General features: G+C 61.1%; 51 protein-coding genes, 4 tRNA genes and 1 other RNA gene (1 of these 56 running past the window's edge). 33 read left to right on the top strand and 23 right to left on the bottom strand.

Features of this window, described 5'->3' with window-relative positions; genetic code table 11:
* The 4 genes from Q7S58_RS10170 to Q7S58_RS10155 form a co-directional block, all read left to right on the top strand.
* A protein-coding gene (locus Q7S58_RS10170; RefSeq protein ID WP_304824479.1) for an efflux RND transporter periplasmic adaptor subunit crosses the window boundary here: on the top strand, window positions 1-222 show its end. Its footprint begins 657 nt before the window's first position; only the last 222 of its 879 coding nucleotides appear in the window; its start codon lies off the left edge, out of view; its stop codon occupies window positions 220-222.
* Entirely contained in the window at window positions 188-1,195 is a 1,008-nt protein-coding gene (locus Q7S58_RS10165) for an ATP-binding cassette domain-containing protein (protein WP_304824476.1), read from the top strand. Before Q7S58_RS10170 ends, Q7S58_RS10165 begins: the two co-directional genes overlap by 35 nt.
* Window positions 1,196-1,207: 12 nt before the next feature.
* Window positions 1,208-2,332 (top strand): ABC transporter permease, encoded by a 1,125-nt coding sequence (locus Q7S58_RS10160; RefSeq protein WP_304824473.1) that lies wholly within the window; start codon window positions 1,208-1,210, stop codon window positions 2,330-2,332.
* Between the two features lie 147 nt (window positions 2,333-2,479).
* Window positions 2,480-5,341, top strand: coding sequence for a class I SAM-dependent DNA methyltransferase (locus tag Q7S58_RS10155; RefSeq protein ID WP_304824470.1), 2,862 nt, complete (start codon window positions 2,480-2,482; stop codon window positions 5,339-5,341).
* 37 nt (window positions 5,342-5,378) lie between these two features.
* Here Q7S58_RS10155 and Q7S58_RS10150 read toward each other — a convergent pair whose 3' ends face one another.
* The 3 genes from Q7S58_RS10150 to Q7S58_RS10140 all read right to left on the bottom strand — a co-directional run bounded on the left by Q7S58_RS10150 (window position 5,379) and on the right by Q7S58_RS10140 (window position 7,904).
* Entirely contained in the window at window positions 5,379-5,747 is a 369-nt protein-coding gene (locus Q7S58_RS10150) for a response regulator transcription factor (protein WP_304824467.1), read from the bottom strand.
* Window positions 5,747-7,120, bottom strand: a complete 1,374-nt coding sequence (locus Q7S58_RS10145; RefSeq protein ID WP_304824464.1) for a nitrogen regulation protein NR(II) — start codon at window positions 7,118-7,120, stop codon at window positions 5,747-5,749. Before Q7S58_RS10145 ends, Q7S58_RS10150 begins: the two co-directional genes overlap by 1 nt.
* A gap of 175 nt (window positions 7,121-7,295) precedes the next feature.
* Window positions 7,296-7,904, bottom strand: coding sequence for a TraR/DksA family transcriptional regulator (locus Q7S58_RS10140; RefSeq protein WP_304824461.1), 609 nt, complete (start codon window positions 7,902-7,904; stop codon window positions 7,296-7,298).
* A gap of 516 nt (window positions 7,905-8,420) precedes the next feature.
* On the opposite strand from Q7S58_RS10140, the gene Q7S58_RS10135 reads away from it, so the two are divergent.
* The 6 genes from Q7S58_RS10135 (at window position 8,421) to Q7S58_RS10110 (ending at window position 14,336) form a co-directional block, all read left to right on the top strand.
* Window positions 8,421-8,957, top strand: a complete 537-nt coding sequence (locus tag Q7S58_RS10135; RefSeq protein ID WP_304824458.1) for a hypothetical protein — start codon at window positions 8,421-8,423, stop codon at window positions 8,955-8,957.
* A gap of 132 nt (window positions 8,958-9,089) precedes the next feature.
* Window positions 9,090-9,989 carry a sugar phosphate nucleotidyltransferase gene (locus Q7S58_RS10130; RefSeq protein ID WP_304824455.1) on the top strand — a complete coding sequence of 300 codons (900 nt, stop codon included), beginning with the start codon at window positions 9,090-9,092 and terminating at the stop codon, window positions 9,987-9,989.
* Between the two features lie 83 nt (window positions 9,990-10,072).
* The gene (locus Q7S58_RS10125; protein ID WP_304824452.1) at window positions 10,073-10,681 is read left to right on the top strand and encodes a hypothetical protein; all 609 of its coding nucleotides are present in this window, start codon (window positions 10,073-10,075) and stop codon (window positions 10,679-10,681) included.
* Window positions 10,682-10,715: 34 nt separating this feature from the next.
* Window positions 10,716-11,183 (top strand): CYTH domain-containing protein, encoded by a 468-nt coding sequence (locus Q7S58_RS10120; RefSeq protein WP_304824449.1) that lies wholly within the window; start codon window positions 10,716-10,718, stop codon window positions 11,181-11,183.
* Window positions 11,184-11,276: 93 nt separating this feature from the next.
* Entirely contained in the window at window positions 11,277-11,846 is a 570-nt protein-coding gene (locus Q7S58_RS10115) for a CBS domain-containing protein (protein ID WP_304824446.1), read from the top strand.
* A gap of 69 nt (window positions 11,847-11,915) precedes the next feature.
* A complete protein-coding gene (locus Q7S58_RS10110) occupies window positions 11,916-14,336 on the top strand; it encodes a cation:proton antiporter (RefSeq protein WP_304824443.1) in 2,421 nt (806 codons plus the stop codon).
* Between the two features lie 12 nt (window positions 14,337-14,348).
* Here the strand turns inward: Q7S58_RS10110 and Q7S58_RS10105 are convergent, their stop codons facing one another.
* Complete coding sequence (locus Q7S58_RS10105) at window positions 14,349-14,945, bottom strand: YceI family protein (protein ID WP_304824440.1); 597 nt, start codon at window positions 14,943-14,945, stop codon at window positions 14,349-14,351.
* A gap of 164 nt (window positions 14,946-15,109) precedes the next feature.
* Here Q7S58_RS10105 and Q7S58_RS10100 point away from each other — a divergent pair, with 164 nt between their 5' ends.
* Together Q7S58_RS10100 and Q7S58_RS10095 are read left to right on the top strand one after the other, a co-directional pair.
* Window positions 15,110-15,715 (top strand): glutathione S-transferase family protein, encoded by a 606-nt coding sequence (locus Q7S58_RS10100; RefSeq protein WP_304824437.1) that lies wholly within the window; start codon window positions 15,110-15,112, stop codon window positions 15,713-15,715.
* Window positions 15,716-15,825: 110 nt separating this feature from the next.
* A complete protein-coding gene (locus Q7S58_RS10095) occupies window positions 15,826-16,605 on the top strand; it encodes a hypothetical protein (protein WP_304824434.1) in 780 nt (259 codons plus the stop codon).
* Window positions 16,606-16,980: 375 nt separating this feature from the next.
* On the opposite strand, the gene Q7S58_RS10090 is transcribed toward Q7S58_RS10095, so the two are convergent.
* A tRNA-Gly gene (locus Q7S58_RS10090) sits at window positions 16,981-17,055 on the bottom strand.
* A gap of 180 nt (window positions 17,056-17,235) precedes the next feature.
* Between Q7S58_RS10090 and Q7S58_RS10085 the strand changes: the two genes are divergently transcribed.
* The 8 genes from Q7S58_RS10085 to Q7S58_RS10050 all read left to right on the top strand — a co-directional run bounded on the left by Q7S58_RS10085 (window position 17,236) and on the right by Q7S58_RS10050 (window position 24,070).
* Window positions 17,236-18,495: an MFS transporter gene (locus Q7S58_RS10085; protein ID WP_304824431.1), complete on the top strand. Its 1,260-nt coding sequence runs from the start codon at window positions 17,236-17,238 to the stop codon at window positions 18,493-18,495.
* A gap of 23 nt (window positions 18,496-18,518) precedes the next feature.
* Entirely contained in the window at window positions 18,519-19,112 is a 594-nt protein-coding gene (locus tag Q7S58_RS10080; RefSeq protein ID WP_304824429.1) for a DNA-3-methyladenine glycosylase, read from the top strand.
* Window positions 19,113-19,445: 333 nt separating this feature from the next.
* On the top strand, window positions 19,446-19,637 hold the full coding sequence (locus Q7S58_RS10075; RefSeq protein WP_304824426.1) for a hypothetical protein: 192 nt from the start codon (window positions 19,446-19,448) through the stop codon (window positions 19,635-19,637).
* A 155-nt stretch (window positions 19,638-19,792) separates the two neighbouring features.
* Window positions 19,793-20,623: an S-adenosyl-l-methionine hydroxide adenosyltransferase family protein gene (locus Q7S58_RS10070; RefSeq protein ID WP_304824422.1), complete on the top strand. Its 831-nt coding sequence runs from the start codon at window positions 19,793-19,795 to the stop codon at window positions 20,621-20,623.
* 14 nt (window positions 20,624-20,637) lie between these two features.
* Window positions 20,638-21,795, top strand: coding sequence for a site-2 protease family protein (locus Q7S58_RS10065; protein ID WP_304824419.1), 1,158 nt, complete (start codon window positions 20,638-20,640; stop codon window positions 21,793-21,795).
* Window positions 21,796-22,314: 519 nt separating this feature from the next.
* Window positions 22,315-23,055 (top strand): hypothetical protein, encoded by a 741-nt coding sequence (locus Q7S58_RS10060; RefSeq protein WP_304824416.1) that lies wholly within the window; start codon window positions 22,315-22,317, stop codon window positions 23,053-23,055.
* A gap of 2 nt (window positions 23,056-23,057) precedes the next feature.
* Window positions 23,058-23,867, top strand: a complete 810-nt coding sequence (locus tag Q7S58_RS10055; protein WP_304824413.1) for a hypothetical protein — start codon at window positions 23,058-23,060, stop codon at window positions 23,865-23,867.
* Window positions 23,855-24,070 (top strand): hypothetical protein, encoded by a 216-nt coding sequence (locus Q7S58_RS10050; protein WP_304824410.1) that lies wholly within the window; start codon window positions 23,855-23,857, stop codon window positions 24,068-24,070. Before Q7S58_RS10055 ends, Q7S58_RS10050 begins: the two co-directional genes overlap by 13 nt.
* Before the next feature lie 87 nt (window positions 24,071-24,157).
* Here the strand turns inward: Q7S58_RS10050 and acs are convergent, their stop codons facing one another.
* Window positions 24,158-26,116: an acetate--CoA ligase gene (gene acs / locus Q7S58_RS10045; protein ID WP_304824407.1), complete on the bottom strand. Its 1,959-nt coding sequence runs from the start codon at window positions 26,114-26,116 to the stop codon at window positions 24,158-24,160.
* 35 nt (window positions 26,117-26,151) lie between these two features.
* Window positions 26,152-27,606 (bottom strand): DUF3536 domain-containing protein, encoded by a 1,455-nt coding sequence (locus tag Q7S58_RS10040; protein WP_304824406.1) that lies wholly within the window; start codon window positions 27,604-27,606, stop codon window positions 26,152-26,154.
* A gap of 466 nt (window positions 27,607-28,072) precedes the next feature.
* On the opposite strand from Q7S58_RS10040, the gene Q7S58_RS10035 reads away from it, so the two are divergent.
* Window positions 28,073-29,554 (top strand): vanadium-dependent haloperoxidase, encoded by a 1,482-nt coding sequence (locus Q7S58_RS10035; protein WP_304824403.1) that lies wholly within the window; start codon window positions 28,073-28,075, stop codon window positions 29,552-29,554.
* Between the two features lie 461 nt (window positions 29,555-30,015).
* Here Q7S58_RS10035 and Q7S58_RS10030 read toward each other — a convergent pair whose 3' ends face one another.
* From Q7S58_RS10030 to Q7S58_RS10020, 3 genes are all read right to left on the bottom strand, one after another.
* Window positions 30,016-30,438, bottom strand: coding sequence for a MaoC/PaaZ C-terminal domain-containing protein (locus Q7S58_RS10030; RefSeq protein ID WP_304824400.1), 423 nt, complete (start codon window positions 30,436-30,438; stop codon window positions 30,016-30,018).
* Window positions 30,439-30,477: 39 nt separating this feature from the next.
* Window positions 30,478-30,936, bottom strand: a complete 459-nt coding sequence (locus tag Q7S58_RS10025) for a MaoC family dehydratase N-terminal domain-containing protein (RefSeq protein ID WP_304824397.1) — start codon at window positions 30,934-30,936, stop codon at window positions 30,478-30,480.
* A gap of 202 nt (window positions 30,937-31,138) precedes the next feature.
* Entirely contained in the window at window positions 31,139-32,350 is a 1,212-nt protein-coding gene (locus Q7S58_RS10020) for a DNA sulfur modification protein DndB (protein WP_304824394.1), read from the bottom strand.
* A 274-nt stretch (window positions 32,351-32,624) separates the two neighbouring features.
* On the opposite strand from Q7S58_RS10020, the gene Q7S58_RS10015 reads away from it, so the two are divergent.
* On the top strand, window positions 32,625-32,888 hold the full coding sequence (locus tag Q7S58_RS10015) for a hypothetical protein (protein WP_304824391.1): 264 nt from the start codon (window positions 32,625-32,627) through the stop codon (window positions 32,886-32,888).
* A 132-nt stretch (window positions 32,889-33,020) separates the two neighbouring features.
* Here the strand turns inward: Q7S58_RS10015 and Q7S58_RS10010 are convergent, their stop codons facing one another.
* The 4 genes from Q7S58_RS10010 to Q7S58_RS09995 form a co-directional block, all read right to left on the bottom strand.
* The gene (locus tag Q7S58_RS10010; protein WP_304824388.1) at window positions 33,021-33,797 is read right to left on the bottom strand and encodes an SDR family NAD(P)-dependent oxidoreductase; all 777 of its coding nucleotides are present in this window, start codon (window positions 33,795-33,797) and stop codon (window positions 33,021-33,023) included.
* A 340-nt stretch (window positions 33,798-34,137) separates the two neighbouring features.
* Window positions 34,138-34,587: a hypothetical protein gene (locus Q7S58_RS10005; RefSeq protein WP_304824385.1), complete on the bottom strand. Its 450-nt coding sequence runs from the start codon at window positions 34,585-34,587 to the stop codon at window positions 34,138-34,140.
* Between the two features lie 342 nt (window positions 34,588-34,929).
* Complete coding sequence (gene pfkA, locus Q7S58_RS10000) at window positions 34,930-35,964, bottom strand: 6-phosphofructokinase (protein WP_304824381.1); 1,035 nt, start codon at window positions 35,962-35,964, stop codon at window positions 34,930-34,932.
* 116 nt (window positions 35,965-36,080) lie between these two features.
* Window positions 36,081-36,584 carry a lipopolysaccharide assembly protein LapB gene (locus Q7S58_RS09995; protein ID WP_304824378.1) on the bottom strand — a complete coding sequence of 168 codons (504 nt, stop codon included), beginning with the start codon at window positions 36,582-36,584 and terminating at the stop codon, window positions 36,081-36,083.
* A gap of 72 nt (window positions 36,585-36,656) precedes the next feature.
* Between Q7S58_RS09995 and Q7S58_RS09990 the strand changes: the two genes are divergently transcribed.
* The 3 genes from Q7S58_RS09990 (at window position 36,657) to nadB (ending at window position 40,506) form a co-directional block, all read left to right on the top strand.
* A complete protein-coding gene (locus tag Q7S58_RS09990; RefSeq protein WP_304824375.1) occupies window positions 36,657-37,328 on the top strand; it encodes a carbonic anhydrase in 672 nt (223 codons plus the stop codon).
* A 97-nt stretch (window positions 37,329-37,425) separates the two neighbouring features.
* Complete coding sequence (locus Q7S58_RS09985) at window positions 37,426-38,742, top strand: DUF1329 domain-containing protein (protein WP_304824371.1); 1,317 nt, start codon at window positions 37,426-37,428, stop codon at window positions 38,740-38,742.
* 138 nt (window positions 38,743-38,880) lie between these two features.
* Window positions 38,881-40,506 (top strand): L-aspartate oxidase, encoded by a 1,626-nt coding sequence (nadB, locus tag Q7S58_RS09980; RefSeq protein ID WP_304824367.1) that lies wholly within the window; start codon window positions 38,881-38,883, stop codon window positions 40,504-40,506.
* A gap of 373 nt (window positions 40,507-40,879) precedes the next feature.
* Here nadB and clpA read toward each other — a convergent pair whose 3' ends face one another.
* Window positions 40,880-43,201 carry an ATP-dependent Clp protease ATP-binding subunit ClpA gene (clpA, locus tag Q7S58_RS09975; protein WP_304824364.1) on the bottom strand — a complete coding sequence of 774 codons (2,322 nt, stop codon included), beginning with the start codon at window positions 43,199-43,201 and terminating at the stop codon, window positions 40,880-40,882.
* Between the two features lie 45 nt (window positions 43,202-43,246).
* On the bottom strand, window positions 43,247-43,630 hold the full coding sequence (clpS, locus tag Q7S58_RS09970) for an ATP-dependent Clp protease adapter ClpS (protein WP_370655495.1): 384 nt from the start codon (window positions 43,628-43,630) through the stop codon (window positions 43,247-43,249).
* Between the two features lie 184 nt (window positions 43,631-43,814).
* On the opposite strand from clpS, the gene Q7S58_RS09965 reads away from it, so the two are divergent.
* Window positions 43,815-45,005, top strand: coding sequence for a GNAT family N-acetyltransferase (locus tag Q7S58_RS09965; protein ID WP_304824358.1), 1,191 nt, complete (start codon window positions 43,815-43,817; stop codon window positions 45,003-45,005).
* A gap of 15 nt (window positions 45,006-45,020) precedes the next feature.
* Here Q7S58_RS09965 and rmuC read toward each other — a convergent pair whose 3' ends face one another.
* Window positions 45,021-46,355: a DNA recombination protein RmuC gene (gene rmuC / locus Q7S58_RS09960; protein ID WP_304824356.1), complete on the bottom strand. Its 1,335-nt coding sequence runs from the start codon at window positions 46,353-46,355 to the stop codon at window positions 45,021-45,023.
* Window positions 46,356-46,514: 159 nt separating this feature from the next.
* On the opposite strand from rmuC, the gene Q7S58_RS09955 reads away from it, so the two are divergent.
* A complete protein-coding gene (locus Q7S58_RS09955; RefSeq protein WP_304824353.1) occupies window positions 46,515-47,759 on the top strand; it encodes an ArsA-related P-loop ATPase in 1,245 nt (414 codons plus the stop codon).
* Window positions 47,760-48,106: 347 nt separating this feature from the next.
* Here the strand turns inward: Q7S58_RS09955 and rnpB are convergent.
* From rnpB to Q7S58_RS09930, 5 genes are all read right to left on the bottom strand, one after another.
* An RNA gene (gene rnpB, locus Q7S58_RS09950) (RNase P RNA component class A) lies at window positions 48,107-48,448 on the bottom strand.
* 101 nt (window positions 48,449-48,549) lie between these two features.
* The gene (locus Q7S58_RS09945) at window positions 48,550-49,254 is read right to left on the bottom strand and encodes a zinc ribbon domain-containing protein (RefSeq protein ID WP_304824350.1); all 705 of its coding nucleotides are present in this window, start codon (window positions 49,252-49,254) and stop codon (window positions 48,550-48,552) included.
* A gap of 87 nt (window positions 49,255-49,341) precedes the next feature.
* Window positions 49,342-49,417 (bottom strand) — tRNA-Ile (locus Q7S58_RS09940).
* Window positions 49,418-49,534: 117 nt separating this feature from the next.
* Window positions 49,535-51,352: a DNA primase gene (gene dnaG / locus Q7S58_RS09935; RefSeq protein WP_304824347.1), complete on the bottom strand. Its 1,818-nt coding sequence runs from the start codon at window positions 51,350-51,352 to the stop codon at window positions 49,535-49,537.
* Window positions 51,352-52,056 carry a glycerophosphodiester phosphodiesterase family protein gene (locus Q7S58_RS09930; protein WP_304824344.1) on the bottom strand — a complete coding sequence of 235 codons (705 nt, stop codon included), beginning with the start codon at window positions 52,054-52,056 and terminating at the stop codon, window positions 51,352-51,354. The genes dnaG and Q7S58_RS09930 overlap by 1 nt, the downstream gene beginning before the upstream one ends.
* Window positions 52,057-52,367: 311 nt before the next feature.
* Here Q7S58_RS09930 and Q7S58_RS09925 point away from each other — a divergent pair, with 311 nt between their 5' ends.
* The 5 genes from Q7S58_RS09925 to Q7S58_RS09905 all read left to right on the top strand — a co-directional run bounded on the left by Q7S58_RS09925 (window position 52,368) and on the right by Q7S58_RS09905 (window position 56,009).
* A complete protein-coding gene (locus Q7S58_RS09925; RefSeq protein WP_304824340.1) occupies window positions 52,368-53,258 on the top strand; it encodes a 50S ribosomal protein L11 methyltransferase in 891 nt (296 codons plus the stop codon).
* 20 nt (window positions 53,259-53,278) lie between these two features.
* Entirely contained in the window at window positions 53,279-54,007 is a 729-nt protein-coding gene (locus Q7S58_RS09920) for a 16S rRNA (uracil(1498)-N(3))-methyltransferase (protein ID WP_304824336.1), read from the top strand.
* A gap of 19 nt (window positions 54,008-54,026) precedes the next feature.
* Complete coding sequence (gene gshB, locus Q7S58_RS09915; RefSeq protein WP_304824333.1) at window positions 54,027-54,986, top strand: glutathione synthase; 960 nt, start codon at window positions 54,027-54,029, stop codon at window positions 54,984-54,986.
* 108 nt (window positions 54,987-55,094) lie between these two features.
* Window positions 55,095-55,170, top strand: a tRNA-Phe gene (locus Q7S58_RS09910).
* A 29-nt stretch (window positions 55,171-55,199) separates the two neighbouring features.
* Window positions 55,200-56,009 carry a class I SAM-dependent methyltransferase gene (locus tag Q7S58_RS09905; protein WP_304824331.1) on the top strand — a complete coding sequence of 270 codons (810 nt, stop codon included), beginning with the start codon at window positions 55,200-55,202 and terminating at the stop codon, window positions 56,007-56,009.
* A 164-nt stretch (window positions 56,010-56,173) separates the two neighbouring features.
* On the opposite strand, the gene Q7S58_RS09900 is transcribed toward Q7S58_RS09905, so the two are convergent.
* Complete coding sequence (locus tag Q7S58_RS09900) at window positions 56,174-56,644, bottom strand: universal stress protein (RefSeq protein ID WP_304824328.1); 471 nt, start codon at window positions 56,642-56,644, stop codon at window positions 56,174-56,176.
* A 344-nt stretch (window positions 56,645-56,988) separates the two neighbouring features.
* Between Q7S58_RS09900 and Q7S58_RS09895 the strand changes: the two genes are divergently transcribed.
* A tRNA-Ser gene (locus Q7S58_RS09895) sits at window positions 56,989-57,080 on the top strand.
* The last annotated feature ends 195 nt before the right edge of the window (window positions 57,081-57,275 follow it).

Here is a 57,275-nt window from a genome sequence, read left to right as displayed (position 1 = left end):
ACCGAGCCGCCGCAAATTTTCAGCGGACAGGTAATCGCGATCGGCCAGGAGGGCCAGTTCGCCACGCAACGCGACGTGCGCCGCGGACGCCAGGATATCCGCACGTTCTACGTCAAAGTGAAGGTGCTGCAGGCCGACGGCCAATTGAAGCCCGGCATGACGGCGGAGGTCACCTTCCCGAGGATCGATGGAACCCGACTCACTCGCAATTCGCACGAGTAACCTGACCAAGCGCTTCGGCAGTTTCACCGCGGTCGATCAGGTCACGTTCGAAGTCCGCCGCGGCGAAGTGTTCGGCCTGCTCGGTCCGAACGGCGCCGGCAAAACCACGATCGTGCGGATGCTCACCACGCTGCTGCCGCCTACTGCGGGCCAGGGCTTCGTCGCGGGCTTCGACGTCGCGCGCCATCCGCGCCAGGTGCGCGAAAAAATCGGCGTCATCCCGCAGGCGCTCACCTCGGACCTCGATCTCACCGGATGGGAGAACGTCGATATCTACGGCGAATTCTTCGGACTCTCGCGGCGCGAGCGCCGTGACCGCGGCCATCGCTTGCTCAAGCTGGTCGGGCTCAGCGAGCGCATCAACGATCTGGTCGCGACTTATTCGGGCGGGATGCGCCGGCGGCTCGAGATCGCGCGCGGGCTGATTCACTCGCCCGAGGTGCTGTTCCTCGACGAACCGACGATCGGCCTCGATCCGCAAAGCCGCCGCGCCGTGTGGGATTTGCTCGAGACGCTGCGCAAGGAAAGCGAGATCACGATTTCGCTGACGACGCATTACATGGACGAGGCGGAGTCGCTATGCGATCGAATCGCGATCGTCGATGGCGGCAAGATTATCGCGCTCGATACGCCGATCGGACTCAAGTCGATGGTGCCGGGGGCCGATCGAATCGATCTCGAAGTCGAGACCAATCCCGACGCGATCGCCGAGATGCTGCGTCCGATGCCGTATCTGCGCTCGGTAAATCGCGACGGCGGTAATCGATTGCAGCTTGCCGCCAACGACGGCGCTCACGCTATCCCGATGATCCTCGAAGCGGTGGACGCGGCGGGCGATCGCGTAACCTCGATCACGGTGCAGAAACTTTCGCTCGAAGACGTCTTCATCCATTTCACCGGCCGCACCTTGCGCGACGAGCCAGCCAAGAAAGTGAGCCTGCTGGTCGGCGCCGGGATGCCGCAACAGCGCTAAGGTCGCATCACGATGCTCGGTCTCAAGTTCCTTGCAATCATGCGGCGCGACTTGAAGAAGCTCACGCGCAATCCAATCACACTGATCTCGACCATCCTGATGCCGATCGTTTACCTCGTCATCATCGGCAACTCGTTTCAGGGCCAGTTGAAGCATCTGCCGGTAATCATCGTGCAGCAGGATCGGGGCATCTACGCGCGGCGAATCGTCGAGCAGATGCTCGCGCTGCAAGCCGGACCCAAGACCGTTGACGTCACCTTCGAGAGCAACGTCGGCGCAGCGATCGACGACGTTCGCGATGGCCGCTACAAGGGCGTCGTCGTGATCCCGCCGGGCTTCAGCCACGCCGTAGCGGAAGGCCGTATCGCGCAGATCGGGCTCTTCACCGACAATGTCGATGCGATCAGTTCCGGCACGCTGGAAGCCGTGCTCGCGCAGGCGGCGGCGACCGTCCACGTCAGCTTCGTCACCGCGCGCGAGCCCAAGCTGAGCGCCATCTCGCTGCGCCCGAGCTGGCTCTTTCCGTATGTCGATTACGATCGCTCGCTGATTCCCGGCGTGATCGTGATGGCGATCTTCATGGGCTCGCTGATGTCCGGGGTGTTCAACTGGGTGATGGACAAATTTCTCGGCGTGACCGAGTGCTACCTCGTGACCCCGCTCTCACGCTGGGATATCGCGGGCGGCGTACTCGCGAGCGGCGTGACTGTCACCAGCGTCGCGGGCACCTTCGTGCTTTTTCTCGGGCTATTGATCACGCGTGGCCGAGTCGAAGGCGGCTTGACCGCACTCCTGATGCTGATCGGAATCATCATCATCAGCTCGACCGGCCTGCTCGCGATGACGTTCTCACTGCCAGGCTGCGCGGGACATCCGCGGCTGGTCGGCACCTTCGCGGGCTTTCTCAACGTGATCCTGTTTTTTCCTAGTGGCGCGATTTACCCGGTCGAAAGCTTCCCGCCGTGGCTGCGCTCCTTCGCCCACTACAATCCTGAGACTCACTCAGTCAGCGCAATCAAATCGATTCTGTTCAAAGGCGCCGACTTCGCCGCGGTAAGAGGCGACGTCACGTTTCTCCTGATTTTCATGGCAATCATGCTGGTGCTCGCCAGCGTCTCGTTCAAACGCACCCTGTAACTTCGCCTTGAACACGACGCTCATCCTTGCGAGAAGTCGCGGAGATCGACCAGAAGTTGGTTTCCTGGAGAACTTCGGTCGCCGCGAAGCCATTGCGCCCGGACGCGGCATGATATTTCCTGAGGGCTTGTACCAATTGGGGGACGCATGGCGGTCGCACGCGCAGGTGTAACAGAGAGGACTTTTTATCCACCGCTCCTCAAAGTCATCTCCGACAAGGGAGGCTCTGGAGTCCAGGAAGTCTCGTACAATTCCTTCCCTGACATTGTCTTCAACTTCAGGGGTCGGCCGTGGATTCTTTCGGTCAAAATCGGGGAGTCGCTCGCTCTGCTCAAGGACGCGTTTTTGCAGTATCTCCGGCACAAACAGGAAAGCAGAATTGAACAAGGTCTTCTTCTGATTCTGCCCGAAGCGATCCGGCGAGTTCGAGCGAACGAGCAAGCCTTACTGGATGCGATCCTCAACACTTCCGTTTCTGTGATTGTGGATGCAGGAGATGTAAAAGAAGAATATCGTGACAGGCCGTTTCCGGTCGTTCTCGATCGCATCCGTGACGAAATATATCCGCTCTTGGAAAAGCGAGGTTCTCGTTACTATCCCCTTCAGCTCGTTGTTGATCTCCTCAAAACACAAGTCGCGGAGGCGATGAGAGGCGTCAAGCTCGAAGAAAAAGAGATACTAAATATCATTACTGATAAGAAGTTATTAACCGATCTCGGTCATTTGCAACCAAACGAGCTTCAGGGAGTAACCAGATTTCTGGCTGCGTACATTGTGCTCAGTCAGATTCTCTTCCTTCGCCTGTTTCGCGCATCTCACCCGGACATCGTACCAGATCCGAGGAGAATTGATCGGTCTCATCTCCGCAAGGCATTTCGCAAAGTCCTGGACATTAACTATCGCGATATTTTTGAACTCGAAGTTCTTGATGCTGTAGAGGACAAGTACATTCACGACACCTTCGACCTCATATGGGGTCTGGAAATTGAACGTGTCAGGTATGAACTTCCCGGACGCATTTTTCATCAACTCATGCCTTCTGAAATCAGAAAGGTCATGGCTGCCTTCTATACTCGACCTCAGGCGGCCGAACTTCTTGCGCGACTAGCGATTGACGAGAGCGGTGAGGAAATATTTGACCCCGCGTGTGGGTCAGGGACGATATTAGTCTCGGCCTATCGGCGAAAAGTTGAACTCTTTAGGTCGGAGTCAAAGGGAGGACTTCCACACAAACGGTTTTGTGAAGATGAGATTCTAGGGTCGGACATAATGCCTTTCGCAGTCCATCTCACTGCCGCCAATCTGTCTGCGATGGCGATTGAGGAGACGCTAGCTCATACGCAGATCAGCCACGGCGACAGCATTAAGCTTGCACCAGGGACGGCGTCCGCTGGCTTGCAAATGGGAATGTTCCCGATCGTCGGAAAAGGGAAACGTCGAACCGGCGATCAGCACACCTTTTTGCTGAAAAAGGTCGATGCGGTTCTAATGAATCCGCCCTTCACGAAGGTTGAGCGGGGGATCAAGAACTTCGTTGATATGGAGAAATTCAAACCGCTCGCCGGCGGAGAAGTCGGACTTTGGGGACATTTTGTTTTTCTTGCGGCCGAATTTCTTAAAGAGAATGGTACGTGCGGAGCTGTGATTCCCATCAACGTGCTCCGGGGTCGCGAAAGCGCAAACGTTCGTGACTTTCTCTTTCAGGAGTGGACCGTAAAATACGTTCTTAAGCCCACCTTCAACTATGCCTTTTCCGAATGGGCCGAGTATCGCGACGTGATCATCGTCGCAAAGAATCAGCGGCCTCCCAGGGACCATCTCGTAAAATTCGCGTTGGTAAAGACCAACCTCCGAACGCTAACGGATGAGGCTATCGACGGTCTTGCAGCATCGATCAAAACGGAGACCGTACTTCGTAGCGACTCGATCGATATTGACAGCCATCCGTTGTCTGAAGTGCTGGCCCGCAAGATGAACATGATGTGGTTCTGCGGCGTAACCGATTTTCGCCACCGCGAAACGCTGGTTGCATTTGCCGAAAAGTTCAAAGATGCACTCGGTCATCTAAGCGCGACATATTTCCGGGAGGGCTATAGGCCGGTACCAAAGGGCGTTTCCCAATTTCTTTTCTTTACGCGTGCCGTCACATCGGCTCGAACGGACGAAGCGTTCATGTCTTTTGACACGGAAAATTCTGGTGGAGGATTTAGAGCAAAGACCCACGCAAACACATACTACGAAATCGACAAAGACGAAGTTGTTCCCACTGTGCGAACGCTTATCGGTTACGAAACGATGGACATCACGGGTCTTCACGACTACATTTCTCATGATTCCTACGGAGAGTTGACCCGAGTTCAGCGGGCGTGCGGTTTCACCACTGCGCTACCAAAACACTTCTGGACCAAAGCTCAACGAGAACTCAATGCAGTAAAAACCTCGGTCTTGATGTGTCATAGGATAAACCCATATGCACCTAGCACAAACCTGATCGCTTTTTTTTCGGATGTTCCTATAAGTCCATCTAACCAAGCGAACGTCATTCTTGAAACAGATCCGGCTCGGGGCCGCGCCATTGTCTGTCTGCTGAACTCAGCGATCTTCCTCGCGCAGTTCTTTTTGCTGAAAGAGGAAAGTACCGGGCGTTTGATTAATATCCGCTTTTACGATGTGGCAGAAATGTTCCTAAAGCCTAGCGTTGCCGCGGTCGAGAAGCTCCAGAGGGTTTACGAAAAATTCCGACTAGCGAAATTCCCCTCTTTGCGAGAACAAATGGACGAGAAATTCGAGTTTCGCTACGAAGAGTTCTGGGCAGGCAAAAAGCTGAATGCCCAGCACCGCCTTTTTTCCGTTCTCGATCAAGATATCGCTCCGGCAGCGGTACGAATGGATTTCGACCTAGATATCTGCCGCGCATTGGATATTGAGGTAGACGAAGAGGCGCTTCGAAAAGTATACGGTGTCATCGTTAAAGAAATGATCATGACGCGCCACTTGACCAAGGACTGAATGTTCATCGAAGCGCGATGCAAAAGGGATCGCTCCCTTAGATGATTCGATCGAGCAGGTTGCGCACGACGCGGTTCAATTCAACGATTGACACCGGCTTCAGCAAACATACGTTGGCGCCGGCCGCCATCGCGCTTGCGGTGATCTCGGGCGTGTTGTGGCCGGTCATCACGATGATCGGCGTAGAGACCGACCGGGCGCGCGCATGCCGAACCACTTCGAGGCCGCTAACGTCGGCGAGGCTCAAATCCGTGATGATGAGGTCGGGATTTTCCGAATCGATCAGCGGGATTGCGGCGGCCGCGTCGAATGCCCCGACGCATCGAAGGCCCGCGCGCTGGAACAGCCGCACGTAGGCGTCCACCAGATCGCGCTCGTCATCGACGAGCAGTATCTTCGCGCCCACTAATTGCCCTGCTTGCGCGCGGTCGCAGCGGGCGCCTGCGACGCCAGATGCGCCTGCGCCGGGATTTCGATCCGCTTGCCGAAGACCTTGTCGGCGGGCGCCGGTTCGGTCGTCGGCAGCGTGATGACAAAGGTCGTGCCGTTGCCGGGCGATGACTCGACCGCGATGGCGCCGCCATGCTCGCGGATGATTCGCTGGCTCAGCCATAAGCCGAGTCCGGTGCCGCTGCTCTTGGTGGTGAAGAACGGCTCGAACAGTTTCGCGGCGGTGTCGCTCGCCATCCCGACTCCGTCATCGGCGATTACAACCGTGATCGCAGCCGGCCGGTCGGGCGCGAGCGCGGTTTCGATCCTCACGGTTTTTGCGTCAGCTTCGCGGGCATTCACCACCAGGTTGATGATGACCTGGCCGAGCGAGGTCGCGTCGCCGGAAATCATCGCGAGTGAGCGCTCGAACCGGGTCTCGATCTTGAGCGGCCAGCCGCGCTCTTCCGCGCCGGCCATCTGGATTGCGTCCGCGATGGTCGCGTTGATGTCGATCGGTTGCCGGACGCCGGGCGGCTGCCGCGCGAGCGACAGCATGTTGCGCGAGATACGGCTCGCGCGGACGACGTTGCGGAGCAGGACCAGCAGGTCGGCGCGGGTCTCGGGCGAGAGTTCCTTGTCCGGCGCCATCATCAGCTCGATTCGCGCTCCCATCACGGCGAGCGGATTATTCAGCTCGTGCGCGATTCCGGCGGCGACTGCGCCGAGCGCATTGAGCGTCTCGTTGCGCCGCGCTTCGCGTTCCATCGCGCGCCGCTCGGTGATGTCCGAAACGAACGCGACCACCTGATGTCCGCGCCGCGTGTTGAATGCGTTGAGGCTGACGTCGATTGGAAATTCGCTGCCGTCCTTGCGGCGTCCGACGATTTCGATGCCGACGCCCATCCTTCGCGAGCGAGGATTGGCGTTGAATTCCGCGCGATGCGCCGCGTGGCGCTCGCGCAATCGATTCGGCAGCAGGATTTCGATTCGTTTGCCGAGCAGTTCCAGTTCCTCGTAGCCAAACAGTTCCTCGGCGCGTGGGTTAATCTGATGAATCAAGCCGTCGGTGTCGGCGGTGATGATGCCCTCGACCGACGACTCGAAGTAACTTCGCGCGCGCGCGACCGCGTCGAGTCCCGCGGCGTGCGAAAGCTTGATCGTCCGGGTGTAGCGCCTGGCAACGACGAACAGCAGCAGCGCGTTGACGCTGACAAACATCAGGCGGTTGAGGGTGATGGAATGGGCCGGCATCAGGGAGAGCACGCGGTCCGAAATCACGACCCAGATCAGGCCGCCGACTATGTAGTAGATTGCGATTCGGCCGGCGCGGCCGCGAATAACGGGCATCGTGTGCGAAACGCTCGCCGCTGAGCCTGGAATTTCGTGGGATCCTTCGGCCATCAAGGGGGCACTTTAGTCCTCCACCGACGGCAAAGGTAGTCAGTTCAACTCACCGCGATGACAAGTACACGCCGAGTCGACGCCATCAGATGACGGCGCGGATTGTCGCGAGACGAGACTGCTAGGCGCGCTGCTTGGCCTTGGGCGGACGGCCGCGGCGCCGCTTCTCGACGTCGATAACCTGCGGTTCATCTTCGTCGGGCCCGAACGCGCTATCGATACTGACGTTGAGATCGTCCTCGACCACATGCGCCGCGGATTCCGGATGCTCTTCGGTGTCGGCGTCGTCGCTGGGCTCGGCGAGTTCCTCGGGCACGGTCCATCGCCGGCGCATCGCGCGCGAGATAGTGCCCTGGCCGGTGCGCCTGTCGTCGTTCATCTCGTCCTGGCAATCGATGCAATACTGCGCGAACGGGACCGCCTGGAGACGCTCGAGCGGGACCTCTTCGCCGCAGTTCATGCATTTGCCGTAGGCGCCCGCGCTGAGCCGCGCGATCGCGGCGTCGATTGCCTTCAGGCGTTCCTGCGCGCGCTCGATGAGCGCGGCGTGGGTCTCGACGTCGGCGAGCGAACGCGCCACGTCCATTTCGTCGCCCGGCGACGACGCAACGTCGTCGGCCTGGCCGCGGCGGAAATCACGGACTCGCGCCAGGGTATCTTCGCGCTGCTTCTCGAGCAGACGGCCGAGCGCAGCGGTGCGGCGGCTATCACTCGTGGCAGATTGCCTCATTTTCTGATCCTTTCTTTTGGTATTCATGGTGAAGTTCGAGATCGATCGTTTCTATGGCGCCAAATCGAGCATCGATCGTGCCGCTCTCGACAATCGCGCTCTTCGCGCAATCAGTTCCCTTGGCCGTGGCCCTCTCGCGCGATCAATTGCGCGCCCTCGGAATGGCACAATCGACACTGCGTCGCTACGCACCCCGACGGATGCCGTCTCCATCGAGGCTGTCTAATGTGAACTTCCGCGCTCTGCCAATCAAGTACCAATCTTCAAGACGAATGGTTTCCCATAATGTTCATCGATCGAGATTGTTCTTCAGATTGCGAGATTGTTCTTCAGATTGCAGGCGGGTGCCTGCGATTGGGCGCTGTTGCCTTTTGCTTAAGCAGCACGGAGCGGGGCCGAGGCATCGAATTCACAAATAATTCAAACGATTTGCGGATAAAAGCGCAGAATCGAGCGCTGGCATAGACGATGCTCCCTCTAAACGGCAAACCTGCCGCAAGGAGGGAGGAGAGTTCTATGTCATCGAATGCAGTTGCTACCGACACTATCAGCAGCGGACTTTCCAACCAGAACCAGGTCCTGACCGAATGCGCGAGCCCCGACCCGTGGCTGAGCGCGCGCTTCGAACCTGATTTCCTGGTTCCGGTTCAATACTTCGATCTTATCCGCCGCCGCACGAACCTGGACGGCGAAACGCGACTCGTATTCGCCGTGCTGGAAGATGCGGTGCGATGCTACGTGAAATCGATAAATTCGCCCCGGCCGGGCGACCGCGCGCGATTCGCCGAAGTGCAGCGATGGTTCCATGCCGAGGCCGGCACCCATAGCCCGTTCTCGTTCGAGTACGTTTGCGATGTGCTCGGGATCGAACCGGTCGCGCTGCGCGAACGACTCGGCCTGATGAGCACCGACGATCTACCGACCAAGCAGATGCGCTCGGTCGGGCGGCGGCAAGTGGTGCGTTCCGGACGCGCGTCGCGCAAGCGTTTTCGTCGCGGCGAGGCGCGTCCTCTACGGCTCCGCGAGAGCAGCTCGGCGACGCAGAAAATCTAGGCCGAGCGATGCGTAAGTTCTGGCGTTCGTTCGGCATTATAGGAATCGAGTCGGCGGATAATCGCCAACGGAGAAATCACTCAGTGGGAAATTGACGGCAGCTTTTGGCGTCGAGGCGGAGGCGCGGCGGCGATGAGCGCAAAGGCGATGGGCGCAATTTACGGACAAGGATTCAACCCTTCGCGGCAAGCGATCATCCTGGCCGGATGCGATTCGCCGCATCTCGCCGCCGCCGCAGCCGCCGACGAGATGCTGGCGCGGACCCGCCGCCGAATCGCGATCTCCGTGCCCGATCAGCTTACGCTCGTCGTCACGGCTGAATCAGAAGCGTCCGAGCCGAGCACGCAATCGCGCGGAGCTTCGAGTCCCTTTGCGCGCAACATCGTGGCGCAGCCGTCGAATCGCGGGACGGCGCCAGCGATACTGCTCGCCCTGATGCGTATCGCGAACCAGGCGCCGGCCAACGCAGTCGCGATTTTTCCCTCCGACCACGACCTCACCGACGATCGCGTCTTTATGCGCCACGTCAATTTCGCGTTCAGCGCGGTTGAGGCGCGCCCCGAACTAAGCGTGATCCTCGGCATGGCCGCGCTCGGGCCTGAGTGCTCGTACGGATGGATCGAGCCGGGCCCGCAGCTTTCCGCGAGCGACCCGGTGCGCGCGGTGCGGCGCTTCGTCGGCCACGCCGAGCATCGCGACGCGATCGACATGATGCGCCGCGGCGCGCTCTGGAACAGCTTCGTCACGGTCGCGCGCGTATCGACCCTGCTCAGCTTGATAATGCTCGCGGAACCGGAACTCTATTCGGCCTTCGCGTCGATTCGTTCGGCGTTCGGCACTCGCAGTGAAACCTCCGCCGTCGAGCGCCTTTATGGGGACATCGGGCACGTCGATTTTTCCTCAGGCGTGCTCGCCGGATGCCCGGTCAACCTTGCAGTCCTGCCGGTCAACGGCGTCGCGTTTCGGAGCGTGCTCGCGTCCACGGCTACAGTCGTTCCAGCGCGACCGCCGCTTGCCACCGCCGTCGCGTGAATTTCGTGCTGCGCCTGCTCACATCGCGCGCGCCAATTGCTATAATCGGCCTGCGCTCGAAGCCAAGCCGGGGGCGGACTTCAATGGCAGATCAACAAGCACGGTTCGAGTTCCGCATCTGGGGCGACAATCTGAACGATCTGCGCGCGCTCCTCGATAAGATGGCTCAGCCATCAGCGCCGCGCGAGAGTATTGAGACTTATATATTGTCGAGATTGACTGACACCGCGAACGTGAAAATTCGCGACGCGCTGCTCGATATCAAGCTGTTGATGGCACAGCAGGGCCAGCTCGAGCGATGGCGTCCGGCGCTCAAGGCTGGCTTCCCGCTCGAGGCGCGCGCAATCGTCGAAACGATTCTGCCGGCGCTCGAAATTGCGCCGCCCGCGCTCGCGAAGACCGCATACACCCGCGACGAACTGATCCGCGAGGTGGTGGCGACGAATCGCAATCTCGCGGCGGCCAACGTGAGCAAGCAGCGCTACGGTTACAAGCTGGCGAACTGCAGCGCGGAGTTTGCGATTCTCAAAATCGAAGGCGGCGCGGTCTCGGAAACGATACAGGTCGAAGCCGAAGATCCGGCGGCGGCTGATTCGGTGATCGCCCGGCTGGGATTGAGCGCACAGTCCAACGTTAATTACATCCGCCATCTGAAGGCGATGATCGGGATGTCGGCGGCGTCGCGCGATTGAGCGGCGCGAATAGCCTTCGAGCCTGCAAGCAGTCATGGCTAAAGAAATCGAACGCAAGTTTCTGGTTCATCCGCAAAAGTGGAGCGAACTCGGTCCCGGCAAAACGATCCGCCAGGGTTATCTCAGCACGGTGAAGGAACGCACGGTGCGCGTGAGGACGGTGGCCGACCAGGGCTTCCTCACTATCAAGGGCATGAACGTCGGTATCAGCCGCCCCGAGTACGAATACGAAATCCCGTTCAAGGACGCGACCGAGCTGCTCGATAATCTGTGCGAAAAGCCGCTGATCGAAAAGACTCGCTACCGGATTCCGTTCGCGGGCAATACCTGGGAGGTCGATGAATTTGCGGGCGTGAATCGCGGACTGACTACTGCGGAAGTCGAGCTCAAGGACGCGGATCAAAAAGTGCAACTGCCGGATTGGATCGATCGCGAAGTCAGCGACGACCCGAGATATTTTAACGCGAACCTGATCAAGAACCCGTTTACCACCTGGAAGTGAACTCGATTTGTACGGCCATCCGCGATTTTTCCCTGCGCGCGGCGCCGCCACGTTTTCGATGTTCACGCAGTTTTACACATTGAGGAGTACCAAATGAACGTGGCCGATTTGATGACCCGCGACGTAATGTTCTGCACGATCCATGATTCGCTCAACTCGGCGGCGCGGATCATGTGGGATCACGATTGCGGCGGCGTTCCTGTCGTCGATGATGAAAAGAAACTGATCGGTCTCGTCACCGATCGCGACATCTGCATGGCGTCGTACCTGCAAGGCCGGCCGCTCGCGGAAATTCCGATTCGGCTCGCGATGTCGCCCAAGGTGATCACCTGCGCCGCCACCGACAATCTCGCGATGGTTCATCGCCTGATGCGCGTGTACGAGGTCCATCGCATCCCAGTGATCGATGACGGCGACCGCGTCGCCGGAATCGTATCGCTCAGCGACATCGTCAACGCGGCGCGCGTCGATCGCGCGACCGCTTCGAAAAACGGCTCCCACGCGAGCGAGATTGCTGCGACCATCACGGCGATCTGCCGGCAGCGCGTATCGGCCGCCTCGAACGGCGCGTCGCCCTCGGCGCCCGATGCGGTGCTGGCGGGGGCAATCGCGCGGGCGCCGCGCGCGGCGAAGCCGTCGTCGCGCAAGAGAAAATCGCCGTAGTCCGTTTCGATTTTATCGTCGATTCCGCGGCTCTCCGCATAACGGCGCCGCTCTGCTAGGTTTTAAGCGATGGCTGAATCGCAGCCTCGAATTACGCCCGCAGGATTGAAGGCGGCCGCGGCTTACACCGCGATGCTCGTCGCGTTGATCCTGATTTACCTGCCGATTCGATCGCTCGGCGACACGCTGGCCGCTCCTGCGCCCGCGACCGCCGCGATTTTCGGCTCCGCCGCATCGCGCGCCATCACCGGCGATCTGCTCCATTTCCTGATTGCTCTGATCGTCGTGATCGCGACCGCGCGCGTGTTGGGCTCGATTTTTCGCAGCGTGCATCAGCCGCCCGTGATCGGCGAAATTATCGCCGGGATCCTGCTCGGACCGTCGCTGCTCGGCCGCATCGCGCCGGGCGTTTCTGCGTATGTATTCCCGGCCGGCGTTGCGCCGTTTCTCAATATGCTGTCGCAGGTCGGCGTCATTCTCTACATGTTCCTGGTCGGCCTCGAGCTCGACCCGGCGCTGCTCCGCAAACGCGGACATACGACGGTCGCGATTTCCCACGCGAGCATCATCGCGCCATTTCTGCTCGGCGCCGCGATCGCTCTGATACTTTATCCGCGGCTCTCGACCAGCGACGTGCCGTTCACCTGCTTCTCGCTGTTCCTCGGCGTCTCGATGTCGGTGACGGCGTTTCCGGTGCTCGCGCGCATCCTCACCGATCGCGGCATCCACAAGACCCGCATGGGCGCGATTGCTCTGACCTGCGCCGCCGTCGATGACGTCACGGCGTGGTGCCTGCTCGCATTCGTCGTGAGCGTCGCGCGTGCGCAAGCCAGCGGCGCGCTGATGACGATCGGGATGGCGCTCGCGTTTATCGCGGTGATGGTGCTGCTGGTGCGGCCCGGGATGGTTCGCCTGTCGCTGCTCTACGGCAATCGCGGACGGCTGACGCAAGGCGTGATGGCCTCGGTGTTCGTCGCGCTGCTGCTGTCGGCGTCGGCCACCGAGATGATCGGCATCCACGCCGTGTTCGGCGCATTCGCACTCGGCGCAGTGATTCCGCATGACAGCGGGATGGCGCGCGATCTCACCGACCGCCTCGAAGACATCGTGATCGTGCTGCTGCTGCCGGCGTTTTTCGCCTACACCGGACTGCGCACCCAGATCGGCCTCGTAAGCGGCCTCGAGGAATGGGGAATCTGCGCGCTGATCGTGGCAGTCGCGTCGATCGGAAAATTCGGCGGCAGCGCGATCGCGGCGCGCTTCACCGGACTCAACTGGCGCGACTCGAGCGCACTCGGCGTGTTGATGAACACGCGCGGCCTGATGGAACTGATCGTACTGAATATCGGGCTCGAGATGAAAGTCATCTCGCCAACGCTGTTCGCGATGCTGGTGATCATGGCGCTGGTGACGACCTTCGCGACCACGCCGATCCTGCATTTCATCACGCGCCGCATGGAACCGGAGGCCGAGGCGATTCCCGAGGAAGCCGGCGTTCCAGCGCTCGAACTGGCCAGCGCGCCGCAAGTCCCGATTCGTCAGCTCGAGCCCGCTGTCGTTCGACAAACTGCGATGCCACGACCGATCCTGGTCGGCACCGAGCGCAGCGCGATCCTGGTGCCGGTATCGAATCCGGAGGGCGTGCCCGATCTGGTCGAATTGGCGCTGGCGGCGACGCCGCATGATGCGCCGCCGCCGCGGGTGCTCGCGCTGGTGAAAATTCCGCCGGGCGGCGTGCGCTCAGGGCTGCGCGAAGCCGAGCAACGCGTCCCGCCCCGCTCGCTCGCGCTCGCCGCGGCGCTCGATCTCGCGCTCGCGCGCGGCAGCACGATCACGCCGCAGGCGGTGTGGAGCAACGATCCCGCTAGCGACATCCTGGCCTTCGCGCGCGAGCCGCAAATCGGATGGCTGCTGCTCGGGTCTCATCGCAGCGTCTTCGGCTCCGATTTTATGGGCGGCGTCGTGCGTGAAATTCTCGACAAGATACGGTCGCTGCCGGTGCACGTCGCGGTGCTGATCCACGGTGGCCAGCGTCCGCTCGAACGCGTGTTCGCAGTGATCGATCATGGCCCCGACGGCCGCGCCGCGCTCGACCTCGCGTTGCGCGTGGCCCAGCGCAAGAAGGCCAATCTCCACGCCGTCGTGATGCCCGGTCATAGCGATCACGCCGAGGACTCGCAGTTGCTCGATCTGATTCGCGACGCCAGCCGCGCGCTCGGCCGCCGCGTCCCGACCGACGTGTTGACCGCGCCCACCGCCGCGCAGTTGGCAAAGCAGACACCCGGCATGGTGATCGTCGCGAGCAATCTCGCCGACCGGCTAGGCATGGCGCGCGACGCGTTCTCCGACGGCAAGCGATGCGTCGTGATCGTCCAAGGCTCGCCGCAGTCGTCGGCCCGCTACGCTGCCAGCGCCACCACCGGATCGTCTGACCAGTCCGCGACGCCCGACGACGCCAGCTCTTCCGGCAATGCGGGCTCCCGCCGCTAGGCTCGCTGCCGGCTACTTCTTGATCGCCTCGACGTCGATCGAAATCGCGACTTCATCGCCGACCAGTACGCCACCCGTTTCGAGCGCCTTGTTAAACGTCAGCCCGAAGTCTCGCCGATCGATCTTGCTCGTCGCCGATGCGCCCGATCGCATGTTGCCGAACGGATCCTTGACCGGTGCGGTTGGCCCATCGACGTCGAGTATGACTTCCTTGGTTACGCCGTGCAGGGTCAGATTGCCGGTCACTTTCCATTTCGCCGTTCCCGCCTGCTCGATCCTGGTGGACTTGAACGTGATCGAGGGGAACTTCGCGACGTCGAAAAATTCCGGCGACTTCAGATGACCGTCGCGCTTCTCGACCCGCGTGTTAATCGATGCCGCTTCAATCGTCGCGTCGATCACGACCGTCGCAGGAACTTCGCCGGCGGTGGTGATCGTGCCCGAAGTTTTTTCGAAAGTACCTTTGACGTTCGAGATCATCATGTGGCGAACGGTGAATTCGACGCTGGTATGCATCGGATCGATCTGCCACGTGTCGGCCTGCGCGAGGATCGGAATCGCGATCGAAATGACCGCCGCAAACAAGGTCCGGGTAATCGAGTGCTTCAAGTCTGTTCCCTCCATCAGCTCTGGTAACGGTTCGTTTTTCAGGTAACGTATCCGCGGTTCCTCACCGCGCGACTCCTACGTTCTCCCGGAGATGCAAACGCATCGAGTTCGTACTACAACTAGCCGTACTACAACTAGCTGACCAACGGAGGAATGATTTCACTATGACCACACTCTATGGAAGTTCGAAGTCGCGCGCGGCCCGTTCGCTCTGGGCGCTCGAAGAACTCGGCGTCAAGTACGATCACGTTCCGGTCGCGCCTGCCGAGGCCAAGTCGGCGGACAATCTGAAGCGCAATCCCAACGGCCACGTCCCGGTGCTCGAGGACGACGGCATCGTCGTGTGGGAATCGATGGCGATCAATCTCTACCTCGCCGAAAAGTACGGCAAGAATTCGCTCTGGCCGTCGGATCTCGCAGGCCACGCCGCCGCCTACAAGTGGAGCTTTTTCGGGATGACCGAGGCCGAACCGCATCTGATGTCGATTCTGCGCAATCGGGTCATGAACCCGCCCGACAAGCGCGATGAGAATGCGGCGCTGGCGGCGGTCGAAGCCCTGAAGGCGCCGTTCAAGGTGCTCGACCAATCGCTGCAAGGGCGCGAGTACCTGCTCGGCAACAGTTTCACGATCGCGGATTTGAACGTTGCGTCGGTCCTGAGCTGGGCGGCGATGATTCGGCTCGATCAATCGGCGACGCCGACGGCGCAGGCGTGGCTGCAGAAATGCCTCGGCCGCGAAGCCAACGCGAAGGTGCGCAAACTGCCGTAAGCACGCCGCGATGCGGTGCGTCCACGATACGAAATGAGGCGCGCGATCGGCGGCATCGTCGCCGATCGCGCCGCGGCGATCGAGCAGGGACGTTCGTCGGGAGATAAATCATGGCCAGTTACGTCGAAGTCGAAGAGGCAATCGCGATGCGCGGGCTCCGCGTGGTCCTGTCACCCGGAGTGCCGGGCCCGTGGAGCGAAGCCGCCAAGGGAATCCTCTACGTCAAGAAAATTCCGTATGTGAGAGTGCGCCAGGAACTCGCCGGCGATAATCTCGCGCTGCTCAAATGGACCGCGCAAACCACCGCGCCCGCGTTTGTGTTCGAGGACGAGCGGCCGCGCAGCCTCTGGATCGATCAACTTTATCTTTGCGAGCGGCTCGCGCCGAATCCGCCGCTGATTCCTGACCCGATCGACGATCGCGTGCTGATGTTCGGTCTCAGCAACGAGCTATGCGGTGAGAACGGCTTCGGCTGGCAGCGGCGCCTGATGCTCATTCACGCCACCCTGACCAGTCCCAAGGCGCCGGAGCAAGCGCGCAAGCCGTCGGAGTTTCTCGGCCAAAAATACGGCTACGACGCGATTCTCGCCGAAGCGGCGCCGCGCCGCGTCGCCGCGATCGTCGAACGGCTCAGCGCCCAGTTGAAGAATCAGCAATCGCGCGGCTCGCGCTTTCTGGTCGGCGACGCGCTGTCGGCGCTGGATATTTACTGGGCAGCATTCGCGGCGCTGATCGATCCGCTGCCCGACGAGGTGTGCAAGATGGCGCCCGGATTCCGCCGCGGCTATCACTGCACCGACCCGGTCGTGCGCGCCGCACTCGCGCCGGAATTACTGGCGCATCGCGATTTCATCTATCAGAATTATCTCGAGCTGCCGCTCGACATGTGAACCGCAGAAGAGCCTCGATATTCGCGCCCATACCATTCCCACTCCTCATCGTCGAAGCGGGTCCGGGTAGGCTCATCGAGCAGTCGATCGCCGTCGGTCTCACGGACGCGCCGTGCCGCGTCGCGCCAACCGGCTCGGGGACGTGACGCGCGAGAGATGACGATCGCGCCATTCCGCGCGGAGAGCTCAACATCCTCTGAGAGGCCGGCCTCCACAATCAGCGGCTTCGGCAGACGGACACCTCGGGAGTTACCGATACGCACAATACGTGCTTTCATGGCTTGAACCATTCACCCTTTGTGATTACGAAGTAATCACAGCAGACGCGATCACTCAAATCGAGCGATCTTTTCCTTATTATCGACGATTGGGATTTGGAGCGGGCGGCGGGGGTCGAACCCGCGACATCTAGCTTGGGAAGCTAGCATTCTACCACTGAATTACACCCGCTCTCGCTCAAGTCTAGATGCGAAATCGCAGCACTGTCAAATCGCGATCCCGCTCGCGACGTAACACTGCTCGCCTCGCCAAATCCGCCATTTCGATCTGCTTCCTGATCTATGAAATAGTTGCCGGGACGTTCTGCTGCTGGATTGACTATTGCTCGCCGATTTTTGAGGTCTGTGCGTGATGTCGCAACGCGAAAAACAGGGATGGTACGTCGTCGCGGCGCTCTTCGTCACGATGTTCATGGTATGGGGCGGCTCGGTGAACGCCGCCGCCGTCTTTCTCCCGGCGCTGATCAAGGCCTACGGATGGAGCCGCGCGAGAGTCTCGATGCTCGGCGGTGCGGCGGCGCTCGCGGCCGGCGCGAGCGGTCCGATCGTCGGCTGGATGCTCGATAGAATCGACGCGCGCAAAATTATGGTCGGCGGCGTAATGACCGTCGCGCTCGGCCTGATGAGTCTCAGCCTCGCGAATTCGTTCGCGCAGTTCATCCTGATCAACATCGTGGTCGGCGTCGGTATCACCGCTTCCACCGTGATTCCCACTTCGCTGGTGGTCGCCAACTGGTTCGGCGGACGGCGCGGCACCGCGCTCGGTATCACCTATTCGGGCGCGTCACTCGGCGGCACCGCGATGAGCGTGCTGGCGAGTTACGCGATCGCATACGGTGGATGGCGCACCGGCTACTTCATGCTGGGCCTGCCGATGATAATCGTCGCGGTGCCATTCCTGCTGATCGCCGTACGAACTCATCCTGACGACCAGCCGCGAATCCCCGACCCGTCGGAAGTGAGCGCGATGCCCGAAGTTCCCGGACTCGAACTGAGCGAGGCGTTTCACACCCGCTCGCTATGGCTGATCGGGGTGGCGCAGTTCCTGTCGGCGGTCGCGAGCACCGGTGTCCTGGCACACTTCGTTGCCTACCTGATCGGCCTCGGCTACACGCCGCTAGTTTCGGCCAAGGTGTTCGGCGTGTTCTTCGTGTTCGTCACGATTGGCACGCTCGCGATCGGTCCGCTGGTCGATCGGCTTGGCGCGAAACATACTCTCGCCGGACTTTTCGTCGCGTGGATCGCCGGGATGTTCCTGATGCTCGCGGCGTCGCACTCAATTGCGCTCGGCGCCTTCGTCGCCTTCTTCGGTCTCGCGTTAGGCGCCACCGGCGTGCTGATGCCCCTGGTGATCGTCGAGTCGCTCGGCGTGCGCCGGCTCGGCTCGATCATGGGAATCACCGGGATTTTTGCGACCGTCGGTTTCGCGACGGGGCCGATTGTCATGGGACTAATTTTCGACGTGACCGGCAGCTACTCGTTCGCGATCATCGCCTTCATCGGAGTTTCGGTAGTCTGCGCACTTGCGATTCTCGCCTGTTTGCCGCTCGACGAAGAGCGTTCGCGCCTCGCCGCCGGAGCCGCTTCCGCCGCCTCGCCCGCTCGAATTTAAGGACCCGGCATTTATTTTTACCGATGAAAGTGACGCGCGACTTTTACGCTCGATCGGTGCTGGTCGTCGCGCGCGAGTGCATCGGTAAAATTTTGGTGCATCGGACGCCCGACGGCGAAACCGCAGGCCGCATCGTCGAATCCGAGGCGTATCGCGGCCCCCGCGATCTCGCGGCGCACAGTTCGCGAGGCCGCACTCGGCGCACCGCCGCAATGTACGGTCCGCCGGGCCACGCTTACGTGTTTCGGCTCTACGGAATTAGTTGGGCGATGAACCTGGTAGTCGCGTCAGAAGGAGATCCGCACGCAGTGCTGATTCGCGCGCTCGAGCCGACGCGTGGCCTCGAATTGATGGCGTATCGGCGGCAGAAAGCAGTCATCTCGCGCGAACTGACCAATGGACCGGGGAAACTGACGCAGGCATTGGCAATCACCGGCGATGATTACGGCCGCGATCTGTGCGGTGATGAACTGTTCCTCGAGCATTCGGATTATCGCGTCAAGGCGATCGGCCGCTCGGCACGGATCAACGTCGATTACGCGGGAGTGTGGGCCGCCAAACGATGGCGATTTCACGAGCGCGGCAATCGCTACGTATCCGTCCCACCGCGCGACTGACTCACAGCGACTGGCTCCCTTCCCCGATTAGTCATCAAACCCCGGCGTATGCATTCGATCGAGCAAGTCAGGTCGTGCGCATCGGATCCGCAACCAGTAAAATTTGCTCGGGGGTCATCGGATGTCTCAAATCCGCACCGCCGAGTTGCGGTTTCGGTCACGCCGCGCACACCCGACCGTCAGCAACTGCGGTGCCAACCTTTGAAAATCTCCGGAATTTTCGCGAATGCCAGCGCGCCGACGTTGGCACGGCCGATGCTTTACAAGGCAGAGACCGAACGAAAAAAGGGCATCAAACTTGAGCCACCACCAGTCTGAAACCGGAGCATGAATATGGAAACCGCAAATATCGAACCTCAGAAAGTGATTCGCCTCAAACGTGATGAAACCGCGCACGCGTGGTCGATGGCCATCGCGGATCAGTGGAAAGCGCTCCCGTGGGCCGACACCGCGGATGCCGTCAGCGTCGTGATGTGGCTGAAGGGCCGCTTCGGCGGAACGATGCGAGTGCTGTTCGAATCCTAAGGGCAATTCGTGGCTGAAGTTTCGCAACCGGAATCGAATTTGATGGCCGAGCGTTGGCCGATTGAAATTATCCACTCGAGTGACGCCGCAAACTCGTCGGCGTTCGCTCGACGATCCAAATTGCGCGGTGATCGCGTTAGCGGTTTACTACCGCAATGCCGCCGCGCAAACCTGCCCGCTCTCCGATCGTAATTCTCACCGACTTCGGCTATCGCGATCATTACGCCGGCGTGATGAAAGGAGTGATCGCGAAGATCGCTCCCGACGCTAGCGTCATCGATCTTACTCACGGCATCCCGCCGCAGTCGGTGACGGCCGGCGCGCTCGCGCTGGCGCAGAGTCAGGAATATTTTCCGGCGCGCAGCGTGTTCCTTGCGGTGGTCGATCCGGGCGTCGGAACGAGCCGCGACGCGATCGCGCTCGAGACTCGCACTGGCGCTCGCTTCGTCGGTCCCGACAATGGCTTGCTGTCGCTCGCCGCGACAGCCGGCGAGATCAAGCGCGCCGTGCGGTTGACGTCAACGCGGTACCGACTACCGAATCTCAGTCCCACTTTTCACGGCCGCGACGTGTTCGCGCCGGCCGCCGCGCATATCTGGAACGGAGTGCCGCTGACGGCGCTCGGTCCGGAGCTCAAATCATGGCATCAACTCGAACTGCCGCGTCCCGTCGAATCGGATTCGCGCCTCAGCGGCGAGGTCATTTACGTCGATACCTACGGCAACCTGGTGACGAATCTCGATCGGGAAACGGTCGCGCGATTCGCCGCTTGCTTTCCCACCCAGAAGGTTTCCGTTAGGATCAATCGTGGTGCGGCGATTAGAATAATTGATAGCTACGCGCTTGCGCCCAAAGGTGCTCCTCTCGCGATATTTGGTAGCTTCAATCTGCTCGAAATCGCCCTCCGCGACGGCAATGCCGCTCAGCATTTCGATGCAAAGCCGGGCGCCGGGGTGATTCTGGCCGTCTCCGCCAGGCGCAAGTAACGCCACTATCAACGATGGACGAAGTCGCCTCACCCAAACGATCATCCGCGGTACTGGTTGAAATACCGCGCTATGCGGCGCCGACCGCGGCCGTGGATCGATCGATCGGGCCTCCGCGCATCCCGCCGCTGATCACCGTGCTGTTCCTGCTGACGATGCTGACCACCACGATGGCGGGCGCAATGATGGATGGCGAAGACTTCATGTTGGCGCATCCGATCGCTCTGACGGTCGCGCTGCTGCTGCATCCGATTTTGACGATCGTCGCACTGTTCGGGCATCCGTTCGCGACCCTCTCAGCGCTCGGCAACGGGCTCACCTTTTCGATTCCGCTGATGGCGATTCTGCTCGCGCATGAGATGGGTCATTACCTCACCGCGCGCAATCATCTCGTCGATACGACGCTGCCATATTTTATCCCCGCGCCGCCGTTGCCATTCATCACCGGCACCTTCGGCGCCTTCATCCGGATGAGATCGAATCCGCGCACGCGGCGCGCGATGTTCGATATTGGCGCCGCCGGTCCGTGGGCGGGCGTGCTGGTCGCGATTCCCGCGCTCATCATCGGACTCTATCTCTCCGACGTGACGCCGCTCGACAAATCGCAAGGCGGGTATGAACTCGGCAACTCGCTTCTGTTCCTCGGCCTTTCGCGGTTGGTGCTCGGCCTCGACCCGAACACGGTCAACGTGAACCTGCATCCTGCGGCTTTCGCGGGATGGCTCGGGTTGCTGGTCACTTCGATCAACCTGCTGCCGGTCGGCCAGCTCGACGGCGGCCACGTCACCTATGCGCTCTTCCCGCGGCGTCATCGCACCATCTCGATCCTGTTCGTGATCACGCTGATCCTGCTGGTGCTGGTGCCGCTGGCACTAGGCCGCAATCCCTGGTGGGGATGGATGCTGTGGGCGATCCTGTCGGTCGCGCTCGGCGTGGGGCATCCTTCGACGGCCGATCGCGACACGCCGCTCGATTCGCGCCGCACGATCGCGGCGTGGGCGACGATCGCGCTGTTCATCGTGACGTTCAGCCCGATGCCGATTTCACTGCATCTGCCGGAAGACAATCCGCATCAGGGTCCGCCGGGGCCGGGCAATGGCCACGCCGTCGAGGTGATGTCCCCCGCGCCGCACCACGATCGAATGATCGATCACCTCCGCATCCGCCTCTGATTCCTGCCGCTGCTTTGTATTTTCCGTCATCTTGAGCGGAGCCTGCCGTCCGATACCTCGCCCGTTATTTTACGGGAGAGGAGGCCCGCCGCTCTTGCGGCGGGTAGGTGAGGGTGCCGGATCGCCTGCAAGTGCACCAACCCAAGACTCTATTCATCTGCGATTTCGCTGCCACCGGCTTAGGCGGCTAGTCATGGAGAATCCGACACGAGAGTGCATTACCGCGCGATCCAGCACCCTCACCTGCCTCGTCGCGTTCCGCGACTTCGGCGCCCTCTCCCGTAAAATAACGGGATTATGTTAGGCTTGACACTCATGGTGCTGGTCGGCCACATGTGGGCGACAGGCCGGTGTTACTCCGAACTAAGGCGGACAGCGACGAAGTGTGAGGGGCTTCGATTCGGTGCGTTCAGTTGGGGAAGTTTTCACGGACATGAAGATCATGGCGTGTCCCTTTGCGGTGTCGCAAAAATCGGGACTGGGCTCTGTGGAAATCGTGAACGCGGTCGGACTGTGCTGGTGTTGAATAGCGAACGTTTGACAGTACTGCCCAAACGCGTCGGTGTAACTAATTCGACCTATAATATTAAAAATAGCCTGTCCCGCATCGATCCGCTCGCGATCATTGTGAGGAAAAGCAATATACGCGGCGTAAGGGAAACCGGGAGGTATCTGTATCCCCGGAAGATGCCGTTCTCGCCGATTAAAGCCCTGAAATTTAGGTACGCATTGTTGGACGGTATCGCCGATTTCTGCGACCACTGGCCAAAATTCGATCACGGTGTTTTCGGCGGTGGAAGCGCCGTAGTTGCGAAAATAGAGCACCAGTTGATCGGTGTCTTTTTCCCCGACAAAATCCGCAACTTGCCCGTTCGGCAACCCGAGATATACCGCCGCACGCTGCGTGCTTACGCCCAACTGATACTGCCACAACGTGAAAAGCATGAGCAGGCCGGTAAACCCGGCTATGAAAAAGTTCGTCCATGCTTGAGCACTTGGCCAAGTCAACGAGCATCTCATCGGGTTATTTGTATCGCGCTCGCGATAGTTTGGGTGGCGCTTCTTCTCTGGGGCTCTATTTTGCTTACTGACCGCAAAAATGGCGTTGGTGGATTGCTGCTCATCTTTGGCTGGTTGGTTATGTGGCTATGGGCTTCATATTGCATCTGCGTTGTGACAAGTAGGTATTCCCGCGACATGAGTTCACGTCCGAACATTGTTCTCTCGCGCGGCTCGAAAACAACATACGTTCGCGCTTAGGTATGGCTGTTGTGGGTCAATGGACCGACAAACAGTCTGTTTTCCATGTTTTCCATGCTCGTAATATCGAGAATCCAACAAAAATTTGTGGTGTAAAACGACTCCACGTTGAAAACGTCTCGATACTCAATTCGTCCGTATGCAACCAAGACTTTTTCAAGGCTAATCAGTTCTTTGTACAAGGTAGTCGATACGTCAAAGCCTTTGCTGAATTTACTAAGAACCTCGAATTGCACGCTCCCATTAGCAGGGACGCCCTGTCGTTCGAGGGGTTCTTCAAAAAGTCTATCGTCCCATCCACCGTGCCGCTCATGCCTGCCCGGCGAGTAGTCGGAACATTCGAACGGTTCGAAGCTGAGCAAGACTCTCTTTATGACCGCTGGCGTTCGTCCGTAATTCGTAAAGGTAACTATGGGGACGGGAACCTGTCGCACAATCGGAGAGTCTTCGTCATCTTGCAGACGCACGCTGAAATGAAACGCCTTATCGCCAAAATTCAAAACGCTGACGAACAAGTATGGTCGATCGGTGGTTATCGATTGCTTGATAGCCCGCCATTGTTGAATGGAAGTCCACCACAGGCCACCAGTAAAAAGCAGCAAAATGACAGTGGTGGCTATTTGAAATGGAACAGGCGGGCTTTCAGAGGATGGACGGTAGTAATTGTAGCTGTAGGAATAATTATTGGTGGTTGCGGGGGTTGGTTTGGAACCGCCTTGATTGCTAGGCGTCGATATTGGGCTGGTGGATGCCTCGCGGTGTGCTGCGGTGCGTTTACTTTTTTGTGCTGGATGTGGGCTTGGGTTTGGTGATTGCGCGTTTGCGTTTTTTACGGCGCTTAGAACTAATGCCGACGCTATCAGGATCAACACCGACCAAGGCTTTAATCGCTTCATGGAACGTCAATGGATGCAATGAAACCGGTTTCGCTTTTGGCATGACTTCTCACCTAATCGCAATCGATATTGACCACCTTTATCAACAAGTAGTTGGGCTGGCCTTGTCACTGCGCTGAGGCCGCCGCCAGTACTCTTTACGATGAGTGTCAAGCCTAACATACTCGCCTAAAGAACGGGCGAGGGATAGGACCGCGGCGCGCCGATTACTCGTCGTCGTCGCGCAATTTCGCGAGCACCGACAAATCCTCGAGCGTGCTGGTGTCGCCGACCGTCTCGTCGCCTGCCGCGATTTGCCGCAGCAGCCGCCGCATGATCTTGCCGCTGCGCGTTTTCGGCAGCGAGTCGGTGAAGCGAATCTCGTCGGGCCGCGCGAGCGCTCCGATCTCCTTCACGACGTGCGCGCGCAATTGCTCGCGCAACTTGTCGTCGCCGGTGCGTCCGCCTTCCAGCGTGACGAATGCCACGACGCCCTGCCCTTTCATCGCGTCGGGACGGCCGACGCAGGCCGCTTCCGCCACCGTCTCGTGCGAGACCAGCGCGCTCTCGATTTCCATCGTGCCGAGCCGATGCCCCGACACGTTGATCACGTCGTCCACCCGCCCCATGATCCAGAAGTAGCCGTCCGCGTCGCGGCGCGCGCCGTCGCCGGTGAAGTAGCACTGATCGATCTGCACGAAGTACTGGCTCTTGTAGCGCTCCGGATCGCGATAGATCGTCCGCAGCATCCCTGGCCACGGCCGCCGCACGATCAGCAAGCCGCCTTGATTCGCGCCGACGCTCGCGCCGTCGCGCGTGACGATATCCGCTGCGATTCCCGGCATCGGCAGCGTCGCCGAGCCGGGCTTGGCCGCGACCGCGCCGGGCATCGGGCTGATCATGATTCCGCCGGTCTCGGTCTGCCACCAGGTATCGACGATCGGGCATCGCTCGCCGCCGATCACTTTGCGATACCACATCCACGCCTCGGGATTGATCGGCTCGCCGACTGTGCCGAGGAGTCTCAGGCTCGACAAATCATGCTTCGTCACCCACGACTCGCCCCATTTGATGAACGTGCGAATCGCCGTCGGCGCCGTATAGAAGATGCTGATGTGATACTTTTCGATTATTCGCCAGAAGCGATCGTTCTCCGGAAAATTCGGCGCGCCTTCGTACATCAAGACCGTCGCGCCCGCCGCGAGCGGCCCATAAACGGTGTAGCTATGGCCCGTCACCCAGCCGATATCGGCGGTGCACCAGTAGATGTCGTCTTCCTTGAGATCGAACACCCACTTCATCGTCATCAGCGTATGCGTCAAGTATCCGCCGATCGTATGCACCACACCTTTCGGCTTGCCGGTCGTGCCCGACGTGTAAAGCGTGTACAGCGGATGCTCCGAATCGAGTTCGGCCGCCTCGCACTTTTTCGATTGCGCCGGCACCAGTTCATCCCACCAGACGTCGCGCCCCTTGCGCATCTCGATCTTGTTGCCGACGCGCTTCAGCACCAGCACCTTGCGCACCGAGGGGCACTTCTTCAGCGCTTCATCGACGTTCTGCTTCAGCTCGACGATTTGCCCGCGCCGCCATCCGCCGTCCGCCGTGATGCACACCTTCGCTTCCGCGTCGTTGATTCGATCGGCCAGCGCCTCGGCCGAGAAGCCGCCGAACACCACCGAATGGATCGCGCCGATTCGAGCGCACGCGAGCATCGCGATCGCCGCCTCCGGCACCATCGGCATATAGATCGCCACGCGGTCGCCGTCCTTGACGCCGAGGCTCTTCAGCGCATTGGCGCATCGCGCGACCTCGTCCGCGAGCATCTGGTAGGTGAGCACGCGCGAATCGCCGGGCTCGCCTTCCCAAATCAGGGCGGCCTTGTTCCGGCGCGCTCCTTCAAGATGGCGATCGAGGCAATTGTAAGCGGCGTTGATCGTGCCGCCGACGAACCATTTGGCGAACGGAAAATTCCATTCGAGCGTTTTGCCGAATGGTTTGAACCAATGCAGGTTGCGGGCGCATTCCGCCCAGAATTTATCGGGGTCGCTATCGGCGCGGCGGCGCAGTTCCTCGTATTCGGCGAGGCTTTTCACCGACGCGCGCGCGCTGAATTCGGGCGGGGGCGGAAACTTCCGCACCTCGCTCAAGACTGAGTCGATATGTGACGATTCGTTCGAGGGCATTTTGATTGATCCGAAAAATTAGACCTGCCGCAAAGTTAAACTCGCCCCCGAGCTTCGCGCGTTTTGAGGCTGAGGTACAGACTTGCGGCGTTGCTATTGTCGTGGATGCCCGAATTTATTTCGCGCAGCCGCTCGAGCAACTCGAACTCGATACTCGCGCTGTGCTCTGCCGCAAGTTCGACCGCGCGCGCGGCCCAACGCAGCGTGCAGCGCCCTTCATGCCCGCTGAAATCGTCGAAGAACCACCCGCAACTCGTGAGCGACGCCTGCCCTGCGCGGATCATCTCGAACAGCCGGAGCAGCGTCTCGCGATTGGACTCGTTGAGCACCTGGTAGCGGGTGAAAAATTCGTCGTGAATCGCGGGATTGCGATCGATCAGCAGGCGGATTCCGTCGCACAGCGCCGCGCGATGCTCTTTCACGATCGCCGGCGCAAAGCGATCGTAAACTGCCTCGGTGTGATTCTTCACGAACTCCATCGCGGCGCGAAACGGCTCGCGCCACTCCTGCGACGTGTTGGTATCGAGCCGGCATCCGCAATCCGAGCGCCATCGCTCCACGCCATGCGGACAGCTCCACGACGACGCGCTCGCGATCTCGAACGCGCCGCGCGCCGGATGATGCTCGAGGTACTCGGCGCAGTTGGTTAGGATCACATCCTCGCGCCGTTCGAGCAGAATCAGCGCGCGCGCGAGTTCTGCCGCGCCGTGCTTATTATGATGCCCAAACGTCTCCCCGTCCGTCGCAATCACCAGCGCCGCGCCGGGTTGCAGGCTGAGCGCGGTTACGGCGATCCATTCGGCAAGGCGCGCGCCGTCCGCCAATCCCTCGCCAAACGAAATTGTTCCTGAAAGCTCGCGATCGGAACGGAAGATCGTGAGGCTCAAATCGCCGCCGCGCCACAGAAACGGCCCGCCCGAGCGGCTGTCTGCCTCCGGGCCATGCCACCTTCCCTGGTCGGCGGCGAGAATGACGAATTTCAGGCCCGCCGCCGCGATCGAGGCCAGCGTATCGTCATCGGCTGCGCACTCGGGCAACCACATCCCCATCGGCCGGCGCCCGAATCGAAAAACAAAGTCCTCGATTCCCCAGTGAATCTGCAGCTCGCGATCGCGCGCCGGCAGCAGCGGCAGAATCGAATGAATGTACGGATGCGCGAGCGCATTGCCGTGGCCGCCGCGATGCTCGCTCGAAAGACTGTCGCCGCGCTTTATGGCGCGATAGGCCGCCTTGCCGTGCGTCTCCAGCCATCCTGCCAGCGTCGGCCCGAAGTCGAAGCTGAGCGCCTCATAGTTGTTGCGGACGTGAACCACCGGCCCTTCCATCGTGTGCGCGTGGGCATTGGCGGTGTAGCATTCGCTGAGTATCAGCTCATTCCAGTTCTGGAAGGGCGCGGCGCCATGCTCGGGCGCGATCAGGCCGGTCCACGGACTTTCCCGTGGCGGCTGATAGAAATGGCCGTGGATTATAACGTACCGGGGTTCGCTCATCGGAATGTGTTTGATGCTCCTCCGCCACGCGCTGCGAGGCAATCAATGCCTAACTTGGCTACTGACCGCACTTGTTTGACTGATTCTGCCTAACTAATCAAGCGGAACGAAAGATTGTTTGAAGATTCTTCAACAGAAACGAGGTGGAGCATCGGGAGGGTCCGTTTGAAGAGCCTAAGCTCCCGATTTTGCGGCGAAATCGCTCAGTCGTTGCGGATCAAGCCGGTCACGCCGGCGAGGAAAATCGCGCTCAACAGCCATCCCGCGGATGACGCTGTCAGACGAATCTTGCTTTTACACAATAGGACAAGGCCCCGCCAGAGTTGAATCTATCTATTCAAGTCGTCTGACGCTCGGAAGCTCGTTTTCGTGCGAAGAGCGAGTTCCGCTTGTCATGCGTGCGCCGTTCGGGTTACGAGAAGGCGTCGCAGGCGAAGTTTCATTCTCGCAGCGGGGGACAACTGTGATGATCGGTATCTCGAGGCGCAGGCCGCGTCTGGTTGCGCTGGCTATCGTCGTTCTTTCAATTGGACTGACTGGATATCGCGGGGAGGCGAAGGCTTCTGGCGCTCATCATTCGAGCGGAGTGGCGCTGCTCCGGCGCTGGAACCAGATCGCGATCGACGCGAGCGGCCTCGATCACACTCCGCCGGCGCCGGGCGAGACCCGGTTGTTCGGTGAGCAGATCGGCCCCGGCCGCGCGAGCCGCGCGATGGCGATCGTTCATATTGCGATGTTCGACGCGATCAACGCGATCAGCGGCAAGTGCCGGACCTACACTGGAATTCACCGCGCGCCCGCAGCCTCGATGGATTCCGCGATCGTGCAGGCCGCGCATGACACGCTGTCTGCGCTGTTCCCCTCGCAGGCGCCGACGTTCGACACCCTGCTGGTCCAAGACTTGACCACGATGCGGCCGGGCCAGCGCAACGCCAAAGCAAAGGGCATCGCCTTGGGCCATCGTGCGGCCAGCGCGATCCTCGGGATGCGCGCCAACGACGGCTCGCAGATTCCCGAACCGCACATGGGTGTCGATTTCATCCCGAGCCTCCTGCCCGGGATGTGGCGCCAGGATCCGATCAGCCTGCTAGGGCTAGCGCTGGGCGCGTACTGGGGCGACGTCCAGCCCTTCGTGCTCGCTTCATCGAGCCAGTTTCGCGCACCGGTTCCGCCCGCGCTGACCAGCGCCGAATACACCTCCGCATACGACGAGGAGAAGAGCATCGGCGGCGACGGGATCGGCACTCCGACCGTGCGCACTCCCGAGCAGACCGTGATCGGCACCTTCTGGGCCTACGACGGCACGCCGAGCCTCTGCGCGCCGCCGCGCCTGTACAATCAGATCACGGTGCATATCGCCGACCAGATTGGCACCAGTGCCGACGTCGTGCAGTTCTCGCGACTGCTCGCGCTGGTCAATACGTCGATGGCCGACGCGGGCATCGCGATTTGGGAATCGAAGTACTTCTACCAGTACTGGCGTCCGGTCGCCGGCATCCAGGAGTCGGACCCGGGCACCGGTCCGACCGGGCTGGGCGACGGCAATCCGGCCACGATCGGCGATCCGGCATGGTCGCCTCTAGGCGCGCCCGCCAGCAATCTGATTGCGGTGAACTTCACGCCGCCCTTCCCTGCCTACCCGTCAGGGCATGCTGGCTTTGGCGGCGCGCTGTTCGAGACTCTGCGCCACTTTTATGGAACAGACCAGATTGCCTTCCGGTTCATGTCCGATGAATTCAACGGCGTCACCAAGGATCATAACGGTGTGCCGCGGCCCAAGGTTACCCGCCGTTACGGATCGCTGTCGCAAGCCGAGGAGGAAAACGGCCAGAGCCGGATTTATCTCGGCATCCACTGGCGCTTCGACAAGACTGAGGGTATCGCGCAGGGCCGCAAGGTCGGCGATTGGGTGTTCGACCACGCATTCACGCCGAAAAAGAGCAAGTGAGGCGACGCGCAGAGTCTGAGAATTTTTTTGAGCGAAGGCTGCCTTTCTTTCCCTCGCCCGCTTGGTTGCGGGAGAGGTCGCGCACGGCGGAAAGCCGGGCGCGGGTGAGGGTGCAGTCGCCACTCGCACAAGTCGAAAAGATCTCTGTCGGCAAATTATTTCTGTGACTCTGAGCGAAGCGAAGAATCCCGGATCTTTTTGCTGGCTTTGTTCATCTGCCGACTACACCCTCACCCGCCTCATCGCTGACGCGCTTCGGCGACCTCTCCCGCAACCAAGCGGGCGAGGTGTTCGGAGCGATCTTCTCGCCCCCTTTACTGACAGCGCGTGGCGCGCAACTTCATTCCCGGGGGAAGCCCCATCTTAATTTTAATGCGATTCGGCCCTCCGGCCCGAAGTCAGCTTCGCGTTGAGGTTTCGGAAATTCTTCTCTTTTCCTTTTCTTCTGCCCGCTTATCTCTCTAGGCGCACGCGGCGCGGAAGCTGCCTCTGATCGCGGGCTCGCCTTTCTGATTCAGCACGATCAGGTCGCCTTCGATCTGCTTCTCGCCGTTCGCCTCGGTCTTGCCGGTGACCTTGCCGGTCAAGGTCACGACGTCGCCGGGCCATACGCGCGTCGCAAACCGCACCTGGAAGCGGCGCACGTTGCCGACGCCCACGTAGTCGGTGACCGCCTTCGACAGCAGCCCCGCGGTGTACATCCCCTGCGCGAACACGGTCGGGATTCCCGCCGTCTCGACGAACGTCTGATCGTAGTGCAGTGGCACGAAATCGCCCGATGCGCCCGCATAGCGCACGAAATCGGGACGCGTCACGCCCTCGATCACGATTTTTGGAATCTCGTCGCCAACCTTGACCGATTCAAATTTCAGCTTTGCCGCCATTTTATTTCTCCGCTTGAAGGTGTGTTTGCCGATCCGCCGCTATGCCTTCACCGCTTGTCCGGTTTCGATCAGCGTCGCGCGCGCGGTGGCGACTTTTTCGCCCTTCTGATTGGTGTAAGTGGTTTCGGTGACGAGAAACGTCATCTTGCCGCCGCGTCCGCCTTCCTTCTCGAACAGGTCGGCGATTTTGGTCACGCCGGTCAGCGTATCGCCGACGAAGATCGGCTTGAAGAATTCGAAGTCCTGCTCGCCGTGCAGGATGCGCCTGAGATCGAAGCCGCCGAAGCCGGGGCTCGAAGTCTCGTCAGTCCAGAACGCGCTGGTCTGCAGGAAGGTGACCGGCACCGGCACTCCGCCGAGTTCCTTCTTCGCCAGTTCCTGATCGAAGTAGAGCGGATTGGGATCCTTGATCGCGCGGGCGAACTCGCGCACCTTGCTCCAATCGACGTGCATCGTAAATGGTTTGCCGGTCTTGCCGATCACACTTTTATCTGGCATCTGGGTATTTCCTCTCTTTTTCGCTTTTTCGGGCTTCGTCTCTTCTCTTTCGCGCGTTCTTCACGCTATCGGAGTTTTCGGCGTACCACGCCCCGCCCTCTGGCGACAAGCTCATCGCGACCGAATAACGATTCTCTCTGTGAAATGCAAAGAGCCCGAGCTGAGAGGCCCGGGCTCTTTGGCGTAACTGATGTAGGCGGCGTTATGGCTGTGCTTGTATCTCGTCCGAGATGACAGAGTCTACGGCCTGATGACGAATTCTTTTGTAGCCTAACGAATTAGGATCGTTGAGCGCAGAGTAAACGGCGTACGCCGTTTCCTTGCTTCCGCCAACTGAGAAATTGCCTTTCGGCGTGAACTTTCCCGCGATGCCTTCCCACTGTTTGCCCCGCGTCCAATCTACACCGCTCAAACGCTCAATCAGCAACTGCCTCTTCGAGGCGCGTTCGGCTGCATCCAAGTTAAGCAATTCATGACCAACTGCGCCGATTGCAGCGAGCACTGCGGGAGCGGATGCCAAGCTCTGCGGATCCTCCATCGCGGGTCCGATCGCGGACGTCACCTCGCGCAGCCATTCCGTCGCAACTTCCCTGATTGCTGGAATTAGTTTCTCATCCACTGGCACGGGTCTCGTGCCATACTGTACGCCGCGGATCCCTTCAGCCAATGTAATGCATGCACCTCTCAAAGCAGTGATCGTCACGACTTCATAATCGTTCTTCCCCAACTGTCGTCGCACTTTGTTTACCCGTCCCTTGAAGAAGGGGACCGCCACTTCGATTTCACGAGTTATCTGGGTCAACGGGTCGTGCGAGTCCATGGCAATTATCAGAGCCGCGTTGGGTTGAACGGCAAGCGCGTTGAGATCGTGAAAACACTGAGACGCCCAAACGTGATCGCGCCCATGGCAAATGTAAACTGGCACGAAATCTTTCTTGGTATCCGGATCAATATTGGCAGCCTCGTAGCGCGCAGCGAGTTGTGTCTCTCCATCGATCGCGACTAATCGTTGCTCCCACGGAATTTGGATGAAGCCCATCCCCCTGCTGTCGATTTGCGTCTTCAACGGTTCTTCAGAATAGAGGACGATAGGAGGAGTTAGTCCGTCCTGATTGAGTTTGCTGACGCCGACGATATAGCGCGCGTAGCTGGGCACGTTCTTGGCCTTCGCACCGACAAACATCCTCTGAACCTCTGAGCGCACTTGTGCCAGCACCTGCAATTCCTTGCTCCCATCTACGCGCTTCCGGTTTTCGGTCTCGCGCGGATCTGGTGCAATTTGGAAAAGCTGCGATGCTCGTACTCGACCCAAGAAGCGAACGTCATCCAACTTAACGCCCGCGACCATGTGACCATCCGTCTCGTTGAGCTTGCTGTCTGCGCCGGTTTGAAGTGTTTGAGATTCTTCTGGCATCTGATTCTCCCTTTCAGCAATGTTATTTAGGCGTTTCCATGCACTGAAGGGCTTATATCGAACCCAACGCCCTAATGTCAAGCCCCGAGTTGGCAAAATCTTCACTCGAGGCACTATTTTTACAGTCAAACCACGATTCAGATGCTGAAATGAATCTAGAGTCATAATTTATATGCGCATCTGAGACCCTAGTAGTCGATTGTAAAACTGCTACAAGTCAGATATATGGATGGTCGCGTGTCTTAATCCGCCGTCCGAGCAAGGAGAATCGCCAATGATTTTATTTGTTTGTCCGAAATGCGGGTACGCCGACATCAACGAACTTTCGCTCTGCGTCGTAACCAACCGCGTCAGCAAATGGAGCGAGACGGGCGAGCCTGAAGACTACGATGCGGGCGAAGTCGATTGGGAATCTGAAATGCCCTATGACACTCTGAATCTGCCCGATCACAAACCAAAGACTACCTTCGAATGCGGCCGGTGTGCTGCGCAGTTCGAAACTCCCAAGCCCGCCGAGCGAGCCCAGCTTCCACGCTGAACTCGCCCAGAATGACGGAGAGCGAGCAGAAGAAGAAAACAGGAGCCGGGATTCCTCGCGCGGCAGCCACGCGCGGGAATGACAGACGGCCGCGGCGACAACAATTCACAGACTCTCAGCTAAGCCTCAGCTCTACTCGGAGGCGGCGGGGGCCTGGCCGCCATCGACGATCAGCAGCGCGCCCGTGATGTAACTCGACGCCGCCGACGCCAGGAAAATGCACGGATACGCGATCTCCTCGACCGTGCCGAATCGCCCCAGCGCGCGCGACCTCGCCACCATCTCCTTGACCTTCGGATTCGGCCACACGCGCGGCGCCGCGCCTTCCGTATCGATCGGCCCGGGCGCGATACAATTCACGCGGATGCCTTTCGAGCCCCACTCGCTCGCATGCGACACCGTGAGGTTGATCACGCCGGCTTTCGACGCGCCGTACGGCAGCATCGTGGCCGAGCCGTGCACGCCCGCGGTCGATGAGATGTTGATAATCGCGCCGCCGCTTTTCTGCTCGATAAACTGGCGCGCCGCCGACTTCGAACAGAAGAAAACGCCGTCGAGATTGATCGCCACCACCGCGCGCCATCCGTTGGGAGAGAGTTGCATCGTCGGGGTCGTGATGCTCGCGCCGTGATTGTTGATGAGCGTATCGATGCGGCCGAAATGGGTGACCGCCGCCGCAACCATCTGATCGCACTGAGCGGCGTCGCGCACGTCGCATTGCGCCATCTCGCATTTGCCGCCGGCGGCGCGAATCTCGTCGCGCACGCGCTCCAGGTTTTCGACCTTGCGGCTCGCGATCAGCACCTGCGCGCCGCGCGCGGCGAACTCCCGGGCGATCGATTCGCCGATTCCGGTGCCGCCGCCGGTCACGATAGTGACGTTGCCTTCGACGCTAAATGGATCTTTCAAGATGAGAGTTCCTCCTGGACGTGCTCGTTCATGGATCGCGTGCTGAATGATAGCGCCGATTCGAGTCGGACTGGCGCAGCGGCGATCCCGCAGCGACTATATCTGTGATTTCGCGGGGATGCGAAGAATCGGGCTGTCGAGCTTGGTCAGGAAAAACACAGGCTAAAGCCTGTGCCACCTCTGAGTCCGAACACAGGCTAAGGCACTGTGCCTCCTCTGAGACAGTCCGTATGGCACAGGCTTTATCCTGTGCAAGCTGGATCGTGTGGCACAGGCTTTAGCCTGTGGATTCTTGTGGCACAGGCTTTAGCCTGTGGAGACTGGATCGGCAACGTCGTACTTACGCGGGGATCGAGTTCGATGCGCGACGGCGGCGATGACTCATATGCTTGTCGCGGGGCGTGATCTTGAGCCTCAAATGCGGGGTGGCGCGCGGTCCGGCGTCGCGGCTCATCCCGTGCTTCCACAGGACCATCCGGCGCCGCAGCACTCCCGGATTGATTTCCAGCGCGTCGCAGACCGTCTCGAAGCTGAACGGATGCGGCGCGCCTGGGCCCGCCATTATCCAGCGCTCGGCATCGACATAAAGCATGCGTTTTCGCGTACTTCGCGACATTACGCCTTGTTGATAGACGTTGATCGCATCCGCGAGCAGGGCCAGCATCAGGCGCTGTTCCCCGGTCAGGCGATGGCCCCCGGAAAGGTCGAAGTATTGGCACGGGAGAATCTGGTTCAGGCCGACCGCGCGCTCGACGGCGATGTCGGAACTAAGCTGGAAGCCTTCAGACATGTCCAACGCCCACGGGGATGCTAACGTCGCGCGCGGAGCATCGATGCCCCCCGCGAGACCTCATCGTCCGCGATGAGAATAATTCCCCAGACGTCGAGATAACCATCGAGCCCCGCAATTTGTTCCCGCAGTCCGCCGGTGCGGCTCAGTTTACCCGAGAACACGGTACGATCAGGCGGAGCTTTCGCGACGCGCGAGCGCAGCGGAGCCGATTCGGGCCGGAGCGCCGAATCGCAGTTTAATTAAGAGCCCCGAGGCGGAACGGACGCGAAGCCGACCTCGGGCCAAGGGGCCGAGTCGCGACTGAAACAGAGTCGAGGGAATCCGGCTGGAAATCCGAAATCAAGTGGATAGCTGATGCACCAAATCGATCAGCGACGAATCGAGCTTGCGCTCGCGGGCGGCGGCTTCGGCCAGCGGAATCCGTACGATTTCGCCGCGCGTCTCGGCAATCAGGCTCGACGCCTCGCCTTCAAGTATCGCTTTAACTGCTTCGATACCCATGCGGCTCGCGAGCAGGCGATCGCGCGCGGTCGGCGCGCCGCCGCGTTGCACGTGGCCGAGCACCACGACGCGCGCATTCACTTTCAATCGCTCGGTGAGCGCCGCCGCGACCGGCATCACGCCGCCCGTCCTGGGACCCTCCGAAACGACGATTATCGACGAGCGCTTGCCGCGGCGATGACTCTCCTCGACGCGATTGCAGATGTCGTCGAGATTTACCGGGATCTCCGGCACGACGACCGCCTCGGCGCCGCCGCCAATCGCCACTTCGAGCGCGATAAAGCCCGAATCGCGGCCCATCACCTCGATGCAAAAGACCCGCTCGTAGGCGAAGGCGGTATCGCGGATGCGGTCGATCGCCTCGAGCGCGGTATTCACCGCGGTGTCGAAGCCGATCGAAAAATCTGTCGCCGGGATATCGTTATCGATCGAGGCGGGCACCGCGAACACGCGCACGCCGGTTTCATTGGCGAAGACGGTGGCGCCGACGATCGATCCCTCGCCGCCGATCACGATCAGCGCACTGATTCCGCGCCGCTTGAGATTGTTGGCGGCGCGTGCGCGGCCCTCGCGCGAGCGGAAATCATCCGAGCGCGAGGTCTCGAGAAAGGTTCCGCCGCGCTGCACGATATTGGCGACCGAGCGGCCGCTCAGCGGTTCCGCGAGATCCTTGATCAGGCCGTCGTAGCCGCGGCGGAAGCCGAACACGTAGATTTCCGCGTTGACGGCCGCGCGCACCACCGCGCGGATCGCGGCGTTCATCCCGGGCGCGTCGCCACCCGCGGTCAGAATACCGATCGGGCCGCTCGCTGCAGTCGCGCTGGCGTCGGCGCCATCGATTGAGGCGGCTTCGTTTTCCTGCTCGTCGTTCATCGGGAAAATCGCATCTGGAATGTTGCATCGCGAATCGCGCGGCGATCGATGCGATCTCGAATCTAACCAGATAGCCGACCTGAACCAACCGGCGCGTCGGCGCGGCGCTCGATTCGTCAGGGCAGCCGCGACGCTTGTAATCGCACCAGCGCGTCTTGCGCCTGCGTTTGCGCGTTGCTGACGGTGACGGTGTTGGCGTTCGCCACCTTGCGATAATGCTTGACCGCCGACGCGTTGTCGCCCAGCGCCTCGTACGCGCGCGCGACGTTCAACTCAGCGCGCTCGTCGGTGGGGCACGCCGTCAGCGCATCCTGGTAGTAGCCGAGCGCCTTGCCGAAATCGCCGGCCGCAAAGCGTTCGCCGCCGCGCTGAGTCGCGGTCGTCTCGACGCCCTTGTCGCATCCAGTCGAGTTGCTCGCGACTCCGGGCGTGTAGCCCGCCGCTTGACCGGCCTTAAGCGCCTCGATTTGCTGCTGCATCTGCTCGATCTGAGTTTGCTGCTGCTGCACCAGTTGCTTGTTGGCTTCGATTTGACTGTCGCCGCATCGAGTCAGCAATATCGCGGCGAGAGCGGCAGCGAGCGGCGGAAGAGCGCGGGCGATCAGCTTGCGATTGCGCATTGTCTAAATACTGGCGGATGTGTATGCGGTGTCAATGCCATGCGAGAATCATCCGGCGGAGAACTGCACAACATGAGACGAAAGCCTGATCTGAAGCTTCTTCTACTGACTGCGATCGCGTTCGCAATAATTTCCGGCACTGCTCTCAGAGCCGACGAACATCCTCCCGGCGTCAGCGCGTCCGAGAGCTTGCGGATGCTGCTGGAAGGCAATCAGCGTTTCATCAGCGGCAAAATGACGCATCCCGATCAGACCACGGCGCGGCGCGTCGAGCTTGTCAGGGGGCAGCATCCGTTTGCCGCGATCCTCGCCTGCTCGGACTCGCGCACCGCGCCCGAGATACTTTTCGATCGCGGCCTCGGTGACATCTTCGTCGCGCGCGTCGCGGGCAACGTCGCGGACCAGGTCGTGATCGAGAGCCTCGACTATGCGGTGAAGCATCTCGGCGTGCGGCTCATGATGATACTGGGTCATCGGCGATGCGGCGCCGTCACCGCCGCGGTGATCGGTCATGACGAGCCGGGCGACGTCGGCCCGATGCTGTCCGAGTTGCGCCCCGCGGTCGAAGCGTCGAAGGGCGAGCCGGGCGACCCGGTCGAAAATGCGATTCGCGAAAACGTCAAGCTGGTCGTGACGAAACTCGCCGACTCGCCCGAGCTATCTGCGATGGTGAAATCTCGCGAGCTGAAGGTGGTCGGCGGCATCTACGATCTCGACTCGGGCAAGATCGAGATGCTCCCGTAGGTTTCGAGCCGCCACTCCGTCATTCCTGGTCTTCGAGGTGAAAAAATTCCGGGTCCGCAGTTGCGCGGCGTAGGCCGTATCGACGATGCTCCACCGCGTGAGGAATCGAACCTTCACCGTGTACGATGCGCGCGCTCGTGCGTCGAATCGCTTCGCTGCCATGGTTCTGATCGCGTACCTGCTTGCGGTGGCGGGTATCGCCGCGGGCGAGTCGAAACCATCAAGCGAGATTGCCGCGGCGGCAGCGTCTTCATCCGCGCCGCCTGGAACGACGATCGATCGCGGCAACATGAGCAAGTTTGCTTCGCTGATCCCGCCGGCGATGGGCTTCCTGATCGAACACGGCCTGACGGTGGATGTGGTGCCAGCACGGCGCATCGCATGGCCGCGCGCATATCAACAGGCGACGGAGCAGTACTCGGGGCAGGTGCGCCTGGATTCCGAGGATGTGATCCAAAATTACGTCGCCGGGCTGCCCTTCCCGGTTATCGAGCGCGCCGACCCCAAGGCGGCGGTCAAGATCGCGTACAACTGGCATTGGGGCCCATTCATCCCGCCGCAGGTGACGCTGCTTGCGATGCAGAAAACGAGAGCGTGGATAGTTGACGCCGCGCATCCCGGGCAACTGGTCGAAGATGACGCTCATCGCGATGTCCGCAATGAGGGGAGCTGCGAGCAGATCGTGATCGTGCGCTACATGCATACGATGCGGGAGTTGGCCGACTCGCACCATCGCGATTCCCCGGTCGAGTACAAGCAACGCGGCAACTACTGCGGCCCCGAGCCGAACGCCTACATCATGATTCAATACCTCGATCCGGCGCGGAGCAGCGACTCGTGGTATTTCCCGATCGCGGTGAGGCGCTGGCGGCGGATGAAATTGCGGGGCGGCTATCCGCATCAGTCGTGCACCTACGCGTGCGCCCAGTTCTGGTGGGAATACGTGCCGCCCAAGACGGAGGCATACACGTACAAATTGCTCGGCGAGCAGCCGCTGCTGGCGTGCCTGGACGCGAAGGGCGGGCGGGCAGGAATCCAGCGGAATCTGAGCGCGACACGGCTTGGCCACGTCGATTGCGAGGTCAGGCCGGCCTATGTTCTCGAGATGACGCCGCGGGCCGCGCCGGAGAATATCCTTCCCGCCAAATTATATCTCGACAAGGAGACTTACCTTTTCCTGGGCGCGCAGTTCTATCGAGAGGCGACCCCCGACGGTCTGCTGCCGATGTGGAACCGGCAGACTCTGCCCAACGACGAAACCTCGATGGTGCTGGCCGACGACTTCTATGTCACGGGCGATCGGCCGCTGTTTTTTCTTTCTCTGAACATGGAAGAGGAACCGAATGTGCTCGACTCGGACCCGCCGACGAACCACATCTTCAATCCCAAAGCGCAAGGCTACGATCCGCACTAGTTCAAGGTCGAAGAGCCGAATGAGTCAGCGATCCGGTGGGTCGCGCTTGACTGGTTGCGTTCGAGGCGAGTAGCGTCAAAATGACGCAACCAATTTGATCCGCTTCGCGCTCCGCATGCGCCTGATCGAGGCTCCTTGATGGCGAAACAAAATCCGCAACTGTTCAGCGACTTCCTGGTAATCGGCGGCGGAATCGCGGGCCTCACTTTCGCGATCAAGGCGGCGGAATTCGGCACCGTCACGGTGCTGACCAAGGCGGGCAGTTCGGAAGCCAACACCGCGTATGCGCAAGGCGGTATCGCGAGCGTGTGGAGCGTCGATGATTCCTTCGAGTCGCACGTCGAGGACACGCTGCGCGCCGGCGCGGGTCTTTGCGATCGCGCCGCGGTCGAGACCATCGTGCGCGAAGGGCCGGAGACTATTCGCGAGCTGATTCGGCTCGGCACGCGCTTCACCAGGGTCGAGACTGCTGCTACCGACGACACCGAAGTCGAATACGACCTCGGACAGGAGGGCGGGCATAGTCATCGCCGCGTGCTGCATGCGCAGGATCTAACCGGGCGCGAGATCATGCGCGCGCTGACCGAGGCCGCGGCGCGCATCCCGAATATCCGCACGCTCGAGAATCACGTCGCGGTGAATCTGCTGGTCGAGACGCCGGCGGCGGGCAAGCCGGGCGCCTGCTGGGGCGTGTATGCGCTCGATCACGATACGCATGAGATTCGCAAGGTGATTTCGCGCGCCACGATGCTCGCGACCGGCGGCGCCGGCAAAGTCTATCTTTACACCACCAACCCGGATATCGCGTCGGGCGACGGCGTCGCGATGGCATACCGCGCGGGCGCGGCGGTCGCGAATCTGGAGTTCTACCAGTTCCATCCAACCTGCCTGTTTCATCCGGCGGCAAAGTCATTCCTGATCTCAGAGGCGCTGCGCGGCGAGGGCGCGATCCTGAAACTGCCCGACGGCGCCCCGTTCATGAAGCGCTATCATCCCGACGCGGAACTGGCGCCAAGGGACGTCGTCGCGCGCGCAATCGACGCCGAGATGAAGCGCCACGGACTCGAGTACGTGCACCTCGATTTGAGTCATCGCGACGCGGATTTCATCAAGCGCCGCTTCCCGAATATCTTCAAGCGATGCTTGAGCTTTGGCTATGATCTGACCCAGGGCCCAATCCCGGTAGTGCCGGCGGCTCATTATATGTGCGGCGGCGTCGCGACCGATCTCGACGGCCGCACCACGATCCCGCGCCTGTATGCGGCGGGCGAAGTCGCGATGACCGGACTGCACGGCGCGAATCGCCTCGCGTCGAACTCACTGCTCGAAGCGGCGGTGATGGGGCGCCGCGGATGTGCCTCGGCGCGGGAACTGGTCGCGTCGGGCGCGGGCGCGCCGCCGGAATTTCCGGAGTGGGATCCCGGGCGCGCGATTCGCAGCGAAGAACGCGTGATGATCACGCAAAGCTGGGACGAGATTCGGCGCCTGATGTGGAACTACGTCGGAATCGTGCGCAGCGATCGGCGGCTCGAACGCGCGCTACGCAGAATCGAATTGGTGAAGGAAGAAATCCACAGCTACTACTGGGACCATCTGCTCGATGCGGACACGATCGAGTTGCGCAACCTCGCCAAGGTGGCCGAGTTGATCGTGCGCTCCGCGATGAGCCGGCATGAATCGCGCGGCCTGCACTACAATATCGATCACCCTGAGACTGGCGGCCCCGAATGGGTGCATCCGACCGTGCTGCAAAAGCCGCTGTAAAAAAAACTAACCGCAGATTCCGCAGTCCTCCTCCATCATCCCGGAGGCTGCCTTCGAATGCCTCGCCCGCTCCGTTGCGGGAGAGGCGGCCGAGGCGCCTGAGCGACGAGGCGGTGAGGGTGCAGTCGTCGGGTGAACACTAGTCAAGGAATAAGATCCGGGATTCTTCGCTGCGCTCTGAATGACAAACTTTTCTGAAGCGCTCTTTGGGTGGGATCGCTCAGGCGGGGCGAACTGTCGCGCTGCTCGATCGAGATCCACCTCTCCGGCAGCCTTCGCTCGGGATGACGGAACAGTAAGGCCGTCGTCCGCTGCAGAGTCGCGCCGATCTTAATCGGCGTAATCAGCGTAATCTGCGGTTTCGATCTCCCCTCTACGCGACTGACGCGGGTTGCCGCGACGGGTTCGGCTCGTACGCGAAGCTCAACTTGTCTCCGTCGAGATCGACGTTAGCCTTGCCGCCCTTGGTCAGCTTGCCGAACAGCACCTCGTCCGCGAGCACGCGCGAGATCTCGTTTTCGATCAGGCGCCCGAGCGGACGCGCGCCGAAGCGCGGATCGTGACCGTGCTCCGCGAGCCATTTTTTCGCCTCGGCGGTGACGTTCAGCGTGACCTTCTGCTTGTCGAGGCGCTCCTGCAACTCGGCGAGGAACTTATCGACCACGCGCACCATCACGGGCGGACTGAGCGCCGCGAAATCGATCGTCGCCGACAGCCGGTTGCGGAATTCCGGCGCGAACATCCGCTCGATCACGCTCTTCGGATTGCCCTGCCCGAGGCCGCCGTGGAATCCGATCATCGCGCGCGACAATTCCTGCGCGCCCGCATTGGTCGTCATCACGAGGATCACGTTGCGGAAGTCCGCCTTGCGCCCGTTGTTGTCGGTGAGCGTCGCGTGATCCATCACTTGCAGCAGGATGTTGAACAGGTCGGGATGCGCTTTTTCGATCTCGTCGAGCAGCAGGACGCAGTGCGGCGTCTTGTTGATCGCGTCGGTCAAGAGCCCGCCCTGATCGAAGCCGACGTAGCCCGGCGGCGCGCCGATCAGCCGCGACACCGTGTGCCGCTCCATGTACTCGCTCATGTCGAAGCGGATGAACTCGACGCCCATCACTTTGGCGAGTTGCTTCGCGACTTCGGTTTTGCCGACGCCGGTGGGACCGGCGAACAGGAATGCGCCGACCGGCTTGTCCGGATGCGACAGCCCCGAGCGCGCGAGCTTGATCGCGCGAGCGACCGAGTTGATCGCCTCGTCCTGGCCGAACACGGCGAGCTTCATGTCTTCGTCGAGCGTCTGCAGGCGGCCGCGATCGGTCGCGGACACCGTGCGCTCCGGAATTTTCGCCATCCGTGCGACCGTGCGTTCCATGTCGCGAGTGCCGACGGTCACCGGCTCTGTGCTGCCGGCGCTGCGGAGATGCCCCGCGACGCCCGCCTCGTCCATCACGTCGATTGCCTTGTCCGGCAGGAAGCGATCGTTCACATAGCGCGCGGAAAGTTCGACCGCCGCCTTGATCGACGAACTGGTGTAGCGGACGTTGTGATGCTTTTCGTAGTACGACTTGATTCCCGCGAGGATTTGCACCGCCTCGTCCTGCGTCGGCTCGACCACGTCGATCCGCTGGAAGCGCCGCGCGAGCGCCTTGTCCTTGTCGAACGAGCGCTTGTACTCCTGGTAGGTCGTCGATCCGATACATCGCAAGTCGCCCGACGCGAGCGCCGGTTTCAGCAGATTCGAGGCGTCCATGGTGCCGCCCGACGCGGCGCCGGCGCCGACGATCGTGTGAATCTCGTCGATGAAGAGGATTCGCTTGCTGTTGCCAAGCACCGCCTTGATCACGGCCTTCAGGCGTTGCTCGAAGTCGCCGCGAAAGCGCGTGCCCGCGAGCAGCGCGCCCATGTCGAGCGCGTAGATCTCGACGCCTTTCAGCGCGTCGGGCACGTCGCCGTTGTGAATCGCGAGCGCGAGTCCTTCCGCGAGCGCCGTCTTGCCGACGCCGGCTTCGCCGACGAACACCGGATTGTTCTTGCGCCGGCGGAGCAGCACGTGCACGGCGCGCTCGAGTTCCTTCTTGCGCCCGACCAGCGGATCGATTTTGCCTTCGGCGGCGCGCGTGGCGAGATTGATCGCGTAAGTGTTGAGCGCCTTCGACGGAGACATTTTTCGCTCGCCCTCTTCGTCGCCGCCGTCGTGATCGTGGCTGCTTTCGTGCTCGTCGTGCTCGCTCGATTCGTCGTCCTTGTCTTCGGGTTCTTCGGCGGGGAGCTTCGATACGCCGTGCGAGAGATAGTTGATCACGTCGAAGCGCGTGACGCCCTGCTCTTGCAGGAAAAAAATCGCGGGCGATTCAGTCTCGTGGAACATCGCGACCAGCACGTTGCCGCCGGTGATTTCCTGGCGGCCCGCCGATTGCACGTGCAGCGCGGCGCGCTGCAACGCGCGCTGCACGCCGACCGCATAACGCGGCGAGATTTCCTCGCCCTTGGGCATCCGCTCGACCTGGTCGTCAAGGTAATGCCCGAGCTTGCGCCGCAACGCGTCGAGATCGGCGCCGCAGTTTTTCAGAATCGTGGTGCTCGTCACGTCGTGCAGCATCGCGAACAGCAGATGCTCGAGGCAGACGAATTCGTGACGGCGATTGACGGCCTCGGTCATCGCAAGCTGAAGCGTGACCTGTAGTTCGCGGCTAATCATAATGTTGTTGTTCGATGAAGCCATCCAAGATCGGCCGGCCGGCCTCTACTCCTTTTCCATCACGCACTTCAGCGGATACAGCGCCTCGCGCGCGAGTTCCTCCACCGTATGCACTTTGGTTTCCGCGACTTCGTACGGGTAGACGCCCGCGATTCCCATCCCGTTCTGATGCACGTGCAGCATGATCCGGGTAGCCTCGGCGTGTTGTTTGTGAAAAACCGCCTTCAAAATTTCGACCACGAATTCCATCGGCGTGTAGTCGTCGTTGAGCAGGATCACCTTGTACAACGGCGGCTTGGCGGTTTTGGATTTGGTCCGCGTCTTGCGCTCGGTAACAATGTCGCCATTGCCGGAGCGGCCGCCCGCATCGTCGCCATCGCCGTCGGTGCTGCGAGCACTGATGATGTTCTTCAATAGGTAATCGATCATCTCATCATTCGAGGGCACGCTCCCCCCGCCTCAACAGAATAGCAAATCCGCGGAGTTGAGGTGAGTATTGTGGCAAATTTTTGCGGCGTTGCGCGAGTCCGTATTTCTGCGCGACGCCGACCTTGTTAATCTGAATCGTCGTGTATGATTTCGATGAGCGATCGAACCGAGGGACCAACACTAAATGAATGATTCCGCGCCGCGCGTCGAAGCGGGCATCGTCGAGGGCATCGACAAAATTCCGCGCGACGCGTGGGACGGCCTGCTCGCGCCCGACGATTCGCCGTTCGTCGAATGGGACTGGCTGAACGCGATGGAGCAATCCGGCTCGGCGACGCGCAAAACCGGCTGGGCGCCCTATCATCTGGTCGTCCGCGAAGGGCCGAAGAAGCGCATCGTCGCAGCCTGCCCGCTCTATTTGAAGACGCACAGCATGGGCGAGTTCGTGTTCGATCACGGCTGGGCCGACGCCGCCGATCGATCGGGCATTCGCTACTTCCCGAAAATGATGGTCGGCGTGCCGTTCACGCCGCATACTGGCCGGCGATTTCTGACTGCGCCGGGCAGCGACCGCGCCGGCCTGGTGAAATTGATCGGGCTCGCGCTCGCGTCGATCTGCGAGGACAACAAGCTCTCGTCGGTGCATATCAATTTTTGCGAGCCGGACGAATCGGCGGCGCTCGAACCGATCGGATTCATGGAGCGGCTCGGCTACCAATATCACTGGCACAACACGAACTTCGCGACCTTCGACGATTACCTGAACCGGCTGAAGCACAAGCGCCGCACCGCGGTGCGTCACGAGCGCAACGCGATGATCGAGCAGGGCGTCGAGATTCGCGTGCTCGCGGGCGAGGAAATTCCCGATCGCACTTTCGCGCAGATGTACGCGATCTACTGCTCGACAATCGAAAAGCTCTACTGGGGGCGGCAGTATCTCACCGAGAAATTTTTCGGCATCATCCGCGAGCGCTTCAAACGCAACATGGTGTTCATCGGCGCGTACGACGGCCGCGAACTGATCGCAGGCGCGGTGAATCTCGCGAAGGCGAACGTGATGTACGGGCGCTACTGGGGATGCTTCCGCGACGTCAGATTTCTTCACTTCAACGTGTGCTACTACGCGGGAATCGAGCACGCGATCGCGCGCGGCATTCAGCGCTACGAGCCGGGCGCCGGCGGCGAATACAAATGGCTCCGCGGTTTCGATCCGGCGCTCACGCGCAGCACGCATTACATCGCGCATCCGGGATTGCGCAACGCGATCGGATCGTTTCTGAAACGCGAACGCGCCGAAGTCGAGCGATGGATCGTCGCCGGCAATGAGCGCAGTCAGCTAAAACCGCCACCGCCGTCGGACCAGGAAACCGAATAGACGCTAGGCGCACGCCTAGTCGTCGTGGCGCTCGGTCTCCGGCAGCGCTGTCAAGGTCAACTGGCGCGGGACGTTATCGACCGGATTCAGTTCAGGTATATCCTTATTGCCGCCAACGCCGAGTTCCTTGAACCGGCGCGCCGCGGGAAGAACCATTCGTTCCAGTGAACCGACGGCCTTGTTGTACGAGCCGACAGCTTTGTTGAGATCGCCACCAATATCTTCGATGTGTTCTGCCATGGTGCTCACGCGTTCATACAAATCTTTGCCAAGCTCGGCGATGCGTTGCGCGTTCTCCGCGAGCTGTTCCTGACGCCATCCGTAGGCCACCGCCTTAAGTACGGCGATCAGGGTCGTCGGCGAGGCGAGCACGACCTTCTTCAAGGCAGCGTCCTCGATTAACGCAGGATCCTGTTGCAGCGCGGCGCTGAAGAACATCTCGCCCGGCAGGAACAGAACGACGAATTCCGGCGTCGGCTTCAGCGCCTCCTGGTACGATTTCGAGCTAAGCTGGTCAACGTGCTTGCGGATCTGCGCAGCGTGCTCCTTGAGCTTAACCCTGCGTGCCTCGTCGTCCGCCACCTCCAGTGCTTCCAGGTAAGCTTTGAGCGGTACCTTCGAATCGACCACCACAATCTTTCCACCGGGCAGGCGCACAACCATATCGGGGCGCAGCCGCCCGTCATCTGTCGTGACGCTTTCCTGCTCAAAGAAGTCGCAATGATCGGTCATACCGGCGATCTCCGCCACGTTGCGAAGCTGAACTTCGCCCCACCGGCCTCGGACCACAGGCGTCTTGAGAGCGTCCACCAACCTGCCCGTCTGTGCGCCGAGCGATTCAAGCTGAGACTTGATATTCCCCTGCGATTCGCTCCGGTCCTTCTCGATTCTGCGCAGTTCGCCGTCGAGCTTGGTCAGCGACTCACGTGCCGGCTTCACGAGTTCATCGATCGACTTTTGCCGCGCTTCGAAATCCTTCCCCGCCGTTTCGCGCTCGGCGCGGAATTTCTCGTCCGCGCGCTTGATAAAATCGTCCGATGTGGTACGCAGCGCATCGGCCGCAAGTGACTTGAACGTATCGGTCAGTCTCTTTTCTGCGTCATCGAGCAGCGCGCGTTCCTGCTCAATTCTCTCTTTTGCGTTTTTGAGCTCTGTGTCTGCTGTGACTTTTTCTGACTGCGCTATCGCCAATTTGTCGCGCAGTTCGGTGAGAGCCTTAGCAAGTTCTTCGCGCTGGGCGCGTTCCTGCACCGCCGTTGCGATCGCGCCGGCGGCGTTTGCGCGCGCAAAGAGCCATCCGATCAGCGCTCCAATCGCCACTCCGGCAATCAATGCAGCAATCCATTCCATCCTGATTTCCCCGCGCGAAAATCCTATGCCCTCGGCGCAGCATCGTCTAATCGATACGTCCGATCGAGATGCAATTTGTATCAGCCGGTCGCGACAACCGTTGGCGCAAGACTTCGCGGCGCGGCTCCTGCTATCGTGCACGATCGTTCGGAGCCGCATTTGAAAGACCTGCTCACCAGGGGATCGATCCCGATACTGCTCGGCACCGGCGGCGTCGGTAAGACGACGGTCGCGGCGGCGCTCGGAATTGCGGGCGCGTCGGCCAATCTGAGCACCGCGCTGATCACCGTCGATCCGTCGCGGCGGCTCCGCGACGCCTTGGGTCTTGCGCGCCTCGGCGGGCATCCGACTCGAATCGGCGAACGGCAACTGCGCGCCGCGGGCCTCAGCAATACGCTCCAGCTATCGGCGATGATGCTCGACGTGAAGGGCGCGTGGGACGCGATCGTCGAGCGCTTCGTCACGGACCCGGCGCGGCTGGCCAGGATTCTCGAAAATCCGTTCTACCAAAGCCTGACGGCGGAATTTGCGGGATCGGAGGCATTCGCGGCGCTGCAACAGCTCTACGATCTGCATCAGACCGCGGCCTTCGAACTAGAGATCGTCGATACGCCGCCCGCTTCGCACGCTTTCGAATTTCTGCAGACCCCGGCGCGGATGATCCGGCTGCTCGATTCGCGCACCGCGCGATGGCTTTTCACGCCGTCGCTGTCGGCATCGCGCATCGCGATTCGCCTCGCCAGCGAGGCCGCGCGGTTCGTGGTCCGCGAGCTCGAGCGATTCGCGGGCAGCACGGTGCTCTCGACCATTACGGATTTTTTTGCCGCGATGGCCGACAGCATCGACGGCATCGTCGATCGTTTGCGCAAGACCGAAGCGTTGCTGCATTCGCCAGTCGTGCGATTCGTGCTGGTGACGACGGCCGAGGCGGATCGATTGCGCCAGGCGCGCGAGCTGATCGCCGAGATGCGCGCTGAGAAGCTCACGCTGTCGGCGATCGTGATCAATCGCTTCCTCGACGAGCGCACCTGGTCGGCGGTCGCGAATTCGAGCGGCGATCCGCTGGGCCATCTGGCAGAGGTTGCGGAGTTGCGATCGAACGTTCGTGACGGAGTCGTTAAGCGCGGCGGCGTCTTCCGCCTGATCGACTATTTCGAGAATTATCGGCGTCGCACGCTCGACGAGATCGAGCGCGTCGCGAGCTTTGCGCGCGATCTGCCGGCTGGAATCACGCTCGCGATCGCGCCGGAAATCGAGACGGGCGTGGGCGATCTGGCGGCGTTGTCGCGAATCGCAGAGTTTATGACCTCGGGCACCGCGATTCTGAAACCGCTCGAGCATGCTGCGGCGAAACTGCGCGCACGCGCGCGCGCCGCGGCGACGCATCACGCCCCGCGCCACTGAGATTGAGAGCCAGAGCGCAGCGACCAGATTGCAGGGCGGTGAAATCCACCTGGCGATGTTGAGCCGCTAGACGTATTTGAATTGTTCGACGGAGGACGTTCGTGTCATCCCGAGTGAGCCTTGCGACGAGGGAACCCGGATTCGGGATTTCTCGCTGCGCTCGAAATGACACGAACCTGCGCGATTGCATTACGATCGCAATCACCAAGCGCCAATTGCGGGCGCGATGCCGAATGGCGCGCGATGCCATCCGCGAACAGTCCCGCAATGTCGCAACCACCAATCGTCCATTGCGGCCGCGAAGCCGGATCGTGCTCGATTCCAGTCCGCGAACAGCCCCTGAAAGAAGCCGGAGTGAGTCTGTAAGCCGGGTTCTGTACCCTTGCGGGCAGCGATCATTCCTCTAAGGCCGGCGATTGCTCGCCGGCTCATGCGACCATACCCGAGGGCTCAAGAGCGGGCCGCTCACCCTCCTATTTGGTCTTGCTCCGGGTGGGGTTTAGCATGCGCGCGCGATTACTCGCGCGCCGGTGGGCTCTTACCCCGCCATTTCACCCTTACCCTCGCGGGCGGTGTATTTTCTGTGCCACTTTCCGCGGATCGCTCCGCGCCGCCGTTAACGGCCACCCTGCCCTATGGAGCCCGGACTTTCCTCTTCCATTTAAGGAAGCGACCGCCCGACTCACTCCGGCGCCTCGACTGTAGCACGACGACGCGCGATTGCCCGACATCATCGCGCCCGAGATCGAGATCGCCGATGCGCCCCTAGCCCCAGGGGAAGCGGAGAACGTCAGCCCTCGTAGTACAGGACGCGCTGGCAGTTCGGGCAAAAGTGAATCTGCAGATGCTTCTGGATCTCGTTGTATAGCTGCGGCGGCAGACGCATCCGGCATCCCTGGCAAGTCCCGCCCTTGGCCAGCGCGACTGCAACGCCCGCGCGGCGGTTGAAGATCATCTTGTAGCGCGAGAGCAGATTCGGTTCGACCGCGGCGGCGACTTGCTCGCGCGATCGATTGTGCTTCTCGATCGACGCCTTCAGTTGTTCGACTTCCGCCGCGATTTCTTTTTCGGCCTTGGCGAGTTCGGCGCGTCCCTTGGCGATCGCCTGGGTCAGCTCCTTGATTTTCGCGGTCCGCTCGTCGGCGCCTTCGAGTGTCGCCAGCAGTTCCGCTTCGATTCGCTGATTGGTGTCCTTCAGCGTTTCGATTTCATGCGACAGCGCCTGCAGTTCCTTTTCGTTGCGAATCAGCGTCAGCCGCATCCGCTTGTTGCGGATTCGAACTTCGCCTTCGGCCAGCTCGCGCTCGGCCTTTTTTCGCGATGCGATTATCTCGGCGTCCTGTTCGGTCAGCCGGTCAAGCTCTTGCTGGTTGCCCTCCAACTGTTCGCGAAGCAGAACCACCTGCCCTGCAATCGACGACAGCGATTCTTCGAGTTCCTTCAATTGCCGGTCGATGGTCTGCAGTTCCATCAGCCGGTTTATCTCTTCACGCAATTCGACCTCCACTGTGTTGTGCGCATCGCGTTCAAGGTTTTTATTTTCATGTTTGAGCGGCGCGGTTTTGTCGCGCTGGTATTAAGATGGGCCCACCAGGATTTGAACCTGGGACCAGCCGGTTATGAGCCGGCAGCTCTAAACCTGGCTGAGCTATGGGCCCGTCAAAGCGCATCTATCTTTATGATCTTAGCAATTTCGCCGCGCGGAATTAAGGGCTGAAATGCGGGCGCGCGTTCAAGTTGTTTGCGCCAATCGAGGTTTGTGCTTTCGATCACAATCATGCGCCGCGCCGCTGTCGCCGAAGCGTGATCACCGCTTGCGCCGCCGCCGCGGCTTCATCGGGATCGGAATGATGACGAGCTTTCTCGACCGCGCTGCGGCGCAGCGAATCGACTTCGCGCAGGTTATGCCGCCGTTCGAGCGCCGTGATGTAATCCTTGGCCAGCGCACGCGCTTTCTCGAGGTCGTTCGAATCCTCTTCGACGTCGTCAGTGAGCGGGCCGACCGCAAGCGCGCTCAGCCTGCTCTGATCCTCGGGCGTCAATCGATCCGCAATCCATTGCTCGAGCGCGGTATGCGTCTCGTCAGTGCCGCACAGATCGGCAAGCACGGATGCGAGGCGCTCATTCTCGAAAATTGCCGCTACGTTCGACGCCGCGATTTCCGTGCGCAGTTCTGGCCGCAGCAACGCCAGCGCGACCAGCCCGATTTCAGCTTTCGCGCCCGCGTCGCCCGAGGAGGCGGCGATCCGCTCGGCCGGCATCTGCGCCGAACGCGGCCGTCCCGCGCGAGATACGGTTTCTCGCGATTGCTTGCGCAACACCTCCTCGCCGATACCGACCAGGTCGGCGGCTTTCCGCGCTAGCAGATCGAATTGAAATGGATCGTGGACCAGTTTCAGCGTCTCGGCGATTCGCGCCGCCGCTCGCGCGCGCGCATCGATCGAGCCGCGCGCCTCTTCCGCCTGCTCGCTCAAAAAGTAATCGATCAGCAATCCCGCGTTGTCGGCCAGTTCAGCAAACGCTTCCGCGCCGCGTTCGCGAACGAACGTGTCGGGATCGTAGCCGGGCGGAATGAAGATGCCGCGGCCCAGCAATCCAGCCTGCAGAAAAATCTCGAGCGCGCGCATCGAGGCCTTGCGTCCAGCCGTATCGCCGTCGAAACACGCGATCACATTTTTCGTGTAGCGGCTCAGCACCCGCAGTTGCTCGACCGTCAGCGCCGTGCCGCAGCCCGCGACTGCCTCCTTGAAGCCCGCTTGCCAGAGCGCGATCACGTCGAAGTAGCCCTCGACCAGAATTGCGCGATCCTTGCCGACGGACGTCGACGTCGATGCGCTCGACGAGATCGCCTGGCGCGCTTCGCAGAGTCCGTAAAGCGTGCGCGTCTTCGAGTAGAGCGGCGACTCGGGCGAGTTGATGTACTTAGGCATCCGCGCGTCGAGCACGCGTCCGCCGAACGCGATCGTTTGCCCCTGCGCGTCGCGAATCGGGAACATCACGCGCGCGCGAAACATGTCGTACACGTCCGACGCATCGCGCTTCAGCAGGCCGGTCTTGAGGCCCGCGTCGCGAAGCCCCCGCTTCTCCAGCGCTTTAGCGAGTTCGGCGGGACGGCCCGGCGCAAATCCAATCATGAAAGCGCGCGCCGTTTCGGAAGCGATCCCGCGCGACTTCAGATAATCGCGTGCGAGCGCCCCATGCGTCGTGTTCCACAGCACGTGCGCGTAAAAATCCGCCGCGACCTGATTGGCCTGGCGCATCGTCTCGCGCTCGCCCGACTTAGGCCCCGCTTCATCGCGCTCCGGCAGCGCGACTCCGTATTTTTTCGCGAACGACCTGACCGCCTCGGGAAAATTCAGGCCCTCGACCCGCATGATGAAATTAAAAACGCTGCCGCCCGCGCCGCAGCCGAAGCAATGAAAAAATCCGCGCTCGGCATTGACCGAAAACGACGGTGTCTTTTCATTGTGGAAAGGACAGAGCCCGACGAAATTGCGCCCCGCCCGACGGAGCCGCACGTGCGCGCCGACAATCTCCACGATATCCGCGCGAGTGCGGACTTCTTCGATTTTGTCGTCGCCGAAACGTCCCATCAGCCGCCGAGCACCTGCCGCAACCGCTCCGGATAGTTCGTCATGATACCGTCAACGCCGGATGCAATCAGCGCGCGCATCCGCGAGTCCGAATCGACGGTCCAGGTGAACACCTTCAGCCCGCGCGTATGCGCCGCCTCGCACAAATCGGCGTTGACCATGTCCCAGCGCGGATTGATCGCGTACGCGCGCATCGCGATCGCCGCCGCAATCAGCTCGACCGGCTTTTCCTCCGCGAGCAGCCCGATTCGAATTTTGAAATTGATCTGTTGAATGTTTTTCAGTGAATCCCACTCGAAGCTCGACACGATACTGTCCGCGAAGGCGTTGCGCGCGTTCATTATTTGTGCGACCTGCGCCTCGACGCCGCCCGCCTTCAGCTCGATATTGAGGCCGCATCGGCCAGCCGTCACGTCGAACACTTCGTCGAGCGTCGGGATGCGCTCGCCGCGATGCGCTCCTTCCTGGAATCGCGCGCCCGCATCGAGCCGCTGCAATTCATCGAGCGTCATCGCCGCAACCGCGCCCCGCCCCTCCGTCGTCCGCTCGACCGTGTCGTCGTGAATCACCACCACCTTGCGATCGCGCGTAAGCTGAACGTCGAGTTCGCACATGTCGGCGCCCGCGTCGATCGCGGCGCGAAGACTGCCTAGCGTATTTTCAGGAAAGGTACCGCTGGCCCCGCGATGGGCGATGTTAAGCACAGCCCGCCTCGCCACCATCTGCACATCGAGCGTAAATAATGCACCAAGCTTACGCGGTCAGTCGCGCCACGCGCAAACCCACCTCACTCAATTCTCAACAGCGCTCAATTCTCAGCGCCGCCGTCCAAAATACCTCGCCCGCTTTTGGCGGGATTGTACTGTGGCACAGGCTTCAGCCTGTGGATGCGAACGGCGCGGGTGAGGGTGCAGAACGACCCGAACTCGTGCACAACCAAGCCCCGGCAAACTCTCACGAAGCGCCCGTCTCGAAACGCGCCCTCTCTGATGCCAAAGTCGTCACGACGACAAAAATGCCGCCATCACCCAAACAATCGTACTCGAAAGTCACCTTCCACACGCCGGCGAATCTCGCCGACGAAGCCGCCGGGATGCTCGTCGCGAGCGGCGCGCTCGGATGCAGCCTCGCGGGGATGGCGAAGCCGCACGCGCGAGCGCCTAAAACCGTCGCGCTCGAGGCCTGGTTCGATCGAATCACGCCGCGCGAACTGTCGCGCTTGCAAATCATGCTGGCCGGCGCCGGAATGCTCGCCCCCGACTCGCGCATCGAAGCGCCGCGGCGAATCGTCGATCCCGGCTGGTCCACGATGTGGATGAAGCGCTTCGGACCGTTCCGCGTCGGACGCCGATTCCTGATCGCGCCGCCGTGGCATCGCGAGAGCCAACCCTCGCGCGTGACGATCGTGATCGAGCCAGCCCAGGCCTTCGGTACCGGCCATCATCCGACCACCGCCGGCGCGCTGCGCGCGCTCGAAAACATCGCGGCGTCGCGCAAGCCGAATTCGGTGCTCGACGCGGGAACCGGTTCGGGCGTGCTCGCGATCGCGATGGCGCTGACCGGCATCCGCGATATCGTCGCGATTGATATCGACCCGATCGCCATCGAAAATGCCGTCGTGAACGCGCGCCTCAACAACGTCGAAAAGTCGATTCGCTTTTCCTCGATTCCCGTCACTTCGATCAGGCGCCGCTTCGATCTGATCGTCGCCAACATCCTGAGCCACACGCTGATCGAACTCGCGCCTCATCTGAAGCGCATCCTCGCGCCGAACGGCCGCCTCGTCCTCGGCGGCTTCCTCGCCGATGAAACCGGCGCATTGCTAACTCACTATCGCCCGCTCCGATGCGTCAGCCGCAAGACGCATCGCGGATGGACGACGCTGGTGATGGCGAAGCCGCAGTGACGGAGAGGCGCAGCCGCAAAATGGATAGTTTGCCGCCGCGTTTTTCGATTCTCTCGCCGCCCGACGCGCGCGACGTGGCGATCGTCGAAGGCGCGGAACTGCATCACATGCGCGACGTGATGCGCCTTCACGCCGGCGACGAAGTCGCGCTGCTCGATCGCGACGGACGCGAGCACTTGGGCGTAATCGATCGCTACGATCGCTCGCAGGCGTTCGTCCGCATCACGGCGTCGAGGTCGCCGCTCGCGACCCGCTTGATCCTCGCCGCCGCGATTATCAAGGGTCCGCGGATGGACCTCGTCGTCGAGAAGGCCGCCGAACTCGGCGCGAGCGAGCTATGGCCCACCGTCTGCGCGCACGGACTCGTGAAATCGCCCGGCGTCGAGCGGCTCGCCCGATGGCGCCGGCTGGCGCTCGCTGCGGCCAAGCAGAGTCTCACGCCGCGTCCGATGGAAGTCCGCACGCCGATCGCGTTCGCCGACTTGATTCGCAGCGTGCCAGCAGACACCCTCGCGATAATTTGCGAGCGCGGATGCGAGCCGCTCGGCGAGGTGATTCGTCGCCTCGCGCCGCGTGCGATACTGATCGCGACTGGGCCGGAAGGCGATTTCGATCCCGGCGAGCGCGCGGCGGCGCACGCGGCCGGATTCGTTGCGGCAGGACTCGGGTCGAATCGGCTCCGCAGCGAGACCGCCGCGATCGCGGCGCTGAGTATCGCGGCGAATGCGATCGATCTCGCGGCGCGCTGAACACAGGAGGCATCGAGCAGTGGCGTACAAATTCGCGTTCGTGATGGATCCGCTGGAAAAAGTCCTGGTCGACAAGGACACCACTTTCGTCTTCATGCTCGAGGCGCTCGGCCGCGGCCATCAGATTTATTTTCTCGGGCTGCGCGATTTGTACGCGCGCGGACCGCAGGCGTTCGCACACGCCCGCCGATGCGAAGTGACGCGCGCGAATCCGCATTTTCGTTTCCTCGACGACGGCGGCGATTATCCGCTCGAGCATTTCGACGCGGTTTTCATGCGCAAGGATCCGCCCGCCGACGCGCCGTATCTGTACGCCACGATGCTGCTCAGCCTCGCCGACATCCGCCGCACCTTTGTCTTGAACAAGCCCTCCGGTCTCCGCGAGGCGAACGAAAAACTCTACGCACTAAATTTCCCCGACGCGATTCCGCCGACGCTCGTCACCTACGAAGTGCCGATTCTGAAAAAGTTCCTGAGCGAGCAAGGCGGCGAGATGATCGTCAAGCCGCTCGACGGACACGGCGGCGCGGGCGTGTTCCTCGTCGGCCAAAAGGACCGCAACCTCGGCGCGATTCTCGAATCGGTCACGCAATACGAAACGCAGCCGATCATGGCGCAGCGCTACATCCCGGAAATCCGCAACGGCGACAAGCGCCTCATCGTGCTCAACGGCGAGCCGCTCGGATGCATGCTGCGCGTGCCGCGCGAAGACGAGCATCGCGGCAATATCCACGTCGGCGGCACCTGCGTGAAGGCGCCGGTGACCGAGCGCGATCGCGCGATCTGCCGGATGCTCAAGCCGCGCCTCGAACGCGACGGGCTGTACTTCGTCGGCCTCGACATCATCGGCGATTACCTGACCGAGGTGAACGTGACGAGCCCGACCGGCGTCCAAGAGATCGATCGCCTCGACCACGCCAATCTCGAAGCGACGGTGATCGATTTCGTCGAATCCCGGGTCGCCACCCTGATGCGCTGACGCCCCGCAATCCGTTGCAAGCGGCTTCGATCATCTGTACGAATGATGGTTCCGCACGATCGATTTGCGCCGCGCAACAATCGTGCGCCGTCAGCAAGCCGCCGCGGTGGGCAGGTAGCTCAGTCGGTAGAGCAAAGGACTGAAAATCCTTGTGTCGACAGTTCGATTCTGTCCCTGCCCACCACCACCAATCCCGCTGCGGTGCTTGCCTCGATGCCTGAAATGAAATTCGACGCCTTCATCGCGCGATGCCGCCGCGAATGGCCTGAGTTCTCCGATCCTTCCCGCCTCGCGCGCTCGCTCCATCCCGCCGACCGCTCGCTCGAATCGCTCCTCAGCCGAATCCCCGGGATGGCGACCGAGAACAAGCTCAAGCTCCTCAACTGCGCCGTCGCCGCGCTCGCCGACGACGAAGTTTACGTCGAAGTCGGATGCTACCAAGGCGCAAGCATCGTCGGCGCCGCGACCGGCAATCCGCGCGCGCGCATCTTTGCCTGCGACAATTTCTCGCAGTTCGACGGCGCCGCGGAAGCGCTCCGCCGCACCCTCGACGCGCACACCGCGCCCGGCCAAGTCACCTTCTGCGACATGGACTTCCACGATTTCATGCGCGCCGCGCCGTGGCGTCCAGCCCGCATCGGCGCGTACTTCTACGACGGCGGCCATTCGTTTCGCGATCAGTACGAGGGCGTCGCGCTCGCGCTGCCGCATCTCGCCGACGACGCGCTCGTCATCATCGACGACACCAACAAGCGCGAGGCTCGCAGCGCGAACAATCTGATCGCGCGCGCGATCCCCGGCTTCGAACTGATCCTCGATCTGCGCACTGGGCGCAATCACTCGCCGACATGGTGGAACGGCGTGCAGGTTTTCCGCTACCGGCGCTCGCCCACAGATTCGTCGGTGCGATTCCCCACCCCCGGCTTTGCGATCCGCAAGCTCATCTACGACGATTTCCTGCTCGCGCGGAAGCATCGCCGCCGCGCGCGCCGTGCGATGCGCAAATCGCGCCGCCCGAAATAGCTAATGGATTAGCTATTTGACGTATCGAAAAAGTTTATAGCTATTAAGATTAGCTAATAGCTATTCTATTTTACTGCCTCTTTTCCGTCCTCGCTCTCTCTGCCGCTAGCAAAATTCACCCGGCGCTTCGCCAACGGGACCGGGCTCTAGACGGGAGTCTCCCCTCAAGCCTGCTGCTTTTTCGCTGGGCGGCTCGGCGCTGATTTCGGCGCTGGCCCTTTCGGTTTGACCGTGAGCACCGGGCACGGCGCTTCTCGGACGACATATTCGGCCACGCTTCCGAGAACGAGACGACGGAGTCCCTTCCGGCCATGGGTTGCCATCACGATCAGATCGGCGCCCAATCGTTTCGCTGCTTGCAGAACCTCGACGCCCGGATCGCCCATCATGACTTCGATTTCGTAGCGGGCTTTACCCTTTACTTTTTGGCGCGCCAGCCGCTCGAGCCTGGTGCGCGCGGCGGCCTCCATCTTGCCGAACGGTAGCGCCACCTCGGGTCCGGGAGGTATCGCCACTACATGAAGCAGATAGAGATTTGCTTTGCGCTCCTGCGCCAGTTCGGCGGCGAGTCGAAGCGCCAGAAGCGAGCTCTCGTCGAAGTCAACCGGGCAGAGAATTTTCTTGAATTGCGCCATCTGGTCTCTCTTTGAACAGTGGATCACGCGGATTCGGCTAAACTACCGCAAACCCACGCGTCTCCGATAAGTCTCATCACCTATACAGTAGACGGCGCAAGCTTGGGACCTTCAGAAGTCCATTGCGATCAGGTGGAGGATGCTTGCATGGTCACTGACTGTCACGGCGCGCGGGCTGCTAGTGCGCAAGGCGAAATAGCCTGGGCGGAAGCGAGACTGAAGGTTCTTAAGAAAAGAGCATCTCGATGGGCCTGGTCGGAAATGCGAATCGAACAAGGACAATAATTGGATATCGCGGGGCTGGAATCCCGGCGACAAACGCGTAAGTTATTGATTTCTCAAGCGGAGAGGTGGCCGAGTGGTCGAAGGCACCAGATTGCTAATCTGGCGTACTGGGTAACCGGTACCGAGGGTTCGAATCCCTCCCTCTCCGCCACCGAGTCCTTCTCCCCTTACGGTTTGGCCACAAGGTATCGAAATCTGCGCTTCTGCGGCCAATTTCGCGCAGCTCGTGGCAGCGGAGATTGCGGCAAATCGTCGATTCCGCCAATTTGCCGTCCATCGTCTCTGCCGCGATCAGATTCGGTGCCAGGACGAAAAATCTTGTGGAGGTCCCCTGGTTCGTAGTGGC

It is taken from the genome of Candidatus Binatus sp., from assembly GCF_030646925.1.
In the GTDB taxonomy this organism is placed as follows: domain Bacteria; phylum Desulfobacterota; class Binatia; order Binatales; family Binataceae; genus Binatus.
This window is presented reverse-complemented; position numbering and strand designations above follow the sequence as displayed.

Bases quoted from the DNA above. Each gene is read 5' to 3' on its own strand.
- Q7S58_RS10165 (WP_304824476.1), top strand. From the start codon at position 188: ATGGAACCCGACTCACTCGCAATTCGCACGAGTAACCTGACCAAGCGC.
- Q7S58_RS10160 (WP_304824473.1), top strand. From the start codon at position 1,208: ATGCTCGGTCTCAAGTTCCTTGCAATCATGCGGCGCGACTTGAAGAAG.
- Q7S58_RS10155 (WP_304824470.1), top strand. From the start codon at position 2,480: ATGGCGGTCGCACGCGCAGGTGTAACAGAGAGGACTTTTTATCCACCG.
- Q7S58_RS10145 (WP_304824464.1), bottom strand. From the start codon at position 7,120: ATGCCCGTTATTCGCGGCCGCGCCGGCCGAATCGCAATCTACTACATA.
- Q7S58_RS10140 (WP_304824461.1), bottom strand. From the start codon at position 7,904: ATGAGGCAATCTGCCACGAGTGATAGCCGCCGCACCGCTGCGCTCGGC.
- Q7S58_RS10135 (WP_304824458.1), top strand. From the start codon at position 8,421: ATGTCATCGAATGCAGTTGCTACCGACACTATCAGCAGCGGACTTTCC.
- Q7S58_RS10130 (WP_304824455.1), top strand. From the start codon at position 9,090: ATGAGCGCAAAGGCGATGGGCGCAATTTACGGACAAGGATTCAACCCT.
- Q7S58_RS10125 (WP_304824452.1), top strand. From the start codon at position 10,073: ATGGCAGATCAACAAGCACGGTTCGAGTTCCGCATCTGGGGCGACAAT.
- Q7S58_RS10120 (WP_304824449.1), top strand. From the start codon at position 10,716: ATGGCTAAAGAAATCGAACGCAAGTTTCTGGTTCATCCGCAAAAGTGG.
- Q7S58_RS10115 (WP_304824446.1), top strand. From the start codon at position 11,277: ATGAACGTGGCCGATTTGATGACCCGCGACGTAATGTTCTGCACGATC.
- Q7S58_RS10110 (WP_304824443.1), top strand. From the start codon at position 11,916: ATGGCTGAATCGCAGCCTCGAATTACGCCCGCAGGATTGAAGGCGGCC.
- Q7S58_RS10100 (WP_304824437.1), top strand. From the start codon at position 15,110: ATGACCACACTCTATGGAAGTTCGAAGTCGCGCGCGGCCCGTTCGCTC.
- Q7S58_RS10095 (WP_304824434.1), top strand. From the start codon at position 15,826: ATGGCCAGTTACGTCGAAGTCGAAGAGGCAATCGCGATGCGCGGGCTC.
- Q7S58_RS10085 (WP_304824431.1), top strand. From the start codon at position 17,236: ATGTCGCAACGCGAAAAACAGGGATGGTACGTCGTCGCGGCGCTCTTC.
- Q7S58_RS10080 (WP_304824429.1), top strand. From the start codon at position 18,519: ATGAAAGTGACGCGCGACTTTTACGCTCGATCGGTGCTGGTCGTCGCG.
- Q7S58_RS10075 (WP_304824426.1), top strand. From the start codon at position 19,446: ATGGAAACCGCAAATATCGAACCTCAGAAAGTGATTCGCCTCAAACGT.
- Q7S58_RS10070 (WP_304824422.1), top strand. From the start codon at position 19,793: ATGCCGCCGCGCAAACCTGCCCGCTCTCCGATCGTAATTCTCACCGAC.
- Q7S58_RS10065 (WP_304824419.1), top strand. From the start codon at position 20,638: ATGGACGAAGTCGCCTCACCCAAACGATCATCCGCGGTACTGGTTGAA.
- Q7S58_RS10055 (WP_304824413.1), top strand. From the start codon at position 23,058: ATGGCTGTTGTGGGTCAATGGACCGACAAACAGTCTGTTTTCCATGTT.
- acs (WP_304824407.1), bottom strand. From the start codon at position 26,116: ATGCCCTCGAACGAATCGTCACATATCGACTCAGTCTTGAGCGAGGTG.
- Q7S58_RS10040 (WP_304824406.1), bottom strand. From the start codon at position 27,606: ATGAGCGAACCCCGGTACGTTATAATCCACGGCCATTTCTATCAGCCG.
- Q7S58_RS10035 (WP_304824403.1), top strand. From the start codon at position 28,073: ATGATCGGTATCTCGAGGCGCAGGCCGCGTCTGGTTGCGCTGGCTATC.
- Q7S58_RS10030 (WP_304824400.1), bottom strand. From the start codon at position 30,438: ATGGCGGCAAAGCTGAAATTTGAATCGGTCAAGGTTGGCGACGAGATT.
- Q7S58_RS10025 (WP_304824397.1), bottom strand. From the start codon at position 30,936: ATGCCAGATAAAAGTGTGATCGGCAAGACCGGCAAACCATTTACGATG.
- Q7S58_RS10020 (WP_304824394.1), bottom strand. From the start codon at position 32,350: ATGCCAGAAGAATCTCAAACACTTCAAACCGGCGCAGACAGCAAGCTC.
- Q7S58_RS10015 (WP_304824391.1), top strand. From the start codon at position 32,625: ATGATTTTATTTGTTTGTCCGAAATGCGGGTACGCCGACATCAACGAA.
- Q7S58_RS10005 (WP_304824385.1), bottom strand. From the start codon at position 34,587: ATGTCTGAAGGCTTCCAGCTTAGTTCCGACATCGCCGTCGAGCGCGCG.
- pfkA (WP_304824381.1), bottom strand. From the start codon at position 35,964: ATGAACGACGAGCAGGAAAACGAAGCCGCCTCAATCGATGGCGCCGAC.
- Q7S58_RS09995 (WP_304824378.1), bottom strand. From the start codon at position 36,584: ATGCGCAATCGCAAGCTGATCGCCCGCGCTCTTCCGCCGCTCGCTGCC.
- Q7S58_RS09990 (WP_304824375.1), top strand. From the start codon at position 36,657: ATGAGACGAAAGCCTGATCTGAAGCTTCTTCTACTGACTGCGATCGCG.
- nadB (WP_304824367.1), top strand. From the start codon at position 38,881: ATGGCGAAACAAAATCCGCAACTGTTCAGCGACTTCCTGGTAATCGGC.
- clpA (WP_304824364.1), bottom strand. From the start codon at position 43,201: ATGATTAGCCGCGAACTACAGGTCACGCTTCAGCTTGCGATGACCGAG.
- clpS (WP_370655495.1), bottom strand. From the start codon at position 43,630: ATGATCGATTACCTATTGAAGAACATCATCAGTGCTCGCAGCACCGAC.
- Q7S58_RS09965 (WP_304824358.1), top strand. From the start codon at position 43,815: ATGAATGATTCCGCGCCGCGCGTCGAAGCGGGCATCGTCGAGGGCATC.
- rmuC (WP_304824356.1), bottom strand. From the start codon at position 46,355: ATGGAATGGATTGCTGCATTGATTGCCGGAGTGGCGATTGGAGCGCTG.
- dnaG (WP_304824347.1), bottom strand. From the start codon at position 51,352: ATGGGACGTTTCGGCGACGACAAAATCGAAGAAGTCCGCACTCGCGCG.
- Q7S58_RS09925 (WP_304824340.1), top strand. From the start codon at position 52,368: ATGCCGCCATCACCCAAACAATCGTACTCGAAAGTCACCTTCCACACG.
- Q7S58_RS09920 (WP_304824336.1), top strand. From the start codon at position 53,279: ATGGATAGTTTGCCGCCGCGTTTTTCGATTCTCTCGCCGCCCGACGCG.
- Q7S58_RS09905 (WP_304824331.1), top strand. From the start codon at position 55,200: ATGCCTGAAATGAAATTCGACGCCTTCATCGCGCGATGCCGCCGCGAA.
- Q7S58_RS09900 (WP_304824328.1), bottom strand. From the start codon at position 56,644: ATGGCGCAATTCAAGAAAATTCTCTGCCCGGTTGACTTCGACGAGAGC.